General features: G+C 34.3%; 60 protein-coding genes (1 of these 60 running past the window's edge). 15 read left to right on the top strand and 45 right to left on the bottom strand.

What is annotated here, in order from left to right; genetic code table 11:
* Window positions 1-289 precede the first annotated feature (289 nt).
* Genes F9279_RS03080 through F9279_RS03070 form a run of 3 tightly spaced genes read left to right on the top strand, consistent with a single transcriptional unit; the run spans window position 290 to window position 1,560 of the window.
* On the top strand, window positions 290-631 hold the full coding sequence (locus tag F9279_RS03080; protein ID WP_152111286.1) for a DMT family transporter: 342 nt from the start codon (window positions 290-292) through the stop codon (window positions 629-631).
* A gap of 1 nt (window position 632) precedes the next feature.
* Window positions 633-947, top strand: a complete 315-nt coding sequence (locus F9279_RS03075) for a DMT family transporter (protein WP_152111284.1) — start codon at window positions 633-635, stop codon at window positions 945-947.
* Between the two features lie 22 nt (window positions 948-969).
* Window positions 970-1,560 (top strand): TetR/AcrR family transcriptional regulator, encoded by a 591-nt coding sequence (locus F9279_RS03070; RefSeq protein ID WP_152111282.1) that lies wholly within the window; start codon window positions 970-972, stop codon window positions 1,558-1,560.
* A 105-nt stretch (window positions 1,561-1,665) separates the two neighbouring features.
* On the opposite strand, the gene F9279_RS03065 is transcribed toward F9279_RS03070, so the two are convergent.
* Window positions 1,666-2,511 (bottom strand): helix-turn-helix transcriptional regulator, encoded by an 846-nt coding sequence (locus F9279_RS03065; protein WP_152111280.1) that lies wholly within the window; start codon window positions 2,509-2,511, stop codon window positions 1,666-1,668.
* 111 nt (window positions 2,512-2,622) lie between these two features.
* On the opposite strand from F9279_RS03065, the gene fabF reads away from it, so the two are divergent.
* Both fabF and F9279_RS03055 read left to right on the top strand, forming a co-directional pair.
* On the top strand, window positions 2,623-3,858 hold the full coding sequence (gene fabF, locus F9279_RS03060; RefSeq protein WP_152111278.1) for a beta-ketoacyl-ACP synthase II: 1,236 nt from the start codon (window positions 2,623-2,625) through the stop codon (window positions 3,856-3,858).
* Between the two features lie 185 nt (window positions 3,859-4,043).
* Window positions 4,044-4,934, top strand: coding sequence for an aldo/keto reductase (locus F9279_RS03055; RefSeq protein ID WP_413463186.1), 891 nt, complete (start codon window positions 4,044-4,046; stop codon window positions 4,932-4,934).
* Here the strand turns inward: F9279_RS03055 and F9279_RS03050 are convergent.
* The 4 genes from F9279_RS03050 to F9279_RS03035 form a co-directional block, all read right to left on the bottom strand.
* Complete coding sequence (locus F9279_RS03050) at window positions 4,920-5,168, bottom strand: TetR-like C-terminal domain-containing protein (RefSeq protein ID WP_152111274.1); 249 nt, start codon at window positions 5,166-5,168, stop codon at window positions 4,920-4,922. The genes F9279_RS03055 and F9279_RS03050 overlap by 15 nt on opposite strands.
* Window positions 5,169-5,263: 95 nt before the next feature.
* Window positions 5,264-6,091, bottom strand: coding sequence for a MetQ/NlpA family ABC transporter substrate-binding protein (locus F9279_RS03045; protein ID WP_152111272.1), 828 nt, complete (start codon window positions 6,089-6,091; stop codon window positions 5,264-5,266).
* 18 nt (window positions 6,092-6,109) lie between these two features.
* On the bottom strand, window positions 6,110-6,772 hold the full coding sequence (locus F9279_RS03040) for a methionine ABC transporter permease (RefSeq protein ID WP_152111270.1): 663 nt from the start codon (window positions 6,770-6,772) through the stop codon (window positions 6,110-6,112).
* Window positions 6,765-7,514, bottom strand: coding sequence for a methionine ABC transporter ATP-binding protein (locus tag F9279_RS03035; RefSeq protein ID WP_152111268.1), 750 nt, complete (start codon window positions 7,512-7,514; stop codon window positions 6,765-6,767). The genes F9279_RS03040 and F9279_RS03035 overlap by 8 nt, the downstream gene beginning before the upstream one ends.
* 256 nt (window positions 7,515-7,770) lie before the next feature.
* Here F9279_RS03035 and F9279_RS03030 point away from each other — a divergent pair, with 256 nt between their 5' ends.
* The 3 genes from F9279_RS03030 to F9279_RS03020 all read left to right on the top strand — a co-directional run bounded on the left by F9279_RS03030 (window position 7,771) and on the right by F9279_RS03020 (window position 9,171).
* Window positions 7,771-7,974, top strand: a complete 204-nt coding sequence (locus F9279_RS03030) for a hypothetical protein (RefSeq protein ID WP_152111266.1) — start codon at window positions 7,771-7,773, stop codon at window positions 7,972-7,974.
* Between the two features lie 14 nt (window positions 7,975-7,988).
* Window positions 7,989-8,282 carry a spore coat protein gene (locus F9279_RS03025; RefSeq protein ID WP_193224421.1) on the top strand — a complete coding sequence of 98 codons (294 nt, stop codon included), beginning with the start codon at window positions 7,989-7,991 and terminating at the stop codon, window positions 8,280-8,282.
* 547 nt (window positions 8,283-8,829) lie between these two features.
* Window positions 8,830-9,171 carry a hypothetical protein gene (locus F9279_RS03020; RefSeq protein ID WP_152111262.1) on the top strand — a complete coding sequence of 114 codons (342 nt, stop codon included), beginning with the start codon at window positions 8,830-8,832 and terminating at the stop codon, window positions 9,169-9,171.
* 160 nt (window positions 9,172-9,331) lie between these two features.
* On the opposite strand, the gene F9279_RS03015 is transcribed toward F9279_RS03020, so the two are convergent.
* The 7 genes from F9279_RS03015 to F9279_RS02985 form a co-directional block, all read right to left on the bottom strand.
* Entirely contained in the window at window positions 9,332-9,952 is a 621-nt protein-coding gene (locus F9279_RS03015) for a class I SAM-dependent methyltransferase (RefSeq protein ID WP_226793159.1), read from the bottom strand.
* A gap of 237 nt (window positions 9,953-10,189) precedes the next feature.
* Window positions 10,190-10,582, bottom strand: coding sequence for a GtrA family protein (locus tag F9279_RS03010; RefSeq protein WP_152111259.1), 393 nt, complete (start codon window positions 10,580-10,582; stop codon window positions 10,190-10,192).
* A 36-nt stretch (window positions 10,583-10,618) separates the two neighbouring features.
* Window positions 10,619-11,698, bottom strand: a complete 1,080-nt coding sequence (locus F9279_RS03005) for a phosphatidylglycerol lysyltransferase domain-containing protein (protein ID WP_193224420.1) — start codon at window positions 11,696-11,698, stop codon at window positions 10,619-10,621.
* Window positions 11,699-11,912: 214 nt separating this feature from the next.
* The gene (locus F9279_RS03000; protein ID WP_193224419.1) at window positions 11,913-12,668 is read right to left on the bottom strand and encodes an alpha/beta hydrolase; all 756 of its coding nucleotides are present in this window, start codon (window positions 12,666-12,668) and stop codon (window positions 11,913-11,915) included.
* Window positions 12,669-13,059: 391 nt separating this feature from the next.
* Window positions 13,060-14,301, bottom strand: a complete 1,242-nt coding sequence (locus tag F9279_RS02995; RefSeq protein WP_152111253.1) for an MFS transporter — start codon at window positions 14,299-14,301, stop codon at window positions 13,060-13,062.
* 319 nt (window positions 14,302-14,620) lie between these two features.
* Window positions 14,621-15,049 (bottom strand): VOC family protein, encoded by a 429-nt coding sequence (locus F9279_RS02990; RefSeq protein ID WP_152111251.1) that lies wholly within the window; start codon window positions 15,047-15,049, stop codon window positions 14,621-14,623.
* Between the two features lie 255 nt (window positions 15,050-15,304).
* The gene (locus F9279_RS02985) at window positions 15,305-16,003 is read right to left on the bottom strand and encodes a DUF4386 domain-containing protein (RefSeq protein ID WP_152111249.1); all 699 of its coding nucleotides are present in this window, start codon (window positions 16,001-16,003) and stop codon (window positions 15,305-15,307) included.
* 79 nt (window positions 16,004-16,082) lie between these two features.
* Between F9279_RS02985 and F9279_RS02980 the strand changes: the two genes are divergently transcribed.
* On the top strand, window positions 16,083-16,958 hold the full coding sequence (locus F9279_RS02980) for a helix-turn-helix transcriptional regulator (protein WP_152111247.1): 876 nt from the start codon (window positions 16,083-16,085) through the stop codon (window positions 16,956-16,958).
* Window positions 16,959-17,125: 167 nt separating this feature from the next.
* Here F9279_RS02980 and opuFB read toward each other — a convergent pair whose 3' ends face one another.
* From opuFB to nirB, 12 genes are all read right to left on the bottom strand, one after another.
* Complete coding sequence (opuFB, locus tag F9279_RS02975) at window positions 17,126-18,640, bottom strand: osmoprotectant update ABC transporter permease/substrate-binding subunit OpuFB (RefSeq protein WP_152111245.1); 1,515 nt, start codon at window positions 18,638-18,640, stop codon at window positions 17,126-17,128.
* Window positions 18,633-19,595 carry an ABC transporter ATP-binding protein gene (locus F9279_RS02970; RefSeq protein ID WP_152111243.1) on the bottom strand — a complete coding sequence of 321 codons (963 nt, stop codon included), beginning with the start codon at window positions 19,593-19,595 and terminating at the stop codon, window positions 18,633-18,635. The genes opuFB and F9279_RS02970 overlap by 8 nt, the downstream gene beginning before the upstream one ends.
* Window positions 19,596-20,033: 438 nt before the next feature.
* On the bottom strand, window positions 20,034-20,693 hold the full coding sequence (phoU, locus tag F9279_RS02965) for a phosphate signaling complex protein PhoU (RefSeq protein WP_152111241.1): 660 nt from the start codon (window positions 20,691-20,693) through the stop codon (window positions 20,034-20,036).
* A gap of 12 nt (window positions 20,694-20,705) precedes the next feature.
* Window positions 20,706-21,464 carry a phosphate ABC transporter ATP-binding protein PstB gene (gene pstB, locus F9279_RS02960; protein WP_226793174.1) on the bottom strand — a complete coding sequence of 253 codons (759 nt, stop codon included), beginning with the start codon at window positions 21,462-21,464 and terminating at the stop codon, window positions 20,706-20,708.
* 87 nt (window positions 21,465-21,551) lie between these two features.
* A complete protein-coding gene (gene pstA / locus F9279_RS02955; protein WP_152111237.1) occupies window positions 21,552-22,376 on the bottom strand; it encodes a phosphate ABC transporter permease PstA in 825 nt (274 codons plus the stop codon).
* 1 nt (window position 22,377) lies between these two features.
* Window positions 22,378-23,292, bottom strand: a complete 915-nt coding sequence (pstC, locus tag F9279_RS02950) for a phosphate ABC transporter permease subunit PstC (RefSeq protein WP_226793156.1) — start codon at window positions 23,290-23,292, stop codon at window positions 22,378-22,380.
* 37 nt (window positions 23,293-23,329) lie between these two features.
* Window positions 23,330-24,169 (bottom strand): phosphate ABC transporter substrate-binding protein, encoded by an 840-nt coding sequence (locus F9279_RS02945; protein WP_152111232.1) that lies wholly within the window; start codon window positions 24,167-24,169, stop codon window positions 23,330-23,332.
* A gap of 365 nt (window positions 24,170-24,534) precedes the next feature.
* Window positions 24,535-25,335 (bottom strand): formate/nitrite transporter family protein, encoded by an 801-nt coding sequence (locus F9279_RS02940; RefSeq protein WP_152111392.1) that lies wholly within the window; start codon window positions 25,333-25,335, stop codon window positions 24,535-24,537.
* Window positions 25,336-25,352: 17 nt separating this feature from the next.
* Window positions 25,353-26,081 (bottom strand): sirohydrochlorin chelatase, encoded by a 729-nt coding sequence (locus F9279_RS02935; protein WP_152111230.1) that lies wholly within the window; start codon window positions 26,079-26,081, stop codon window positions 25,353-25,355.
* Window positions 26,081-27,508, bottom strand: a complete 1,428-nt coding sequence (gene cobA, locus F9279_RS02930; RefSeq protein ID WP_152111228.1) for a uroporphyrinogen-III C-methyltransferase — start codon at window positions 27,506-27,508, stop codon at window positions 26,081-26,083. Before cobA ends, F9279_RS02935 begins: the two co-directional genes overlap by 1 nt.
* A 4-nt stretch (window positions 27,509-27,512) precedes the next feature.
* Entirely contained in the window at window positions 27,513-27,830 is a 318-nt protein-coding gene (gene nirD, locus F9279_RS02925) for a nitrite reductase small subunit NirD (RefSeq protein WP_152111226.1), read from the bottom strand.
* A gap of 25 nt (window positions 27,831-27,855) precedes the next feature.
* Window positions 27,856-30,261: a nitrite reductase large subunit NirB gene (gene nirB / locus F9279_RS02920; protein ID WP_152111224.1), complete on the bottom strand. Its 2,406-nt coding sequence runs from the start codon at window positions 30,259-30,261 to the stop codon at window positions 27,856-27,858.
* Between the two features lie 411 nt (window positions 30,262-30,672).
* Here nirB and F9279_RS02915 point away from each other — a divergent pair, with 411 nt between their 5' ends.
* The 3 genes from F9279_RS02915 (at window position 30,673) to F9279_RS02905 (ending at window position 32,278) form a co-directional block, all read left to right on the top strand.
* Window positions 30,673-31,314, top strand: coding sequence for a nitroreductase family protein (locus tag F9279_RS02915; protein WP_152111222.1), 642 nt, complete (start codon window positions 30,673-30,675; stop codon window positions 31,312-31,314).
* A 171-nt stretch (window positions 31,315-31,485) separates the two neighbouring features.
* The gene (locus F9279_RS02910; RefSeq protein WP_152111220.1) at window positions 31,486-31,914 is read left to right on the top strand and encodes a MarR family winged helix-turn-helix transcriptional regulator; all 429 of its coding nucleotides are present in this window, start codon (window positions 31,486-31,488) and stop codon (window positions 31,912-31,914) included.
* Between the two features lie 67 nt (window positions 31,915-31,981).
* Window positions 31,982-32,278, top strand: coding sequence for a putative quinol monooxygenase (locus F9279_RS02905; protein ID WP_152111218.1), 297 nt, complete (start codon window positions 31,982-31,984; stop codon window positions 32,276-32,278).
* A gap of 165 nt (window positions 32,279-32,443) precedes the next feature.
* Here the strand turns inward: F9279_RS02905 and F9279_RS02900 are convergent, their stop codons facing one another.
* Together F9279_RS02900 and F9279_RS02895 are read right to left on the bottom strand one after the other, a co-directional pair.
* On the bottom strand, window positions 32,444-32,959 hold the full coding sequence (locus tag F9279_RS02900; RefSeq protein WP_152111216.1) for a GNAT family N-acetyltransferase: 516 nt from the start codon (window positions 32,957-32,959) through the stop codon (window positions 32,444-32,446).
* A gap of 18 nt (window positions 32,960-32,977) precedes the next feature.
* Window positions 32,978-33,430 (bottom strand): MarR family winged helix-turn-helix transcriptional regulator, encoded by a 453-nt coding sequence (locus tag F9279_RS02895; RefSeq protein ID WP_152111214.1) that lies wholly within the window; start codon window positions 33,428-33,430, stop codon window positions 32,978-32,980.
* A gap of 116 nt (window positions 33,431-33,546) precedes the next feature.
* On the opposite strand from F9279_RS02895, the gene F9279_RS02890 reads away from it, so the two are divergent.
* Both F9279_RS02890 and F9279_RS02885 read left to right on the top strand, forming a co-directional pair.
* On the top strand, window positions 33,547-33,981 hold the full coding sequence (locus tag F9279_RS02890; protein ID WP_152111212.1) for a GNAT family N-acetyltransferase: 435 nt from the start codon (window positions 33,547-33,549) through the stop codon (window positions 33,979-33,981).
* Window positions 33,978-34,589: a YczE/YyaS/YitT family protein gene (locus tag F9279_RS02885; protein ID WP_152111210.1), complete on the top strand. Its 612-nt coding sequence runs from the start codon at window positions 33,978-33,980 to the stop codon at window positions 34,587-34,589. Before F9279_RS02890 ends, F9279_RS02885 begins: the two co-directional genes overlap by 4 nt.
* Window positions 34,590-34,675: 86 nt before the next feature.
* Here the strand turns inward: F9279_RS02885 and F9279_RS02880 are convergent, their stop codons facing one another.
* Window positions 34,676-36,022, bottom strand: coding sequence for a GHKL domain-containing protein (locus tag F9279_RS02880; RefSeq protein WP_226793153.1), 1,347 nt, complete (start codon window positions 36,020-36,022; stop codon window positions 34,676-34,678).
* A 381-nt stretch (window positions 36,023-36,403) separates the two neighbouring features.
* On the opposite strand from F9279_RS02880, the gene F9279_RS02875 reads away from it, so the two are divergent.
* Window positions 36,404-37,849 (top strand): DEAD/DEAH box helicase, encoded by a 1,446-nt coding sequence (locus F9279_RS02875; RefSeq protein ID WP_152111208.1) that lies wholly within the window; start codon window positions 36,404-36,406, stop codon window positions 37,847-37,849.
* 57 nt (window positions 37,850-37,906) lie between these two features.
* Here F9279_RS02875 and F9279_RS02870 read toward each other — a convergent pair whose 3' ends face one another.
* From F9279_RS02870 to F9279_RS02790, 18 genes are all read right to left on the bottom strand, one after another.
* Window positions 37,907-38,890, bottom strand: coding sequence for a ketoacyl-ACP synthase III (locus tag F9279_RS02870; protein ID WP_152111206.1), 984 nt, complete (start codon window positions 38,888-38,890; stop codon window positions 37,907-37,909).
* A 349-nt stretch (window positions 38,891-39,239) separates the two neighbouring features.
* Window positions 39,240-39,578, bottom strand: a complete 339-nt coding sequence (locus F9279_RS25540; protein ID WP_319020738.1) for a methyl-accepting chemotaxis protein — start codon at window positions 39,576-39,578, stop codon at window positions 39,240-39,242.
* 188 nt (window positions 39,579-39,766) lie between these two features.
* The gene (locus F9279_RS24920; protein WP_193224417.1) at window positions 39,767-40,051 is read right to left on the bottom strand and encodes a hypothetical protein; all 285 of its coding nucleotides are present in this window, start codon (window positions 40,049-40,051) and stop codon (window positions 39,767-39,769) included.
* 58 nt (window positions 40,052-40,109) lie between these two features.
* Window positions 40,110-40,250, bottom strand: coding sequence for a hypothetical protein (locus F9279_RS25535; protein WP_226793150.1), 141 nt, complete (start codon window positions 40,248-40,250; stop codon window positions 40,110-40,112).
* A 527-nt stretch (window positions 40,251-40,777) separates the two neighbouring features.
* Window positions 40,778-42,325, bottom strand: a complete 1,548-nt coding sequence (locus F9279_RS02855; protein WP_152111202.1) for a CehA/McbA family metallohydrolase — start codon at window positions 42,323-42,325, stop codon at window positions 40,778-40,780.
* 20 nt (window positions 42,326-42,345) lie between these two features.
* Window positions 42,346-43,623, bottom strand: a complete 1,278-nt coding sequence (locus F9279_RS02850) for a hypothetical protein (RefSeq protein WP_152111200.1) — start codon at window positions 43,621-43,623, stop codon at window positions 42,346-42,348.
* A gap of 23 nt (window positions 43,624-43,646) precedes the next feature.
* Window positions 43,647-44,519, bottom strand: a complete 873-nt coding sequence (locus tag F9279_RS02845; RefSeq protein ID WP_152111198.1) for an ABC transporter permease — start codon at window positions 44,517-44,519, stop codon at window positions 43,647-43,649.
* Window positions 44,516-45,676, bottom strand: a complete 1,161-nt coding sequence (locus tag F9279_RS02840) for an extracellular solute-binding protein (protein ID WP_152111196.1) — start codon at window positions 45,674-45,676, stop codon at window positions 44,516-44,518. The genes F9279_RS02845 and F9279_RS02840 overlap by 4 nt, the downstream gene beginning before the upstream one ends.
* Entirely contained in the window at window positions 45,663-46,766 is a 1,104-nt protein-coding gene (locus tag F9279_RS02835) for an ABC transporter ATP-binding protein (protein ID WP_152111194.1), read from the bottom strand. The genes F9279_RS02840 and F9279_RS02835 overlap by 14 nt, the downstream gene beginning before the upstream one ends.
* A 36-nt stretch (window positions 46,767-46,802) precedes the next feature.
* Window positions 46,803-47,627, bottom strand: a complete 825-nt coding sequence (locus F9279_RS02830) for an ABC transporter permease (protein ID WP_152111390.1) — start codon at window positions 47,625-47,627, stop codon at window positions 46,803-46,805.
* Between the two features lie 300 nt (window positions 47,628-47,927).
* A complete protein-coding gene (locus F9279_RS02825) occupies window positions 47,928-48,641 on the bottom strand; it encodes a GntR family transcriptional regulator (RefSeq protein WP_152111192.1) in 714 nt (237 codons plus the stop codon).
* Between the two features lie 300 nt (window positions 48,642-48,941).
* Window positions 48,942-51,266 carry an ABC transporter permease gene (locus F9279_RS02820; RefSeq protein ID WP_152111389.1) on the bottom strand — a complete coding sequence of 775 codons (2,325 nt, stop codon included), beginning with the start codon at window positions 51,264-51,266 and terminating at the stop codon, window positions 48,942-48,944.
* A gap of 22 nt (window positions 51,267-51,288) precedes the next feature.
* The gene (locus F9279_RS02815; protein ID WP_152111190.1) at window positions 51,289-52,050 is read right to left on the bottom strand and encodes an ABC transporter ATP-binding protein; all 762 of its coding nucleotides are present in this window, start codon (window positions 52,048-52,050) and stop codon (window positions 51,289-51,291) included.
* 114 nt (window positions 52,051-52,164) lie between these two features.
* Window positions 52,165-53,424 carry a sensor histidine kinase gene (locus F9279_RS02810; RefSeq protein ID WP_152111188.1) on the bottom strand — a complete coding sequence of 420 codons (1,260 nt, stop codon included), beginning with the start codon at window positions 53,422-53,424 and terminating at the stop codon, window positions 52,165-52,167.
* On the bottom strand, window positions 53,421-54,110 hold the full coding sequence (locus tag F9279_RS02805; protein WP_152111186.1) for a response regulator transcription factor: 690 nt from the start codon (window positions 54,108-54,110) through the stop codon (window positions 53,421-53,423). Before F9279_RS02805 ends, F9279_RS02810 begins: the two co-directional genes overlap by 4 nt.
* A gap of 286 nt (window positions 54,111-54,396) precedes the next feature.
* Entirely contained in the window at window positions 54,397-55,104 is a 708-nt protein-coding gene (locus tag F9279_RS02800) for a M48 family metallopeptidase (RefSeq protein WP_152111184.1), read from the bottom strand.
* Window positions 55,105-55,133: 29 nt separating this feature from the next.
* Window positions 55,134-55,613 (bottom strand): DUF1456 family protein, encoded by a 480-nt coding sequence (locus tag F9279_RS02795; protein ID WP_152111182.1) that lies wholly within the window; start codon window positions 55,611-55,613, stop codon window positions 55,134-55,136.
* 408 nt (window positions 55,614-56,021) lie between these two features.
* A protein-coding gene (locus F9279_RS02790) for an SWIM zinc finger family protein (RefSeq protein WP_152111180.1) crosses the window boundary here: on the bottom strand, window positions 56,022-57,671 show its 3' portion. It continues 15 nt past the right edge of the window; the window shows 1,650 of its 1,665 coding nt (coding positions 16-1,665); its start codon lies off the right edge, out of view — the gene reads right to left on this strand; it ends in the stop codon at window positions 56,022-56,024.

Raw genomic sequence — 57,671 nt, 5'->3', positions numbered from 1 at the left:
TAATATGCTCGATAGTCACTCAAAAACTAGTAAAAAGGGCATTAAATTCTCATAGACAACTTCACTCTTAACCATAATAAGTATTTATTAGCCGTTACTTGGTTTGTCACTTCTTTAGTTATATTCACGTTCCAAGAGACAATTTTTGTAAACTAATCTGTAGCTCTTCAAGATTTAGCCAGAATGATTCATTGCATGGAATGAAAAACTACTTTATAATAAATCTATAAAAAACTAACGAACGTTAGTTTTTTTATTTCATTTACGAATAAAGAGGAGAGATTTTTTTATGGCTTGGTTTTTTCTTATTGCAGGAGGTATCTTAGAGGTCGGTTGGGCTTTAGGATTATCCTATTCAGATGGTTTTACAAAAATCGAAATAGTGATACCAACATTGGTATTAATGATATTAAGCTTTTACTTTTTCTCTAAAGCATTAAATTATTTACCAGTATCCACTGCATATGCTGTATTTACTGGTCTTGGTTCGTTTGGTACTGCTATTGTAGGAATGTTGTTCTTGGGTAATACAGTAAGTCCCCTTAAGATTTTCTTTGTCATTACATTGATTAGTTGTATTATAGGCCTGAAATTTATACCAGATAAGCAAGAAAAGGAGGAGGTTCTATAATATGAGCTGGTTATTTATCGTATTAGCAGGGTTTATGGAAGTCGGAGGAGTAATAACCTTAAAATTATCAGAAGGGCTCAAAAAGATAAAACCAACACTCGCTTTTATTTTCTTTATGCTTGCTAGTCTTTTTCTTCTTTCCCTTTCACTCAGGGATATCCCAGTTAGTATTGGTTATGGCATATGGACAGGTATTGGAGCAGCTGGAAGTGTACTATTAGGAATGTTTGTATTCAAAGAACCTAGAGACATGAAAAAACTTGCTTTAGTTGGTGGTATAATCATTAGTATTGTAGGTTTAAAGTTAGTATCTTAATGAATTATTGAGGTGTAGACTAGTGAGCAAAGGTGAAGAAACCAAGAAGCGAATACTAAAAAGTGCTCTTAACTTATTTTCCACTAAAGGCTATGAAATGACTTCTATAAGAGATATAGCAATAGAAGTAAATATTAAAGCACCTTCTATTTATGCTTATTACTCCAGTAAGGAAGCGTTATTTGTTAGTGTCTGTGATTTTGTCATGGAAAACTATGTTATTTTTATACGAAGTCATTCAAGTACTATTAGCCATTTGTCCATAGAGAATAAATTATACACGTTATTGAAATCATTAAACGATTACTTTTATGAAAATGAATTAGGGCACTTTATTAACAGATATTTTATCCTACCACCTGATCCATTTAAAGAGGTATTACTCCAACAATATATAAAATCAGAAGTGGAAATTAAAAAAATACTTTTTCCTATTTTAAGTGCTGAATCTGACAAATTTATAGCTATAGATACTATTATTGCTTCCTTCTTTAGTAACTTAGATGGCATGCTAGTATATATGATTAATTTTTCACGGGATGATTATGAAAAGAGACTAAGAGAGTGTTGGGAAGTGTTTTGGCGTGGAATTCAAAAACATCCTATATCCTGAACGAATCCCATGCACATTGATATTGCCCCTACCTTTAAAACAATCAGAGTAGATGTAGATCTAACTGATTGTTTTTTCTTTAGAGCCCATTTTCTATTAAACTTATTACTCTACTCTTACCTGCCCGTTTATCAACTGCTTTAATTTATCCTCTGTTCTATCAAGCGGTGTATAAATACTACAACGCAAATCATTATCACCTTGTACCTGCAAGGAAGTAAGATTATACAGCATTTTCCCCGCCTTTGAATGGCGAAACTCAATGACCACTTCTGGAGCCGAGCTAACCTCACTTTCATTCCACATATGATTAAAGACTTGATAATTCTCTGTCATTTTTTGAATAAAGTCTGTATACCATTCATCAGCGAGATATTGTCCTACATAGGTACGAAAAATAGACATAAATCCCTTCACAAAATCTTCCCAGTTAACAGCTAATGCTTTTAATTCTTTCCTAGAAAATAGGAGTTCTATCAGATTTCTTTCTTCTTTTACAATTTTGCTAAAATCTAGAAATACTTTAGCTGCTGCCTCATTCCACCCAACAATAAACATGCGTCTATCTGTAATAATGGTTGGACAAAAACGTAATTCTTGCAAAATTTTCTCTAAAGAAGGAGTAATGATAAGCTCCTCTTCCATTTCTTCTAGCTGACTACTTCCTTCATCAAGTGCTAATCCATACAAATATTTTCGTTCATCTTTATTTAACTGTAGTGCATCACAAACAGCATCTAATACAGATATGGAAACCTTAATATCCCTACCTTGCTCTAACCAGGTATACCAAGTTGTACTAACACCTGCTAACTGAGCAACTTCCTCTCTACGGAGCCCTATTGTTCTTCTTCTACTTCCACTAGGAAGTCCTACCATCTGAGGCAAAAGTTTTGAGCGTTTTGATTTTAAAAAATCAGAAAGAGCTTTTAACCTAGTAGTTCTGTTCAAGAAAACAGCCACCTTTCGTTAAGATAGTACTATTTATACTAGTATAAACTACAACTTGTAATAGGATAACAAAAAGCTAAAATAAATAAAAAAGGCTATGGAGGAATTGATATGAAGCGAGTAGTCATTACGGGAATGGGAGCAATCTCCCCTTTAGGAAACGATGTAAATACATTATGGGATCATCTTTTAGAAGGGCATTCCGGAATCAGTTTGATTGAACATTTAGATGTATCAAATTCTAAAACTAGAATAGCAGGAGTGGTAAATGATTTTGATGCAGAAGCAAGATGGGGAAAAAAAGAAGCAAAGAAATTAGATCGCTTTACACAATTTGCTTTAGCAGCAGCTGAGGAAGCACTTGATTCCTCTCAATTAGACTTAGAGAATGTAGATAAAGAACGATTAGGTGTATATGTAGGCTCTGGAATTGGCGGGTTAAACTCACTCATAGATAACGTAAATATTTTAAACGAAAGAGGTCCAAGCAGAGTGAGTCCTAACTTAGTACCAATGATGATTTCTAATGCAGCCGCAGCCCAAATTAGTATTCGTCTTGGTGCACAAGGCCCTTCTCTTTCTCCAGTAACAGCATGCTCCATTGGAAACACCTCCATTGGAGAAGCATTCCACTCTATTAGGAATGATGATGCAGATATTATGTTTGCTGGTGGAGCAGAAGCAGCGATAAACACGCTATCTTTAGCGAGCTTTGGAAATGCTAAGGCTCTGTCTACTAGAAATGACGACCCCACTTTAGCAAGTCGTCCCTTTGATTCTGATAGAGATGGTTTTGTCATGAGTGAGGGCTCTGGCATTCTAGTTTTAGAAGAATTAGAACATGCCTTAAAAAGAAATGCTCCTATACTTTGCGAGGTGATTGGATATGGAGCAAGTTCTGATGCCTATCATATGGTTGCTTCTCATCCAGAAGGAACAGGAGCTTATTTAGCTATGAAAAATGCCTTAAGAAAAGCACAAATTACACCATCACAGATAGATGTGATTAGTGCCCATGCAACAAGTACAAATGTAGGAGATTTATCTGAAACAAAAGCAATAAAAAGACTTTTTGGCAGTCATGCCTACGATATGCCAATAACAGCTAATAAGTCAATGCTTGGACATATGCTGGGAGCATCTGGCGGAGTAGAAGCAATTGCCCTAGTAAAGAGTTTGCAAGAAGGGATTATTCCACCAACCATTAATTTAATCCAACCTGATCCAGAATGTGATTTAGATTATGTGGCAGAAGGAGCAAGAAAAACCCCCATAACTATTGGCTTATCTAATTCTTTTGGTTTTGGTGGTCATAATTCGGCTATTGTTTTAAAAAAATACGAATAACATAGAAAGAGGAGATAAGCTTATTTGCTTGTCTCCTTTTTTAATAAAAAAGGAATAAAGAGCAATTTCTCTTTTCTTACATAACTCAATATACTTAAAAATATGACACAGTTATTATTCGATATCTAGGTCACCAAAATGATAAAATAGATAAAAATATGGAAAGAAGGAAAGGAGTTAATATAGTGGAAACACATGATTTAGAATCAATAAGAGGAACACTATTAAACCGTACTATCACCTTTCCCGACGGAACCTCAGTCCCTTGCCTTGGCCAAGGAACCTGGTATATGGGAGAAAACCCACAAGCAAAAGCGCAAGAAGTAAAAGCATTACAATTAGGACTAGATTTAGGTATGACACTCATCGACACAGCTGAAATGTATGCAGATGGTAAAGCAGAAAGTATTGTTGGGGAAGCAATCAAAGATCGAAGAGATGAAGTATTCTTAGTATCTAAGGTGTATCCTCATAATGCTGGACTCAATAAAATAAAAACAGCTTGTGAAAATAGCTTACAGAGATTAGGAACAGATTATCTTGATCTATATCTTCTTCATTGGAGAGGAAGAGTTCCACTTGCAGAAACAATTGAAGGATTAGAAAGACTCAAAGAAGAAGGAAAAATCCGTAGATGGGGAGTATCAAATTTTGACACATCTGATATGAAAGAGCTATTAGCTGAAACTAATGGGGAAAATTGTGTAACTAATCAGGTACTCTATCATTTGGGTTCAAGAGGCATTGAATATGATCTACTTCCTTGGCAAAAAAAAAACAATATGCCCATTATGGCTTACAGTCCCCTTGCTCAAGGTGGAACATTAAGAAAACAATTATTAAATGATCCTATTCTAAACAAAATTGCTGAGAACTATCAGGTCAAACCATTGCAAATAGCCCTTGCATGGACAATGCGTTCCAACCAAGTCATTGCCATACCAAAAGCAGTACAGGAGAAGCATATACTCTGGAATGCTAAGGCTGCTTCCATTGAGTTAACAAAAGAAGACCTTGTTCAACTAGATCAAGTATTTACACCACCTACACGGAAAATGCCTTTAGATATTATTTAAACCAATGGACATGTCATTCTTGGGCATGTCCCTACTTTTGCTCTTCACATAAAAAACTTCTGTCGTAACAACCATAATCTCTACAATTTGCTCAGACATATATTGAGGGGATTCTAAAAACCCTTCTTCTATCCATCGAATAATAACTCCTGCTATTCCATGTGATCGGTAAATATATAGCCAGCTTGGATTAATATGTACTCTACCCTCAAGCTCATAGTCATATTGATACAACCATTCATGCAGATGCAGGTTATACTAGCAGATAATTTGGCAGCATAAAAAAAATCCACTTAACGTAAAAGTTAGGTGGATTTTCTCTCTATCCATTAAAATGCTGGAATAGCCGTCTCATCATAATTTTTTTCTAAAAATTCTTTTACTGCATCACTAGTCATTGCTTTAGCTAGTTTTTTGATTGCATCTGAATCTGCATTATCTTCTCTAGCAACTAACGTAATTGCAAAATCATTTTCAACACCTTCTGTTAGTAAAGCATCACTCTTTGGAGTTAACCCTAGTGGAGCAGCATAAGCAGGTGTCATAATAACAGCATCTGCATCATCATAAGATCTAGCAAGCATTAATAAATCTACTTCTTTAAACGTGTAGTTTTTTGGATTATCTTTAATATCAGCTAATGTATAGTAGTTACCCTCTTTTTCACCCAAAGTAATCATATCATGCTGAGCTAATAACGAAAGGGAACGGTCGATATTCGAAATATCATTAGCAATAGCAATGACAGAACCTTCTGGAAGATCGTCCATTGCTTGATACTCTTTCGAATATAAACCATAGTTAGCAAAATAAATGGCTTGCACTGGTACAAGATTTGCATTATTGCTTCTATTGAATTCCTCCATATAAGGAACATGTTGGAAGAAGTTAGCATCTACTTCTTTAGCAGCAAGTGCCGTGTTTGGCTGTACATTGTCACTCAATACAACGATATCAAGATTAACGTTCTCTTTCGCTAATTCTGGCTTTACTAGCTCTAAAATTTCCGTCATTGGTGGAATTAAAGATGCTACTTTCAATGTTACTTCTTTCTCTTCCGCTGTCGAAGATTCTTCTGTTTTCTTTTCTTTATCTGCTTGACCGCAAGCCCCTAATAAAAAGGCAGCCATTATCGTTAGAAAAAGTAATTTTTTCATTATTTTCCTCCTGTTGTTTTACCTTTTATCTATTATTCTAGATACCGTTGTTCCAGTAAATTGGATAAACTGTACCAGTATAACCATAATAATTATCATATATAGCATTAAATCCGTCTTAAATTGCTGGTAACCATAACGAATAGCAAAGTCACCAATTCCACCACCACCAACTACTCCCATAATAGTAGAGTAAGAAATAAAACTAATAATGGATGTGGTTAACCCTAAAACAAGACCAGATCTTGCTTCTACATATAAAAACTTAAAAATAATTTCTCGTAAAGATGCCCCCATAGAAACTGCTGCTTCTATCACACCCTTTGGAACATCTAATAAAGATTGCTCAACAAGGCGTGCATAATGCGCAATAGCAATAATAGCTAATGGAACAGTCGCTGCTGCTGTGCCTAATGCGGTTCCAATGATGAGCCTTGTAAATGGAATTAAGAAAACGACCAATAAAAGAAATGGAAAAGAACGAATAATATTGACCAGTAAATTTAAGGTAGAATATACGACTCGGTTCTCCATCATTTTTCCTTTTCTACAGAGAAAAAGCAAAGTACCCACTGGTAAGCCTATGAATATGGCTGCTAAAATAGACACACCAACCATAATAAAGGTTTGACCAATCGATCTCCAAATCTCATCCTCATACTGAAGCAAAATATCAAACATCGTCCACTTCACCGCCTTTTGTTAGCTGATCAACAAACCACTCAGGACTATCATGAAGATGCTCTACCCCTTTTGGTTCAATAGATACCGTTTGAAAGACTTTACCTTCTGCCATCACTGTCACTCGATTACAAATACTCTTAATCACTTCCATCTCATGACTAACAATAACAATCGTAACATGCAACTTCTGATTAATTTCCTTTAGAACTTCTAGGATTTCAGCTGTAGTGTTAGGATCAAGAGAAGAAGTAGGTTCATCACAAAGTAATACATCTGGGCTATTTGCCAATGCTCTAGCTATTGCCACCCGCTGTTTCTGTCCTCCACTCAACTGAGCAGGATATTTCTTTGCCATCTCCTTCAAGCCAACAAAATCTAAACATTGCTCTACTCGTTGGTGTCTTTCTTGTTTCGGATAGTTCGCTAACTCTAAAGAAACCAGTACATTTTCAAAAACAGTTTTATTGGATATTAAGTTAAATGCCTGAAATATCATTCCAATAGATTTGCGAGCTTTCCTCAATTGCTTAGGCTTCAAGTTAGTTAGTGTTTCTCCATTAACTATTACTTCACCATGATCTGGGATCTCTAGCAAATTCATTAGCCTTAGTAGTGTTGATTTTCCTGCACCACTAGCTCCAATGATTCCATAAATTTCCCCTTTATGTACATCTACATTCACTGCTTTAATTGCTTCAAAATGAGAAAAACTTTTGCTCACATTATGTAATGAAATCATAAAAATCCCCCTAATCTTATGCAGGGTAAACACAACGAATCTAATTATAACGGATAACGCTTTTCCTGTGAAGCATGTGGACAAACTGTTTATCCGCTGTAGGTTTTTTGGAGTGAATAATAACCACTTAATTACCAGTTATGTATGATTTCTCTTCTTATCATGCAATCCTAACTGTTCCTTAGAATCTCTTGGATAAAATACCCACTCCAAATACATACTACCACTAGAAAAATAGTAGGGAGGTGTAATATAATTGACGAATTTTACAACAAAGGAACTAGCTTTTATTGAAGATGAAATTCGGGCAGAAACCATTACGGCAAAAACAATGAATTGGTGCGCCTCACAGTGTGAAGACCAAGAACTTAGAGGAAAACTAGAAGAAATGGCAGAAAAACATCAATTAAAAATTGCTGCACTTTCTCAATATTTTAACAGAAACAACCATATACAGTGAATGAGGTGATGAAAGTGCCTAACAATATTGCAGGACGTGGGTTAACAGATCGTGAAATGCTTCAGCTTTGTTTAGAGTTAGAAAAAGGTCGATGTAGAAGTATTAGTTCAACCATATTAGAGACTACACATCAAGAGTTAAGAGATATTTATCAAGATTGCTTAAACAATGCTAGTAAAAATCAATATGAAATTTACTCTATAATGGGACAAAAAGGCTGGTATAAGACAGAACTCGCAATGCCCGAGCAAATTAATCAAGTGCAAGAACTTATGCAAAATAACTTACACCCCGATAATCAATTTTAATAGGAATTAGTCCCGAATAGTGTCTATTCGGGATTTTCTCTGCAAATAAAAGGGAATTTGAAATATAATTTGCATCTTTGTTGCGGTTATTCTTGTTTTTGTTGTGATAAGCGCTGTTTTTGTTGCGCTAATTCATTTTTTGTTGCGATAAGCGCTGTTTTTGTTGCGTTAATTCATTTTTTGTTGCGTTCCTCCCCCTTTGTTGCGTTAATTCATTTTTTGTTGCGATAAGCGCTGTTTTTGTTGCGTTAATTCATTTTTTGTTGCGCTCCAGCCAGTTTTGTTGCGTTCCTCCCCCTTTTTGTTGCGCTCAACCCTTTTATTGCATTTTTGCCTCTCTTTCTTGGCGCTCCAGCTTCTTTTGTTGCGCTAATTCATTTTTTGTTGCGCTCCAGCCAATTTTGTTGCGATCCTCCCCCTTTTTATTGCCATTCCACCAATAAAAAAGGGTTATTTATATTCTCACATGTATATAACGAATCTTGTGTCATTACCCATCAACTAGTCATATGCTACAGAAACTGCTTTTATAAGAAAGGTGAGAAGAATGAATTTTAATTCATATAATAACTACAGACATATGACACATGGTGGGGGACATTCAAACTGGGGACATGGACATGGACACGGACATGGTCCTGATCATCAATGGAATCATGATGGTGGCAATAATGGCTATCATGGAGGTGGAGGTTATGGTCATCATGGACATTATCCTTATTACCCAGGATTTGCAGCTGGTGCAGCTACTGGTTTATTACTTGGAGCAGCTGCTACACCTGGTCCCTATTCTTATCCATATCCAGCTCCTTACCCAGTACCTGCATATCCGTACCCAAATTATCCTTATTCTCCATATCCAAGCCCTTACTATCCACAAGGCTATTAAGCTAAGAGAAAAAGCAACAGATCCTTTAGGAGCTGCTGCTTTTTTCTATTTTATTGCTATTATCGTAAACTCCCATGGAATATTTTCTTGATTCCAGCCAGGATGCTCATCAAACTTTTTCATAGTTAAACCAGAAGTAATAACAGCATTAATTATGTCACTAAGTGTATAAAATCGAAGGGAAATCTACTTGTTCTTCTTCACTGAAATACTGTTTATAGGCAATATCCTGATTTTGTGGATGATTATTAAAATATGTAAGTTCATACATTAAATCCTCTGTAGTACACCTTTTGATCGGATGAAAATCACTTAATATAAGCACCCCTTCTTTCTTGAGAAGCCTACTAAGTATGTGAATAAACTTTTCTAAATCATGAAAATAGTGCAAAATCCCCCCCTCTAAGTACAATATATCAAAGTGATTGGCATATTCTCCTAAATTAATATCATAAATATCTCCTACTACATAAGAAATAGAAGTATTGGCATAGTGCGCTAGTTCTAATGCGTACTTCTTATTTTCCTCGGAAATATCAAATACGGTGACCTCCGCGCCTAATAATGCAAGTGGTACTGCCTTTCTGCCATTTGATCCACAAAGGTTTGCAATCCTTTTTCCTTTTACATCTCCAAAATAAGATTGATGCTTCTTTAAACTCTTTTGAGGGTCCCTGCTTAATTCCTTAGCTTTTTGCTCAGGAGTGCCATCTCTTTTCATCCAAAATTCGTATGCCCGATATTCCCATGCCTTTTTATTCTTATTATTACGCTCATTCATGAGTAAAGTCTCTTTTCTCCTTGTTCTATTCCATCAACCAGCAATCACGAAATTCTCCTTCATGAAGTTCATTTTTAGGTAAGATCAGCTCCATAGTAGCCCCCCTAAAAGTTATTCTTCTAAAATTCGGTAGGGAGTTCGTTTTTTCCTACTTCATTAAGAATATTGCTTGTATCCCTTTTTCCAACAAAAGAACAGCTTCAATGCCCACTCTAAAAGTGTACACAGAAACTGTTCTTAAGCTTCCCTCTGAAATGTCCAATAATTGTTCAGTAAAAAATTAACGGTTGGAATAACCAATATGGTCACCACTTCGCCAATTAAATAATGCAGATGAAGAATATGCACAACCAAGTAAAGTAGGAGAATATTTAAAAGAAATCCTATTAAAGCAACAACGGAAAATCTCCATACTTTCTGGCGATCAATGTTGCTTCCAAAGGTAAAACGGACATTTAGAATAAAGGAAAACACTGTCATAACTACAAAAGCAATAGCAGATCCTAGTACAGGTTCAAACCTTCCTAGCTCCACTATTAGGAACACACAAAGAAAATAAATAGCCGTAGTAATAATTCCTACAAAACTATACTTAAAAAACTTTACTATAAACTCCTGACGTAAAAACATGTTCTACCTTCCTATTTCACTTATCTGAAAACAGTATTAATCAAATCGTAAAGATTCTCCAAGAAGTTCAGATATCTCTTTCTTTTTAGATACTGGCTTTAACTTAAACTGCTTTTTATTTATTAAAAGAATTAATTGTATGAAGATAATTGGCAAATTAGATTTTTTATAAGCTAAATATTTCGGTTCCCAATTTGTTGCGAATTTACTCTTAAAATCTCTTAGCCCTTTAAAATTGTATTTTTTATTACCGTAAAGATAAACAAGACGAATCATCTTTTCGCTAATAAAAGCATGCTCACAAGTACCCACATTAGCAAGTGGAGCCATCCCTAAGCTGCTATATTGGTAGCCATTTTCTTTCGCCCAGATAAAGATATTTGCAAATAAAACATCCATTGTTCCATGAGGACAATCTTTTATCTTTCTCATTAAATCAATGGTAATTGTTTCTTTATAGTCTGTAGCTAATGTGGCAAAAGCAAGGATATTCCCTTCTGGATCACGAAATATAGCAACTGGGAAGCGCGAAACATAATCCTCTTTAAAGGATACTACAGAAAAGCCTTTCTCCTTTTCCTTACCAAGCCAACTATTCGAGATTTCCTTTATCTCTGTTAATAGTTTATTGGAATGAGGTGGTTTCATAATACTAAATTCATATCCACTTTTAGAAAACTTATTCATTCTATTCCGTAGATTAGCATTCTTTTTACCTTCCATGGAATAATCACTTAACTTTACTACTGCTTCTTCCCCTAGCTTTGCAAAGCGAAAACCTGAATCATGGTAACACTGCATATGACGAGGATGCACCTGATAGAAAACTGGCTTCACTTTTTTCTCTAGACAAAACTCACTAAATTCTTTAATGGCTTCTTTTATATGCTGCTCTTCTCCAATTGGATCACCAAGTACTACATATTTATTAAAAACCTGTTTATATACTATTAATACATTCTGATCTCTTGTCCAGAATAGTTCTTTATCTTTTAAGAAAATAAGATGCGTAACATGATTGCCCCCTTTTTCCTGTAAAAAGGTTAGCAATTCATCATATGAAGTATCTATTTTATTATCTACTACTTCTTTCTTTATACGTTGTTTCAAAAGCATTCGTCGTTTCCCCCTGTTAAAAATGACAACATACCTAAACTTGATAATATCATATAAATGTACGATGCATAGATAGTAAATATTACTACAGAATAAAAAAGAGGGTATTTTCATTCAATTTTCTGGAGAAAATAGATGAAAATAGCCCTATTTTTATATTATTAACTTTATTTTTTTCGAAATAAAATGAGAACTAACAAGACTAATTACCTATTCATTTAGATATAAATCGAATAACACGGCTCATAACAGTGGGAACAACCGAACCATGATTCTCCTCTGGTGCAATATAATAATCTACAGTGTAATGATGGTTACTAAATAGACTCACTAGCTCTTTGGAGTCATCTACCATAAAATCTTCCTTCTCCCCCACAGAAATAAATACTTCTTTTTGCTCCGTAGGACTTTGTTCCAAGAATTCTTTGGTCATTTGTAATAATTCTTTTCCATTCCACCAAACGGAAGGACTAATGGATATGTATTTCTGAAAATAATCCTGATGATGAAATAAACACCAAAGAGTAAAATACCCTCCTAAAGAATGACCAATGATGGATTGCTCGTTCGTATGTACAGGATACTTTTCCTCGATTATTGGCTTTAATTCTTCTTGAATGAAAGTGAGAAACTTATCAGCATGCCCATATTCCAAATCATCTGGAAATTTACCTAATGTACGTTCTGGTAATTCTAAATGATCTGCAGGACCAGTAAACTCTTTCATTCGTTTTAGTCCCATTTCTGCTGCCTTATGACCAATACCTACCACTACTGCAGGTCTAACACCTGTTTTTTCGAAGCTAAAGCTTTGACCTTTTACAATATCACGCGCAAAACCAAAGTGTGTAAGACCGTCTAAAATATAGTGAACAGGGAAACCATTCTCAGGAACTTCTGTATCTGGAATATAGACTTCTATATCATAATCTGTTTTAGTATGAATGGATTGTATGGATAATTGTGGCATTGGCATTTTCTCCCTCAATTTCTATGTTATAATGTTGAAAATGATAATCGTTATCATAAGTTTAGTCAACCTAGGAGAGGAATTTATTATGGATTTATCCTTCAATCAAGTTTTAGACTTTTTTTCTAAATCAGACTTACAATATTTAAAGATATTTTCTACCACTTTATCGGTTGACCAACAAGATATAGATTAGTAAAGCAGTGATGAAAGGAATGTCAAACTATCGAAACTTTTATTCCTGTAATAGTTATGGTTATGGATTTACGGAGGGATTTTTAAAAAGAAAAAAATCATTAAGAATACGAGTTAACTTCTTGATTTGATTAGTTATAATATAAGGGACTAAAGTAAAAGGCAAGATGCCATTGCATCTTGCCTTTGCTTATATTTATCCCTCTTGTACTGGCTCCCCAGCTTCCATCAATACTTTGTTTCCTCTTAAGAAGAAAGTCAAAATCACCATGAATACTCCTGTACCGATTAATAGCCATTCTATCTTAATCAAGTCAGCAATTGGCCCAAAAATAAGCATTCCCATTGGCATCATTGAAGTAGAAATCATTCCCATTACACCGAAAACTCTACCCAAGTACTCTTCCTTCACCTTCTCTTGTAAAAGAACCGTCGTTGGCGTATTAAATATAGGCATCGCCACACCAAAGATAGCCATGAAGAGTAAATATATCCAAAAAATCGGTACAATTCCTAGTGCAAAAGTGCAGAGTCCCATGACTAAGCTCGCTAGGGCCATGGTTTTCACCCTATTTTGGAACCCTCCCCAAGAAGCAATCAACCCTCCACCTATCATCATTCCTATAGAGAAGGCAATTTCGATAGCAGTAAGTCGCCATACATCATCTCCATAGCTTCTTGTCACTTGTAATGGAGTTAAAAAGGCTGCTGGTGCCATTAGTACAAAGAAGACTGCAAAAAACAGAAAAAACTTCTTTAAAAAAGCATGATTCTTTACATATTCTATGCCTTCTTTAAAATCACTAAAATAACTAGTGGTCTGTTTTTCCATCGCTTTTTTATGCAATGGTATTTTCAAAAAGACAAGTAAGGTTCCAATTCCGATTACCGCTGTAATGACATCAATGAAGAAAATAAACTCAATAGATGCCATGGTTAATAGTGCTGCACTAACCATTGGAGACACAAACATAATGACTGCTTGAATACTCCCATTTACTCCATTTACCTTTGTAAGCTTTTCACTTGGAACAATTTGTGGCAATATCGCGCTAACAGCAGGCATTTGTATGCCAGTTCCAAATGCGCGAATAGCTGCCATTACAAAAAGAAGCCATGTTGCATTGTATCCCATTAAAAACAGTATGGCTAGAACGAGAGTAGCCAAGGCAATGAGCCCATCAGAAAGCATGATCAACAACTTTCGATTATAGCGGTCTGCCCAAACTCCTGCGACAGGTGACAAAATAAAGGTTGGAATAAATCCACATATAATAAACAGTGTCATCATAAGTCCAGATTCTGTTTCTAAAGTGATATACCACATAATCGCATATTGAACCAATGAAGAACCAAATAGAGTAATCGTTTGACTGGTTAAAAACAAAATAATATTCCTTAACCAGTTTTGCTGAGAATTTTCGTTTATTTTATTCATAGAATAGCCTCACATTTCTAGATTATTTTTTTGTCATAGAAAGACCCATTCTGATATATTTTAAAAAAACACAGCAAAAAAGAGGGAAAAATCCTCCCCTCTTTTAAATAACCGTTAAATGTAGGTTTCCTTAAAATAGACAGATCAATCCCATGCTCTTTATAGGAAGAGCAATCAAATCGTATTAAATTAACGTTTGAACATTGGGAATCTTAATCTCATTGATGCTGTCAAAAGGAACACCTCCATTTCATTATAATAACTTAATAGTATCAAATAACACCTCTAGATGCCATTGCTTTACGAGAAATTGTTTAAATCAATTATTTTCAATTTGTGCTGAAATCTGCCAAACTACACCATATTTATCTTTTACTTGCCCATAAGATGGACTCCATGGTGTTTCTTGTAGGGGCATAACAACCGTGCCACCTTCTAATAGTTTTTCATATACGCTTTTTGTCTGTTCTACATCATCTATAAGTATTGCTACATCTACTTGTGCACCTGTTTCATAAGGCTGGCCAGGGAATGTATCAGATAACATTAGAAAGGTACTTCCCACTTTTAATTGTGCATGGACTACACGATCCTTTGCTTCTTCTGGAAGAGGAAATTCTGGGTTTGCTGGAAACTCTCCGTATGTTTGAATGCTTAAAACTTCTGCTTCTAAAGTATTTTTATAAAACTCGACAGCTTCTTTTCCATTACCATTTGTTCTTAAATAAGCATAAGCTCCTAAAATCATGAAATACACCTCTTCTGTTTATTTTATTCCTTCTGTCAGTTCATTTGTTGGGATCTTCTTAAGTTTAACCAATAGCTGTTTTTACTTATACATCTATTACAGCTTCAACAGATTAACATGGTGTAGATGCTACTTTATTATAACAAACAAAACAAATGTTCGGTATGAAAAAGTAGAAGCTAGCGAAAAAATTTTTAAGAATTTCTCGCTAGCTTCTATAAATTAGTCATAAGGTGCATATTTCATTATAAGATTTTAATTTCCTCTAAGCTTCTCTAACTGTTCCTTATTAAATCCCTTTACAATCAACCAGATTGCCAAGCTCATTTCAAATACACCTACTGGTAGAGCAATAATTCCTTTCACTGTGGACATCGGCTCTATTACTCCAAACATTTCCAATATACCTGCTATAAATACTGAAAGTGCTGTAAACATCCCGAATAATCCTAATGGTTTAGGTACTAAGCGTGTTCTAACAAGCAAGTAACTATACATAAAAGTATTTAGACCTAACATGAGGTTTGGACCCAACATAGAAGTCCAGCGGTGAAAAGACTGCAAAACTAATCCTGTTGCTAGCAAATTTTCCTCATTTGGAAAGCTCCCTCCTGCATAAGATATACTAAGATGTACTATGCCTAGTATGCTTACCAGCCCAATTGCAATAAAAACAGCTTCCATAAAGCGAAAACAAAGATACCCTAACGCAATTTGCTCATTCCACTGACGAAGATAAGGGTAAAGCATGACCGCTGTACCTATAGCTGTCGCAACCAGTAATAAATCGTTTATAACACCAATCAAAACCCTTGTTTCAAATCCATTTAACACAGACAAATACCACTCTTCCGACAAAACCGGCTTATAAAAAATGACTGCTATAATGGAAGTAACCGCAGCTGTTATATAAAAAATACCGATTATGATTCCATTTATTCTATCTTTAGTCATATTGATTCTACCTCCTAAAATGATGTACCTATGATATACTAATCTCAAAATTCAAAATATATTTATATTGGGTGATGTTATGAAACATTATGAAGTAATAGAAAATGCTTTGATTCATATTGAAAACAATTTGAGTAGTCCTCTATCATTAGAATCTGTTGCAGATACCTTCAACATGTCCAAATACTATTTTCATAGACTTTTTTCTGCAATGATGGGATGTTCCTTAAACAGTTACATATTATCTAGAAGATTGAATACATCACTAAATTTCATACAAAACAATCACATGACCCTAACAGAAATTGCCTATCAACTAAGCTTTGGGACTCAAGCATCCTTTACACGCGCTTTTAAACGTCATTACGGCATAACCCCTAGCTCTATTAGAGAGAAAGCTATAGCTATATCACCAGTACAGATACCATCTGTTGCTAAAAGACCTATAAAGAATATCAATGGGGATATTGTTACTGACTTTACTTTGATGAACTTTGAAGCAATACGATTAAGTGGTATAGTCTTCGAAGTTGACCTAGCAACAGATGATTACAGAAAAAAGATTCGCTCTCAAGCAAAACTATTATTAGATAACATTCATGAAACGATAAACGGGCCATGTTTTGTTGTCTATTCAGACTGTCAGCCAAATTCAACTCAATTTAAGGTTCTTTTTGGAATTCCATATGATATTCAAATTAATAAACCCTATTATTTTACTGTTGATGTACCCCAATTGTTTTGTGCTAAGTTTCAATATTCAGGTGATCTACTTGAGATTGGCGATATCTTAAAGTCCGATTATGCCAGGTTTCTAAAAATATCAAGGCAAGAAGCAGAAAACTCACATATAGAACTTATACAAGTTTTTGATAATGTGCACCAGCTTAATGCTGAATACCAAGTATATACACCTATTAAAAAGTTACCTATTGATTCAGATGAAAAGGTATGATTCTCTTTTTGCTTAACTCCTTTCCCTTTTGGATAATAATAAGATAACAATTATAGAGCTAGTTAGACTTTCCAAATCTTGCTGTAATGAAATAAAAAATCGAAAAAAAGCAGCTTTCCTTTAATAGGTTAGCTGCTTTTCTCGTTATCTCGGTTTCACAATAAAACTTATTGGATTATATCCTCACCTTGCAAAAAATCCCTCGCCACGTTTGCTGGACTTTTTCCTTCTACATTCACTTCATAATTCATTTTTCTCATCTCATCATCTGTCACACGACCAGCTAATTTATTTAAAGCCTCTACTATTTCAGGATATTCCTCCACTGTTTCTGTTCTAAGTAAAGGTGCTCCTTGATATGGAGGAAACAGATTTTCATCATCTTGCAATACTTGGAGTTCATATTGCTGCAATTCACTATCTGTAGAATATGCATCCACTAAATTGATTTCACCAGATTCTACTGCTACATACCGTAATTTAGGCTCCATTGTTACAAGATTAGGAAACTCTATGCCATATAAAGACTGAATTCCTTTATATCCATCTTCTCTATCAGAAAACTCTAAGGTAAATCCTGCTTTTACATCTGATTGTATTGCCTTTAAATCAGAGATATTTTCTAATTGATATTGATTAGCTAATTCTTTCGAAACAGCTAAAGCATACGTATTGTTATATTCCATAGGTTCCAACATAACTAGTTTAAATTTCTGTAGTAGTCCCTCTTTCGCTTGTTGATACACTTCACTACGATCTGTGCTATTTGCTGTTTCTTTTAAGAATTCGGAGATAGCTGTTCCTGTAAATTCAGGATATATATCAATACTTCCTGATTCTAAAGCATTAAAAACAAAAGAGGTTTTCCCAAGACCAGGTTTCAATTCAACTTCTATATCTGTTTCCTCTTCAATCAATATTTTATACATATTGATTAAAATTTCTGGTTCAGCTCCAAGCTTACCTGCAATGACAATTTCCTTATTTTGATTAGTAAACAAAGGAAGGATCATAATTCCTACAGCAATAACAACAATACATCCAATTGTAAGTAGAGATTTTTTATAAGAATGATATTCTAATCTTTTAAGAAGAAAATCAAAGACTATTGCCAATATAGCTGCAGGTATGGCTCCCATGAGAATGAGATTGGTATCATTTCGATCAATACCAAGCAATATAATATCTCCTAATCCCCCAGCCCCAATTAAAGCTGCTAGTGTTGCTGTTCCAACAATTAAGACCATGGCTGTTCTTATGCCTGCCATGATAATTGGCATAGCAAGAGGTATTTCTACTTTTAACAGTCTTTTTCTATTATTCATGCCCATTGCTCGAGCCGCTTCTATTAAGGAGGAATCTACTTCTTTAATTCCTGTATAGGTATTTCGCAAAATAGGAAGGAGAGCATACGCAACTAAAGCAATAATAGCAGGTACCTTCCCGATCCCAACAAGTGGTATAAGTATTCCAAGTAGTGCTAGTGAAGGAATAGTTTGCAGTACAGCAGTAATCCCAATAATCCCTTCTGCTATCCTTTCCTTTTTGGTTAAGTAAATTCCTAATGGTATCGCAATAATTCCAGCAAGTAATAAGGCAATAAAAGAAATCTGAATATGCTCCAATAAAGAATTCCATAATTCTATTTTTCTATCTTGAAAAACTTGTATAAAATTATCCATTGGTTATACCTCTTTCTTGCAACCTAGAAGACATATATTGAATGACTGCTTGTCTATCAATATATCCCAGTACTTCTCCGTCACTTTCTACTTTCAATCGCTCATTTTCCGATAGTTTTTCCATAACATCTTGAAGAGAACTAGAGATAGAAACAGAAGGAATATTCTCATCATTTCCTTGTTTAAATGAAAAAAGAACATCTTGTAAATGAAAAGCATAATCCCACTGCTCCTTCTTGCTGCCCACAAATTGTTGAACAAATTCATTAATAGGGGAATGAATGAGCTCATGTGGTGTGCCAACCTGCACCATTTTCCCATCCTTCATAATACAAATCCGATCTGCTAGTTTAAGTGCCTCCTGCATGTCATGAGTAACAAATACTGTTGTCTTTTTTAAGTTGCCTTTCCATGCTAGCAAATCATCCTGAAGCTTCTCTCTACTAATAGGATCTAGAGCACTAAATGGCTCATCCATTAAAATAATATCTGGATCTGCCGCAAGAGCACGAATCACACCTACTCTCTGCTGCTCTCCTCCAGATAGTTGATTCGGTTTCCTTTTGGCATAGATCGCTGGATCAAGCCCTACCATTTCTAATAAGTCATATGCTCTCTGCTTCATTTTATCTTTTGGCCACTTTTTCATCTCTGGAACAATCATGATGTTCTCCTCAATAGTCATATGAGGAAAAAGAGCAATTTGCTGCAAAACATAACCAATATTGTATCGTAACTCATGGATATCATAGTCTGTAATTCTTTTTCCATCAATATAGATCATTCCTTCTGAAAGAGGAATCAATTGATTAATCATTTTTAAAGAAGTGGTTTTTCCACTTCCACTTGGTCCAATAAAGACAAAAAATTCGCCTTGTTTAATCTCAACATCTAGCGAATCAATTGCAGTAGTTCCATTTTTATACTTCTTTGAAACATGTTCAAATCTAATCATATTTTTTACTCCTTAAGTGGACTTTTTTTGAAAGGCTAACTTAGCTATGGATTTTTCTTGCAGTAGGTATGTAGGTGAGTGTTTCTTTGAAGTTATATAGACTATATTATTTATGCTTATCTATTATTATTCTTCTTTATTATGGGCAGAAACTAACTTAAATAAAGCCTCAATTATAGGAAAGAGACCCATGATAAGCTATATGTAAACTAAAAACCAACTGTAAATAGGTAGTATCTATTTACCTATGCTTCCCTTTTTCTCTATAGATTTTTGAGGGTTCATTTTCGTCAAATCTATTATGTAATACCCAATTTAGTACAAATTTAATCCACTTATTTCAGAAAAAGTTTGATATTTTTTTTATACGAAGTAGAAGGAAGAAGGAAAACTGTATAAACGAAAAAGACACCTCGTTAAGAGATGTCCCATTATCTATTACGAATTAAAATCATAAATCTTCCCTTTAATCAGATAAGCAGTATTCTCTGCTATATTTGTAATATGATCAGCCGTTCTCTCCAAATAGCGGTTAACAAACAATAGCTGAACAAGTTGATCTGTTTCTTCTGGATGTTCACTCAAGTAAGTAGTTAATTTCTTATAAGTAGCTGCATAATAATCATCCACTTTATCCTCTAACTCACTCACTTCTTTAGCAAGAGAAAGATTTTCTTCCGTAAATGACTGAATAGATTTACGAATCATCTCAATACATATATCTTTCATCTGCTCAAGCTGCCCTATATCAACTAATGAAGATCCTTTTCCAATCTTAATCGTTGCTTTTGCAAGATTCACTCCAAAATCAGCAATTCTTTCAATTTCAGATGAAATTCTAAGAACTCCTATAATTACTCGTAAATCTCTTGCAACTGGCTGTTCTTTTGCCATTAGCCAAATCGCAAACTGGTTGATTTCTAATTCGAGATTATCCACTTCTGTATCTTCTTCCATTACTCTTAAAGCAATTTCAACATCCTGATGCTTTAAAGCATGGAAAGCTCTTTCTACAGAAGTAACAGAAAGCTCTCCCATTTCTGTAATTTTACCTTTTAACTCTGCTAATTTTTTCTCGAAATTTTCGCGAATGACCATGTTTACCTCCTATTATCCAAATCGACCTGTTACATAATCTTCTGTTCTTTGGTCTGTTGGTGTAGAAAAGATTTTATCTGTATCATCAAATTCAACCACTTCTCCATTTAAGAAGAAAGCTGTCTTATCAGAGATTCTAGCTGCTTGCTGCATATTATGAGTTACGATAACAATAGTATAATCTTCTTTCATCTTTGAAATCAATTCTTCTACTTTTAATGTAGAAATTGGGTCAAGAGCAGATGTAGGTTCGTCCATTAAGATAACATCAGGCTTCATGGCTATAGCACGCGCTATACAAACACGTTGTTGCTGACCACCTGATAGTCCAAGTGCAGAAGTTTTGAGGCGATCTTTAACTTCATCCCAGATAGCTGCACCACGTAAGCTATCTTCTACTATCTTGTTTAACTCTTTTTTATTTTTTATCCCTTGCATTCTCGGACCATATGCTACATTATCATAGATACTCATCGGGAAAAGGTTAGGCTTTTGAAATACCATCCCAACTTTTGTGCGCAACCTAATAACATCACTTGATGAGTAAATATTCTCTTGGTCAATGACAATATCTCCTGTAATTTTCACACCATCAATGAGATCATTCATGCGATTTAACGTTCTTAAGAAAGTTGATTTCCCACATCCTGAAGGACCGATTAAAGCTGTAACTTCTTTTTCTTTAATATCGAGAGATACTCCATATAAAGCTTGTTTTTCTCCATAGAATAAATCTAAGTTTCTTACGTTAATTTTTGATGAACCATCCATTTGTACATTTACCTTTCCTGATCGAGTATTCTTTCGCTCTTTTTTACTTTGTTCCTGAATAGATACAGTCATCACCATACTCCTTCATTAATAGTCTGCTTTGTTTAACTTTTTGGATATAAATGTCGCGACAAGATTAATAGCCAGAATAATAACTATTAAGACTATACCTACTGCTGCAGCTAATTCAATATCTCCGGCTTCTTGTGTAACTAAATAAGAGTGGACAGTTAACGTTCTTGCAGAAGATAATAAACTTTCTGGCATTGCAGCTACTGTACCAGCTGTTAAGAAAATAGCTGCTGATTCTCCAACAATACGTCCGACGGAGAGAATAATACCAGATAGAATTCCCGGCATAGCACTTGGCAATATTACTTTATATAATGTTTGTAATCTTGTTGTTCCAAGCGCTAAAGAGCCTTCTCTATAGGTTGCTGGAACTGTCTTTAATGATTCCTCTGTCGTACGAATGATAACAGGTAATACAATAATCGTAAGAGTTAAGGACGCAGCTATTATAGAAAGTCCTAATTTTAATGTAGCAACAAAGAAAACTGCACCGAATAACCCATAAATAATAGAAGGAATACCTGTTAAACTTTCTGTAGCAAAGCGGATGATTCTCACTAATCTCCCTTGCTTAGCATATTCTTGTAAATAAACTGCTGCAAGAATCCCAATAGGTGTAGCAATAAGCAAAGATATAACTATGGTATAAATGGTTGTTACAATCATCGGCCAAATACCCCCACCACCTGTTGGAGAATAATCACCGAAAATGAAATCAAAGCTTATTAGATGTATTCCTTTGAAAAAGATAAACCCTACAATCATTACTAGGACAGCAACCGATAAGATAGCAGAAAACCAAAGCATTCCACGTAATAAATTATCTTTCCATACTCTCATCTTAGTTACCACCCTTCGAACTTATTTTGGCTAAAACGAAATTTAATATTAGAATAAATGTAAATAACACAATTCCCGTTGCAAATAGCATTTCTTGATGGGTGCCTGCAGCATATCCCATTTCTAATGCAATATTAGTTGTTAATGGACGAATACTATCTGTTAAGCTAGTAGGAACAATTAATGAGTTACCAGCTACGAGAATTACAGCCATCGTTTCCCCTATAGCACGTCCAAGACCTAATACTATTGCTGTCATAATTCCAGATTTAGCTGCTGGAATAACTACTTTAAAAATGGTACCTATCTGAGATACTCCTAAAGCTAGTGAACCTTCTCGATATGTTTTTGGAACAGCCCTAATTGCTGTTTCCGCAACAGTTACAATAGTTGGTAGCATCATAATGGCTAGTACTAGAATAACAGCAAGCAAACTTTGACCTTTTATTAATCCAAACGTATCTTGTAAGAATGGAACAATTATAGCTAGTCCAAACACACCGTATAAGACAGAAGGAATACCTGCTAGTAATTGAATGGCAGGTGAAACTATTTTTGCTACCCTTTTAGAAGCAATTTCCGCTAAGAAAACGGCAGTGAAGAGACCAATTGGAACTCCAATAATTAATGCTCCAATAGTTGCAAATATAGATGCAACAATCATAGGGAAAATTCCAAATTTATCTTCAGAAGGAACCCAATCTGTTCCTAATATAAAATCAATAAAGTTATAGCCCTCTACTACAAAAGGGTGTGCTCCTTTATAAAATACAAATCCAACAATTAACAATAAAGTGATAACGGAGAGAAGTGCACAGAATAAGAACACCCTTGCCGAAACCCTTTCATACATGTATTTTCGCTTATTTGCTTTTTCCATCTCTGAATTTTGCTTTTCCGTTGTTTGGATAGACACCATTTATTCCTCCAGGATTCCTTATTATGCTACAAATTTACTTAATTGGTATGGCTCCTGCTTCTGCTGCAATTTTTTGGCCTTTATCACTTAAGATAAAATCAATGAAATTCTGACCAGATTCTGTTAAATTACCTTCTTTATATACAAATAGAAAAGGTCTGGACAAACTATATTTCTTATCTAGAACATTTTCAGCAGTAGCCTGAACACCATCAATATCAATGGTTGAAATAGAGTCATCTATGTATTCGAACGAAACAAAGCCTACTGCATGCTTATTATTAGCAACAGTTGTTTTTATGTTTCCATTCCCACTTGCAATGATGGAATTCTTAATTAAATCACCTGAGCTATATTCTACAATCTCTTGAAAGGCATCACGTGAACCAGACCCATCCTCACGGGAAACGACTACTATCTCCATGTCATCCCCACCTACTTGGCTCCAATTAGTAATTTCACCTGTAAATATTTCTTTAACTTGATTTAAGGTGAGGTTTTTCACTTTATTACTTGGGTGTGTTACTACAACAATTCCGTCATAAGCAATTATGACTTCTTTTAAATTACCTTTTTCCTCATCCTTTAAATCACGTGAAGACATCCCTATTTCGGAAACGCCATTCATCGCATTTGTGATCCCTGCTGATGATCCAATTTGATTGATTTCAATTTTCGTATGATCTTGCTCTTTATATTTAGCCGCTAATTTCTCAGCAAGTGGACCAACCGATGTAGATCCTGAAATAGCTAACGTTGAATGACTATTATTTGAAGCTTGATTATCAGACTCACTATTACTTGTACAAGCTGTTAACACAGCTATTAATGACATCATGATGACTGCTACTTTGATACTTTTCGTGTTGAACATGAATTACCTCCAAAAGAATAGTGACTTTTATGTCTTAATTTGTCTAATTATAGAGTAATAAGAAAGTGTAAATTTTTTATTGTCTCTTTGTAAAGGTTTTGTAAATTCTATTAAAAACAATCGTAATACCGTTAAATATTGTTAAATTTTTCTTATTTCATCCCTTATTGGTCACTTTGATGGAATACTTAGTTTTCTCCAAACCATTAAATTTAGACTGAAAATCTAGAAGTTTTCTCCTTTAAAACAAAAATCCCCGATTTAAATTTGCTAAAAAAAACTTTGTAAAGATAGAAAGCAACGCAAAAAAGCTATCTCCTTTTCAATGGAAATAGCTTTTGTGAATTATTTCACATAAATAGTTATTAAGCTTCCTTTTTAAGTACTTTCACCACTGCTTGTGTTTTTTCCGAAATATGATACCAATATGCAGCTCCTACGAAAAGTGCTCCTCCTACTATATTCCCTATTGTTACTGGCAATAAATTCGCAAACATTCCCCCAATAGAAACAGTCTCAGGATGTGGAATGATTATGGCAATAGAAAGCAAGGTCATATTAGCAACACTATGCTCAAAACCAGATGTTATAAACGCAAACAGACACCAAAAAATCATGATTAGTTTGGCTGTTTCACTTTTTAATTTCACAGAGCACCATACAGCCAAACACACTAAAATATTACATAGAATGCCACGAATCAGTAATTCCATAAATGGAGCATTCATTTTAGCAGCTGCACCATTTGTCACGAAATCAGCTACTCCTCCAACTGCTAAACCAGAATAGCTGAATAACATGGCAACTAGAAGGGAACCGATAAAATTACCAACATAACTATAAATCCATACATTCCCTGTATCTTTCCATGTTACTTTCTTTTCTAGCATACCAATTGTCATGACCATATTATTACCAGTAAATAAGTCCGCTCCAGCCATAATCACTAAGCTTAATGCAATACCAAAGGAAACACCCATAACAATCTTAGTACCTGAAAAACCAGCTGGGGCAAGCAAACCACCTATTGTGAAAATAAGGATAATTCCTAATCCAACAAAAAAACCTGCAAGCAATGAGCCAACCAAATATTTAGACTTACTAGCCTGTAAACTATTCGCTTTTACTAGTGCGGTTTGACCGAATGAAGCAATCACTTCTTTCATCATGAACACTCCTAATTCTATGATATAGATTGTTTTTCCATTAAGACTTCATTCATTCTCTCGATTAAAACCTCTTTCATCAATGGATCATGTCTTAACGGATTACATAAAATAACCTTCTTTTTACTAGATTGAATGTTTCTTTCCATTCGTTTTAATAACATACCTGTAAATAAAAGATATGGAACTATATAAATTTTGTCATATTCCGTTTGCAGTCTTTCCAATTCACTAATAAATGATGGCTTACCTGCTGTTAAAAAAGCAGTATAAACAGGCAAACCTTTTTGAAGGGATATAGATTTACTCATCTCTTTTAGTTTCTGAATGGGCTCTGCATCACTACTTCCCCTTCCAACTAAAAGTACTATTCCATCTCCAGTTAATTGCTTTTCCTCTAGTCTTTTTCCTATTAAATTTACCATCTTGGGATGAGTGTCAAATGGCTTGGAAACATAAAAGTTTACTTCTGGAAACCTCTCTTGAACAGAAGCTAATTCTTCTGGTACATCTCTTTTAAAATGAGCAGCCGCAAATAATAATACAGGGACTACTAAAATATCCTTTGCTCCTGCTTTTATTACTTTTTCCATTGTTTCAAAAATGGAAGGTGAAGTAAGTTCTAAATATGCAATCTCTTGTACGGGGATATGCACTTCTTTTTTCACTTCATTAATAAACTCAGTAAAATGTTGGGTTCCCTCTACTAAACGACTACCATGTCCAATGTAAACAACTGCATCCATTAGCAATCACGCTTCCATTCTTTACTATCTAGTGCCTCTTGTACCATATCATCTATCTGGCTAAAACCTTGTTTCATAGCATATTCCTTTACCTTTTGCCCGATTGTAGCAAAAGAGAGCTCTAATGGATTTCTGGTACTAAATTTTGGCCATTCTTGTAGAAATATATCAATAGAACGTTTATTAGGAAACACAACTGTCTCCCATACATTTTCCTTTAATAATCTGCCATTTATCTCATTAAAACGCTCATCTGGCTGTGGAGTCGTGCTTGGTAAAGCAAGTAGATTATTAGAGTAAGCATGTTCTTCCATACTAGATCCAACCAGAACAGCACTTTGTGTCTGAAAAGTTGCTTGTATACTTCTTATTCCTCTTTTTTCTAACTCTTTTTGGGTTTTACTAGATATATGTTCTATTTGTCTTGGTAAATCTCGTAAGTCATATCCTTTTTCAAATAGTTGGATACATACACCATCCACTGCTTCATTGGAAGCAAAGATAAGTCTTTCAGCTTTCATTATTAATTCAAGTTCTTCTTTTGTGTAGGAATAGGAAAGAGACTTAAAAGTAGGAAAAGAATAGGCCTCTGATCCATTACTCGCAAAATATTTTTCTAACAAACTCTCTTCCTTCATGCTTTTAGCAATTACTATTTTTCTTTGATAGAATTTTTTCTTTTCAAACCAAGCAATAGATTCTCTTAATCGAACCACTTCTCCAACGATTGTTAATGCAGGGTTCTCAATCTTCGCTTCCTTTACTTGATCCACTATTGTCCCTAGCGTTCCTTCTACTACTCGTTGCTTACCTAAAGTAGCCCATTCAATAACTGCTACTTTTGTGTCAACAGTCTTTCCCTCTACTAACAAATGCTCACAAATAGTAGGCAAACCTTTTACACCCATATAATAGGCAATCGTATCACCAATTGCTTCTTTCTCTGGTTTATGTGGTACTAACTCATTTTTCTTACATGCGTGACCTGTGCGGATGGTAAAGCTAGTGCTATAATCTCGGTGAGTAACTGGAATACCTGCATAAGCACTAGCTGCAATGCTAGAAGTAATACCTGGTACAATCTCAAATGGAATAGCATGTGAGGCAATTGCTTCTGCTTCTTCCCCTACTCTTCCAAAAACAGAAGGATCTCCACCTTTTAATCGAACAACATATTTCCCTTTTAGCGCCTCTTCTACTAAAGCTTCATTTATCATCTCTTGTCGCATGATATGATTATTAGGTAGTTTTCCGCAATAGATAAAGGTACAATCATCTTTTGTGAAACGTAATAATCTTGGATTAGCAAGCCGATCATATAAAACTACATCTGCTTTTTTTAAACATTCCATCCCCTTATTTGTCATTAGTCCTATATCTCCTGGTCCTGCTCCAACAAATGCTACATACCCCTTGTTTGTATCCATCTCTTTACACCATTAAATAAATATAATCATTTTTAATTTCTGTTTGATAAACCTCAACAGATCCATTATCTGGCTTTTGTACTTCACCTGTTACTAAAGATATTTTCCAATCATATAATGGACAGAAAACATATTCTCCAGAAACAATTCCTTCTGCTAATGGACCATTTTTGTATGGAGACTTATTCTCAATTGCTCTAATATCACCATTAGAAAGGTGAAACAATGCGATAGATTTGCCTTTTACCTGAACCTCTTTGCCAATTTGCTTAGGTAAATCTGACACTTTTATTATCTTTACCCAATCTTTCGTCATCATCATTGTGTGTTCCCCCTCGTAGTACTACTTATCCTTTGATTACTTCGTACATTTCTTTTGCACTTTGGTTGTTTAACACAGCATTCCAAGCTTCTTGATACGTTGCTTTAGCTTTTTCAAAACGATTTACAAACTCTTTTACATTTTCTTCATTTAATAATGTTTCTTTCACTATATCAACACCCATGCGTTCTACCCAAGGAGCCGTTCTTTCTCCATAATTAGCATTTTCACGGTAATATTGCACATAAGCCTTAGCCATTGTTAATACTTCTTCTTCTGTTGCCACTGTAGTTAAGCTATCACACTCACGAACCTCGGTACCACCATTTCCTCCGAAATACAACTGATAGCCATTTTCTACACAAACAATACCAAAATCTTTTGTTAACACTTCTGCACAGTTTCTAGGACATCCCGTAACACCCATTTTCATTTTATGTGGTGTGTCGACCATTTCAATTTCTTTTTCTAATTTGATTCCTAATCCAAGGGAATCCTGTGTTCCAAAACGACAGAAGGTAGACCCAACACATGATTTTACATTTCGAAGTGATTTAGAATAAGCATATCCTGAACGCATTCCTAAGTCTTCCCATACCTGTGGAAGATCTTCTTTTTTCACTCCATATAAGCCAATACGACTTGCGCCAGTAACTTTAACAAGTGGTACATTATATTTCTTCGCTACTTCTCCCATTTTAATTAAATCCTCAGCAGTAGTTGTTCCACCATACATACGAGGAATAACGGAGAATGTACCATCTTTTTGGATATTTCCTTCTAGCTTTTCATTTACAAACCTAGATGCTTTATCATCTTCATACTCTTCTGGGAAAAGCATGCGCATGTAATAATTTAAAGCTGGACGACATTTAGAGCATCCTTCTTCACTTGCAAATCCAAGTACCATTCGAACCTCTTTTGGTGATCTCAATTGCTTTTCTTGAATTTGCGCTACTACTTCATCACGTGTAAGTGGTGTGCAACTACACATTCCCGTTTTTTGTAGAGAAGCATCAAAGCTGTCCCCAAGTGTATGTGCAAGAATACTTTCCACCATTGGTTTACATTTCCCACAAGAACCACCAGCTTTTGTACAACCTTTCACTTCTTCAAATGTAGTTAGCCCTTGTTCTAAGATAGAATGAACAATGGTTCCTTTTGTGACACCATTACATCCACAAACTGTATCATCAGCACTCATGCTTACTACAAGATCCTCTTCTCCATCCTGACCACTTTTGCTTAACACAGAAGAACTAGTATATTCACTAATGTCTGCTTGCTTTTTCAACATATTGAAAAGGCGATTTCCATCAGAGGCATCTCCATATAGAACGATCCCAACAATTTTGTTATCTGTCACTAAAATCTTTTTATAGACCTTTGCAAATTGGTCATGAACGATGATTGCTTGTGTTTGTTCATCTTCATGAATTTTACCACCAGAAAACAAATCACAACCTGCAACTTTTAATTGAGTAGAAAGAATACTTCCTTGATAACCTTTTCCTTGCTTACCTGTAATAGCTTCAGCTAGAGCAATGCCTTGTTCATATAATGGAGCAACTAATCCATAGGCAATTCCGTTATGCTCTGCACATTCTCCAACTGCGTAGATAGATGGATCAGATGAAACCATATGATCATTGACAATAATAGCCCGATTTACTTCTAATCCAGCTTCCCTTGCGATTGCAACATTTGGTCGAATCCCTACTGCCATCACAACTAAATCACAATCAACCGTAGTTCCATCTGTAAACTTTAAGCCCTGAACACGGCTTTCTCCATATATTTCTGCAGTTTGCTTTTCCATTAAGAATTTCATTCCTTGTGCTTCTAAATCATTTCTTAATAAATTAGCAGCAGCTACATCCAGTTGTTGCTCCATCAGTGTAGGTAACAAATGAACCACATGCACTTCCATACCACGGTCAATAAGTCCTCTTGCTGCTTCTAAGCCAAGTAATCCACCACCGATAACTACTGCTTTTTTATAAGCTTTAGCTGCTTCCATCATTTTCTCTGTATCGTCAATGGTTCTAAAACCGATAACTCCATCTAAATGACTTCCAGGTACAGGTAATATAAAAGCACTTGATCCTGTAGCTATGATTAACTCATCATATCCAATTGTTTGCCCTTTATCTGTTAACACTTCTTTGTTATCTCTATTTACCTTAATAACCTTTTCTCCTGTTATTAAATGAACATGATTTTCTTGATACCAGTTCCAATCATTAATATTTATTTCCTCTACCGTCGTTTTCCCTTGTAGTACATTTGACAGCATAATTCGGTTATAGTTTGGATATGGTTCATCACCTATTATAGTAATCTCAAAATGTGCACTATCTCTTTTTAAAATTTCTTCGATAGTGCGCACTCCTGCCATTCCGTTTCCAATCATGACTAATTTCTTCTTCATTGTCTTCCCTCCAAGACTTTGATAGATTAGGATTTTATTTGTGACTTTATTCACATAATTATTTAAGAAATACCATCTCAAACTTTTTAAATAAGAACTGCTAAAGTTTTTATATTTCAATACTCATAAATGAAATATTCTTAATACTTCTTTTACAATATCATTATAACTGCTTTTTCTAATAAAACTGAAAATGAATATGGCAATTTCATGAACAAATGTAACTTAAGTCTTTCTTGAGAATCTTTGCTTTGGTCCCATTCCATTAACTCTTTACCTCTTCTTATCCTTAACAAAAATAATGATTCAAGTTTTTTTAGTTGCAATTACACTGAACATCTTATATCATTGACTTATCAATTATTGACTAGTCAACTATTGATAAGTCAACTAAAAAAGGAGATTCTTATAATGAATAGTAAATTTCAAAAAAATAATGATTTCAATGACATTGTCTACGGACGTCGTTCTATAAAAGAGTATGATCCAACAGTAAAAATTAGCCGTGAGGAAATGAGTGAAATATTAGCACAAGCTTCTAAAGCTCCCTCTTCTATTAATATGCAACCATGGCGATTTGTTGTAATTGATAGTGAAGAAGGAAAAGCTACACTTGCGCCTCTATCAAAATTCAATAAAGATAAAGTATTAAGTTCTTCCGCAGTTATTGCTGTATTTGGAGATAAAAATAACTTTGATTATGCAGAAGAAATCTATAGCAAAGCAGTGGAGCATGGTTATATGCCACAAGAAGTAAAGGATTATCAACTGAATGCATTTAAACCAATTTATGCAAATATGTCCGAAGAAGCTATGAAGGACGTTATTATGTTAGATGCAGGTCTTGTATCTATGCAGCTTATGCTAGTAGCACGTTCATACGGATATGATACTAACCCAATTGGTGGTTATGAGAAAGACCAAATTGCGGAAGCTTTTGGCTTAGATAAAGAGCGATATTTACCAATTATGTTAATTACTATTGGAAAAGCCGCAAATAAAGGATTCCAGTCTTACCGCCTACCTGTTAAAACAACAACTACTTGGAAATAAGATAGAATTTATAAAAAAATAGCAAGAGGAGTAAGTGTGGTTCTTCAATCAAGTTGCATAATTCATCCATTCATATTATATTGTTTGATGAGTCAACGAATAAGGAATGGCATTTTCCTAAGTCCTCTACTTACTCATTGACAGAAGAATGGTGACTTAGGAGGTACAAAGATGAATTGCTCATTTTCCGATCAAGAACTAATCTTACACCTTCTTAAAGGACTAAGTAACCAAATAAGTCCTAAATTCGAAAGGTGTACTGGAATTAGCTCCACACGTTATGAATTACTATTTCAGCTATATAGGACAGAAGAAATTAGTCAATCAACACTACAAAAAGCCATAAATATAGACAGTGCTGCCATTACTCGGCATTTAAAACTATTAGAAGCGGAGGGAATGGTATCAAGAAGGAGAAATCCCTCTGATAACCGTGTAACCTTTGTCCGCCTTACAGAAGAAGGGCGCAGTCACCTTATAGGTTTTAAAAAGGAACAGGTTAGTTTTGTTAACCAAATGCTACATGATTTCAAAAAAGAGGAATTAGAAGCTTTAACAGATATGCTTAATCGGATGAAAAAAAACATAGTGGATTATTAACGAAACAGCCAACATAGTGACTTTATATTGGTATTCCACTAAAAAATATGAAAAAGGATGGTATTCCATGATTATTATTCATGCCAATTTAAAAGTAAGAGCTGACCAAGAACAAACTTTTCTAAAAGAAGCGCAATCCCTTGTACTTGCTACAAGAAACGAAGAAGGAAATATTAGCTATGAGCTAATGAAATCGAGTGAAAAAGAAAATGAATACACTATGGTTGAGCTTTGGAAGGATGCAGAAGCTACAGAACTTCATAATAAAAGTGAACACTTCACTGCATTTGTTCAAAAAGCACCAACATTTATGGCTGCTCCAATGGAAGTAAAAGTATTTGCTGGCGAGCAATTAGAGGTTTAATCGATTAATTTACTATCAACTAGATAATTGTTATACTGCTTCCCGTTATTTAATGAGACATCTCAGTTATAGAGAAAGGACATTCATTTTTATACTAATGAATGTCCTTTTTCTTAGATAATTATACTTTACAGGAGATTTACTCACATTGTTTACATCAGATCATCAAATTGTTTTAACCATTATATAGTCTGTTTGCTCTTCTTCCCCCATATAAAAGGAATGAGCACCAGCTGGATGAAACCCCATATTCTTGTAAAAATCTATTGCATTCTGGTTCTTTTCCCATACTCCTAACCAGACCTTTCTTTTCTGCTGTTCCAATGCTATTTCTAATGCTTTGTTCAGAAGATATTTTCCTAGTCCTCTTTTTTGAAACTTACTCCAAATATATATCCTTTCCAACTCAAGTGATTCATCTCCCATATCTTCTGATTGAGCATCACCAACATTCACTTTTAGATATCCAGCAAGTTCTTCTTCATAGTAGATAAAAAAGAATGTTGATAAAGGATGAGATAATTCTTCTGCTAATACTTTTGAGTTAAAGGCCTTTTCTAGATAAGCAGTCATATTCTCTTCTGAATTTTGGTTTTTAAATGTCTCATGGAAAGTTTTATAACTAATTGCTCGAAGTTCAGATAAGTCGTCATGCGTACACACTCTTATATTTATCGTCATTCTTTTATTACCCCTAACTTAATAGTTTCTTTTATTCCCTTTCTTCACAGTGTCCCATTCTTTTTCTATATTCTTTCTGACTCTATGAATAAGATAGAAAATTGTTTCTACTTCTTCTTCCGAAAATCCAGTTAAAGCAACCTCTTCTGAATACTTATGCTCTCTAATAATAAAGGGATAGACTTTATTGCCTTTCTCTGTTGGAAATAATCTTTTAATTTTTTGATTCTTATCGTCAGCTAGTTTCTTGATAAAACCATTCATTTCCAGCTTTTTAATCGCTCTTGCTGCAGTTGTTCGATCTACTTTAATCATTTCTGCTAACTTTTCTTGAATAATCCCTGGATTCTCACAGATTCGCACAAGATACAGATATTGACCCTTAGTAAGGTCATATTCCTTAAACTCCATATTACTAATAGAATCCAAAGCCCTAGCTATCATTCCTACTTCTCTTAATAGTTCTTTCATCTTACACCCCTAATTTATGTTGCATTTACAACATAATTGATATACATTTAATGTAACCTAATTATATTGCATTTACAACATTATTATTTAGGAATTTAATTAAAGGACGGAAAACAATGATTGCTCAAAAAATTACAACAGAAGAAGAATTACAAAAGGCCTTTCAAATTAGAAAAGAAATATTTGTAGTGGAACAAGGTGTGCCTCTAGAAGATGAATTTGATGAGTTTGATACATTAAATGGAGCATGCGAACATATCTTAGTGTTTCATGAAGGAAATCCTGTTGGAACAGGAAGGATTCGAATAGTTGAAATGGTTGGGAAACTAGAAAGAATATGTATTTTAGAACCATATCGCAAATTTGGACTAGGGAGTGTTATTATCGCAACCTTAGAGGAGCTAGCAGGAAAACGTGGAATATCTAAAGTTAAATTACATGGTCAAACACAAGCACAAGGGTTTTACAAAAGATTAGGATACCAATCATCCTCTAGTGAATTTATAGAAGACGGTATTCCTCACGTATTAATGACGAAAGACATCAAATGAAAGGTTTAAATGGTAAACAACTTACTTGGTTTGGAGTAGGCATTTTCATTTTAGGCTTAGGCATTACCTTTACTATTCAATCCAAACTAGGTACCTCTCCATTTGATGCTCTTTTAATCGGCCTCTCTACAGAAGTTGGGCTCACAATAGGTAGTTGGGAAATCATTTTAGCCTTTATTATTATTATACTCAACTCTATTTTGATAAAGCGTAATCCAGAGTTTCTCGGGTTACTATCAGCTGTTATTACAGGAGTTAGTATCGATTTATGGCTCTTTCTCTTAAAAGATATCCTTCATCCTGAGATTTGGTTCAGTAAACTCATCTGTTTCGGAATTGGAATCCTCTTATCAGGATTAGGCACAGCCATCTATTTGCAAACAAAATTCACACCAATTCCTGTAGATCAATTCATGTTAACTATTCTTCACTTAACTAATAGTAACATAATGGTAGCTAGAACTATTATCTATCTACTATTTCTTATTATTGCCTTTATTTTTAGTGGACCTATTGGATTAGGTACATTACTCACTGTATGCTTTGGAGGTCCTACTCTTAGTTTCTTTATGTCTAGATTGAACCTTTCAAATCAACCTATAAAGTAATAGGATGTCCACAAAAGCTGCGACATCCTATTTATTTCCCATTATTCACAATAAAGGTAAATACTTGCCATTCTAATTATAATCAATTAGTCTACTCCACTCTTAGAAAGTAATTCTCCCTTACTTATAGGGATTTTTACAGTCGCAACGGTTTGATTATGATTGGATTCTATTGAAATTACTCCTCCATATCTACTTACTACCTCTTTTACAATAAATAATCCTTGACCCCTCATTTTCCCTTCTTGCACCTTTTTAGTAGAAAAGCCACTCTTAAAGATATTTTCTCTATCCTTTCCAAGAATCTCTGGACCTGTATTGGTGATTTTAAACAGATAAATGTTTTCAACTTTTTTACATATAATGTCTATTTTTCGTTCTTCATCTGGCAACTCTAATGTTGCCTCTATAGCATTGTCTATTAAATTTGATAGTATTTTAATCAAATCAATTGTTTTTATTTTATCGAATTCGTCATAGGAAACATTAAAATGGATGTCAATATTATGGTTCTGAGCAGATAGTTTCTTTGTTTGTAGAAACACGGAAAACCCTGGATTGTTCACATCTAATTTAATTGATTCTATAACACTTACTTCCTTAGACAAACTAGTTAAATAATCCAATGCCTTTTCATGCTGTTCAAGCTTCAATAAACCATGAATAACCTGAATATGATTAGAAAAATCATGTCGCAATGAACGAACGGACGAGATTAATGATTGAAGCTCCAATTGATAGGTATCTTCCGTCTCTCCCACTTCTTTCTTCAATTCTCGCATATATAAATTTTGAAGAATAAGAAAAGCTATAATCATAATTATGATGAATAATCCATTAAAGGTTATGTTAGAAATACTACTTCTAAAGGCTTTCTCACTGATGGAATTAAAAACATCTGCACTAATATCAATCCCTAAATAGCCAATTATTTTATTTGCAGGATCTTTTATCGGAACCCCCACTGTAAGATAATCTCCATAGGTAGAATCTTCTATAATATCCGTAGTAAAAATCCTACCCTCATATGCCATTTTCACTTGTTCTTCGGGAACCGTACAAATTCCGCCTATTGGAAATTCTTCTTTCCCTTCTTCAGACATAGCAACAATCATTGCCCTAGATACTTTAGGATTATCAACAAGCAATGTATACACATGCAAAGCACCATTTTTATCTCTTACATCTTCTAAGTACTCTTTAATTTCATCATATGCCTTATTTTTCACTGGATTTTCGAGAAATGATTGATAAGTCTCTACATCCAATGAGCTAGCTATTGATTGTGCAACAACAATATTCTGATTGGCGATGGAGTTAAGAGTTGTTTTTCTTATATTAAAAAAAGAAGAAATCACATTAACTACCATTAAAAGAACAAATAACAGAATAGATAATATAAAAATGGCCTTTAATTTCTTTTTCTTTAACAATTTCTTCCTCCCCACCTTTCCGAACAAATAAATAATTCAAGGTATAATTGTACTCTATTAAGGAAGGGAATAACATACAAACTTCTAAATTTCAATCCTTACATTCCTCTGTTCTAAATTTCTTCCTATTCTATAGCACAAGATGAAAAACTAAGCCTATCACTAGTAACATGCTCACTCCTAATAGGAATTCCTTCCATCCTAATAACAACAAGCATTAAGTACTTCTTATTTCGTTGATATCTACCTTTTATTTTTAATAACCGCCTTTTCTCCTTCATTTCCCGTATAATAGACGTTATGCACCTTTTGCATACCAGATCTCCTACGAGAGAATGCTATAAATACAAAACCAATTATAAGAAAAATGAGGTTATAAAAATGAACGAAAAAAGTTTTGAGGACTACAATATTAGTGATGAAATTGCCCGAGCACTTGCTGTTTTAAAATATACAACTCCAACAGATGTTCAAAATCAAGTTATACCTTTAGCATTAGAAAATCAAGACCTAGTCGTAAAATCTCAAACAGGTAGTGGGAAAACGGCCTCTTATGGCATCCCTATTTGCGAATTAATAAAATGGGAAGAAAAGAACCCTCAAGCATTAATACTTACCCCTACTCGCGAACTTGCTGCTCAAGTACGCGACGATATAACGAATATCGGAAGGTTTAAAAGAATTAAAGCAACAGCTGTTTATGGAAAAGAACCTTTTAGCAAACAAAAAGAGGAACTGAAACAAAAAACACATGTGGTTGTTGGAACTCCTGGTCGTATGATGGATCATATCGATAGAGGTACACTTGTTTTAGACAAGGTAAAATATCTAATCATAGATGAAACGGATGAAATGCTAAACATGGGTTTTGTTGATGAAGTAGAATCCATAATAGAACAACTTCCTGCAAACAGAGTTACCATGGTATTTTCTGCAACATTACCTAAGGATGTGGAGAGTCTTTGTCATAAATATATGAGCAATCCAACTCATATCGAGATTGCTTCTACAGGCGTAACTACTAATACCATCGAACATTCTCTAATAGAAGGGAAAGAAGATAATAAGATTGCTTTGCTTAAAGCAGTATCAGTAGTTGAAAACCCAGATAGCTGTATCATTTTCTGTAACACCAAAGAACAAGTAGATACAGTATTTACCGAGTTAGAGCAAGCTAATTACTCCTGCGAAAAAATCCATGGAGGTTTAGAGCAAGAAGATCGTTTTGCTGTAATGGATGGATTCAAAATGGGCAATTTCCGTTATCTAATTGCAACAGATGTTGCTGCAAGAGGAATTGATATTGATAATGTGACACTAGTTATTAACTATGACGTCCCAATGGAGAAAGAAAGCTATGTTCACCGTACTGGAAGAACAGGACGTGCTGGTAATAAAGGGAAAGCCATTACTTTTACTACGCCGTATGTAGGAAAATATGTAAAAGCAATTGAAAGATATATCGGTTTTGAGATTCCTGTAGTAGAAGCTCCTACTCATCAGGAGGTTATGGCAGGAACAGCTGCATTTGAAGAAAAAATCAGCGGACGTCGTGTGGTTAGAAATAACAAAACAGCTCGAATTAACCAAGATATCATCAAGCTACATTTTAACGGTGGGAAAAAGAAGAAGATTCGAGCAGTCGATTTCGTAGGAACTATTGCAAAGATTCCTGGAGTAACAGCTGAAGATATTGGCATAATCACCATTCATGACAATATGTCTTATGTAGATATACTTAATGGAAAAGGCTCCTTAGTAATACAAGCATTAGAAAATGCAACCATTAAAGGGAAAAAGCTGAAGGTAAGTAAAGCATTAAAATAAGAAATGTAATCTTAAGTTCATGAAAGGAAGTGAAACTAACTCACTTCCTTCTTCTAATTAAATACTCCACTTAATCAATAATCCTGCATATGTTAAGCCGCCACCAAAACCATATAATAATAAAGTATCCCCATTCTTGATTTGACCATTTTCTACACCTGAACTCAAGGACAATGGAATAGTTGCAGAAGAAGTATTTCCATACTCAACTAAGCTATATAGAGTCTTTTCTATAGGGAAATTACTTTTTTCACAAATGGACTCTATCATTCTTAAATTAGCACTATGTGGAACAAACCAATCCACTTCATGAAGAGCCATTTTTGCATTATTCATTACAGTCTGCATTCCACTTGGTACAGTTTTAACAGCCCACTTATAAACTTCTCTCCCATTTTGCACAATATACCCAGGGTTTTCTAGAATTGTATTATTCATTTGATTTGACAGGTTTGTGCAGTATAAATTCTGCCCTGCTTCTCCTTCAGAACCCATATGAAAAGAAATAAAACTTGGATCTTGTTCATCATATTCTACAAGAACTGCAGCCGCTCCATCTCCGAACAGAATACATGTTGTTCGATCTGTATAGTCCGTTACTTTGGATAAGGTTTCTGCACCTACTACTAGGACTTTCTTGTTCAGACCAGCTGTAATCAATCCATTTGCTACATGTAGTCCATAAGTAAAACCTGCGCAAGCAGCATTTAAATCAATTGCTCCCGTATTTCTTATGCCTAGTTTTGCTTGTAGAAGAGAAGCAACACTAGGTGTCTTGAAATCAGGAGTTAATGTACAAACGATAATTAAATCAACATCTTCTACTGATATACTGTATCTTTCCATTAAGTTTAGAACTGCTTGATAGCTAATATCACTTGTGAATTCATCCTTATTGGTTATTCTTCGTTCCTTAATTCCTGTTCTTTTCACAATCCATTCATCGTTTGTCTCTACCAGCTTTTCAAGATCTCCATTGGTTAATTTGCGTTCTGGTACGTAAGAGCCAATTGCAGTTATACGTGCTTTTGAATGTAACATATAGCTTCACCTCATTATAATTATTACTTATTAATATGACCTGGTACTAATATTATATGCATTTTATCACTGATTGTTAGTCTCCGCAACTTATTTACATAGAAGTGAATGCCCTTTAGTAAGCAAATAGACTATGAAATTAGAGGTAGTTTAGTTTAGTGAGATGAAAAATTGTTACATGTAGTGTTTTAGTATTACCGGGGGGGAATACTGGAGATTCTTTTCTTAACTTGTTGATTATTGTACATTTAAAGGTATACCATATTTTTTTACACCATAGGAAAGTTTTCTTTTCTATAATGAAATAATAAATAGCCCTCATGATAGAAGGGCTATTATTTATAAAATTCTACTTCGTCAACTCTTCCATTAATACCTTAAGATTTTGAGTAGCTTTATTTAAATTCTCAATTTCCCCCATAAAGCTGCTAACTAACTTAGCTTCTTCCTGTGTAGAGACAGCAATTTCTTTGAAATCAGTGTTCATTGATTTCATGGTATCCTGCACTTTCTTTAAGGTATCTTCAATATTAATCGTTGCTTTCTTTGTCTCTTCTGACAGTTTACGAACTTCACTTGCTACTACTCCAAATCCAGCACCTGCGCTCCCTACCCGAGCTGCCTCTATTGCCGCATTTAAACCAAGTAGATTTGTTTGAGCACTTATATTATTTATAACCTGAGTCACTTCATTTACTTTCGTGGATTCCGCTACAGCTGTTTGTACATTAAAGGATATTTGTTCTGTTGTCGCAGATAACTCTTCAGAATGTGCAGCAATGTGTTGAATAGTTTCTAATAGAGTACTACTCGTAGCTTCAATAATATGAATAATTTCTGTAAGCTGTTCTTCTGTTTTAGTAGAAACTGCTGCACTTATTGCAGCAAAAAGACGCCCATTTTCATCTCTAAGTGGAATAGAAATGCTATCCCATATTCCGATTTAGGTATCCTAATTCTACTTACCTTATGCTGATCCATTATTCCAAAGTTTCGATATTGAGTTGGTAAGGGATCTCCAGCCTTAAAACCAAAATCGAGATCTGCACTCGGGGAATAATGGATATATTTATCTTGATCATATATAGTAATCATAATGTCCTCTCTCATTAACTGTTTGATAATGGGAAGAGTTTGAATAAATGATTGAACGATGTCCATTGATTACTTCCTTTCTATGAAAAACCTTAGATACTTATTGTATCGACATTTTCTCCAACTATTGAAGTGCTTTCTTATCTAGTACAGGTAACATATTCCATACTAATTTACCCTCTTTTTCCTCGGAAAGAAAAACCATAATTTTATATCCTACAGATAATTCCTTCAGCTGTAAATGTATCCTAAAAACACAATTCATCATTAATTTAGCATTACCTTTACGAATTTGACTATTCTATTTCCACAGTTTTTACCTGGTATAACTAGATTATTATTGTGGATAGTAATTCAGGCAATGATTTTTTAACATTAGATGATCTAGCACAGGTAAGCAGGATGTTTAAAGCCTTTAAAGCTGAATTAGAATATTTGCCAACAACACTGCTTACGTAATTAAGAAGGTTGCTAAAGAAGGAGTTACCATGATTATCCTCACACACGAAATGAGCTTTGGATATGACATTGCGAATTGAATTATCTTTATAGAGGATGGCGTTATTGTTAGAGCAAGGTATACCTGAAGAGATTATTGATAAGACAAAGGAGGAGGAAACGAAGAAGTTTTTATCTCGGTTTGTTTATGAAAGATGAAAATATAAAATAAACAGCAGAAAACCCCAATTGTTCTTTACCGTTTAACACTTGGGATTTTTTACTAGGTTCTTACAAATATTTTTATCTTTCTTTACTAAACGTTATATTTTAATAGGTTGTCACTGTAAATTTTCACCTAACATAAACAGGATTCGTAAATGCAACCAATTCTGGGTCCCCATTATCAATCGGTACATATAATTCTGATCGAATCCATTTTACATCCTTACTATTTATCTCCGTTTCTAGATGCAACTGACCTAGACATCCACTTGCTACTTCTCCATCATTTGTTACAATAACCAAAGTTGCCTGCGTTTTATCCATTCGATTATTATGATTCCATTCCTCTGAACATACTTGTATGTGAATAGGTTGATGATCGAGATGTCTTACTATATCTCCTACTTCATACATGCTTTCTCCTTGTTTAACCGTAAGTTGAAGTGGTTTTCCGTAAGAAATACTAACCCTTCCAGCACGGATTGCGAGTAAAAAGTCTGTTCGAAAAGCATCTTTATCAATAGAAACTTCGGGCATTTGTAAATAAGTAACTGCTGGTAATGGATTTTTTTCTTCATTATGATGCCAATCTCGACCTGCTGTTGCCGTAATTCTATATCCTTTATTCAACAACTCTGTCCAATATTGAAAAGCACGTTGATTATAGGATTTAAAGCCTGGTCTTGTGGAATTCCAAACTTCTATAAAATCAAAAGCATTTACTGATTCAAATGAAAATTCCCAGTGACAGCCTGTACCAATCGGGTTACCAATTCGAAATGGGTGAGCAATACCAACCAAGGCGTCCTGTTTACGGATTTCCGTAATACCCTTCTCAATGTCTAAAGGACCTATTTTTCTCCAATCGGTATAAGCTGGCTCCTTATAACCTACTGTTAGTAAATGTCCATAAAAGGTAGTCCATTCCAGACCATATAAAATGTTTATGCCCGATTCTGCTTTTGCATCTTCTATTTCTTCAAAAGGACTGATCGTATTATGATCTGTCATGACAACCGCTTCAATCCCCATTTTTTTTGCAACCTCTACCATCTCTAGAACCGATTGTTTTCCATCACTATGATAGGTATGTGTATGCAATTCAGAAGCAATCCATTTTCTGAAACCTTCTTCTTTAGGAAAACTTGGTATACCACTTTCATTCTCTTTTATCTCTTGAAATAAAGGTTTATTTCTCCAAGGAATAGTCGAATAATTATCTTGATTTGTTTTTCTATAGATACGTAACCGATATTCACAGGTTTTCGTTACCAATGCATGAACACTTACTGTAACAGACCATAAACCTGCTGTATTTTTTCTATTTAAAAAACCTGGGCTTGAATGAGAATCACTAATTTCTACATGCTGGATAGGAGAATGGTAATGACGTGCTCCTCTAAATCCATCATGGTCATTTAGTGATAGTGTTAATAAATTTCTAATAGGATCATGACTATTGTGTGATATCTTTGTTTCATAATAGCTTGAAGCCTCTTCCATTAACCTATAGTTTTCATTGATTTCTTTTTCATGTGGTGGATCATAAGAGAAATCTATGTATACTGTTTCCGAATTTTCTGGTACAAAAAAGGTGTGTTGTATATGTGATTGTGCACTTTTATTTGTAATATTTGAAGTAATCTCAAATAAAATCTGTTCCTCTTCTTCTCTCATCTTGTTGTTTTACACCTTCCTTACATCTCTTTTCTCCAAACGATCTTCTCCGATTCAAAAACAGTTAAATTCTCGTCAAAAGCTGTCTCCAAATATTTCTCCAGGTTTCCATTTTCATCATACGCAAAAATTTTCAAATCCTTTACATTTGCCATAGATACTTTTTCATTTATTAAAGCGATCTTCAATTCTACGATATCCTCCATCGTCTTTCCTTCTGGTAAACAAATCGTCGTACTAAAGTGGTTGTAAGGTCCTGTGTATGCTGCTGAAAAGGAACCAAACTTTTTATGCTGAAAAGAACTGGACTGCCACTTTTCTTCTCCTTTTAACCGAACTAGGAAATCTACACTTGGTGTACCAAGCTCAACTTCCCAAACAGAAGATTGAATATAAGCATATTGATAAACATTTTGGATTCTGTTGTAAGCTAGTGGGTAATTCTTTAACTGTCTCTCTGCTTCCCAGGCCATCACATGATTAATATACGGAAAACGCTGCATCACCACTTCGCGAGCCTCTTGTTCTACTTTCCACTCATAACTTGGGATAAAGGAAAAATGATAAGAACTTGTGATTTTATCCGTAAAATTACCATTACATGTGGCCGTTTGAAGAATGACCCTCTCCCCCTCTAAGAAAGGTCCCTTATATGGTTTTACCTGATGCTCTGCACCTTGGTATTCAATATGATCAATCTCATTATATTCATTCAAATAGATTCTAGCCATGTATTCAATATCTAACAGTCGCCCCCACTTTGACATGAGAAGAACAGCAGGTGTTCCCTCATCTTCATGACTAAATACCATATGATATTCAATCACCAATCCTCGTTCCCACTCTTCAAAAAAATAAATCATCTCTAAAGGAGTATCTGTGTATAAATTATCGTATGAACTATAAACAGATCGACCATAAAGCTTCGGAGCAAATCGAACAGCCAGTGTTTCTCGCTCACTTACTTCTAACTTTTCAACACTGTAGCTTTCCATTTCAGCAAATGCCTCACTGTTACGAGGAGATTCACAAATCCATTCTATTTCATATGTACCAGGCTCCATTTCTCCAAGAAGACGCTTGTAAGTAAAGCTCTGATTTCCGTAAAACAAAATAATATCTTGGTGGTGTACTTGATTAACATATAGTCTCAACATAAGAGATTCATTGCTTTCTTCTTTCCAAGAAGTAGATGCTTTTGCCTTCAGATTAATCGTGTAATATCCTTTTTCTTCAATGATAATACTAGATTGATTACTGTCTAAATGCTGCATTTTTACAGGGTTCAAAACACTCATCTTATTCCACTCCTTGGTTAGTTTTAGAACATATCTTTCTTTGACTCTTTCATATTATTATGAATATAGAAATAACCTACTATTGAACATAATAAAAACATGAAAACTGCTAGTGCACTAGATTGACCAATCTCGTTATATACAGAAAAGTGCTGTTGCATAGATACACCTAGCATTTGTGGTGCATTTCTATCAATTAGGAAAGGTGCTGTAAAGCTTCCGATTAGCCCCATAAAAAGAAAGGTTAACGCAACGAGCATTGTTTTATAAGAAAGAGGAAGTATAAAATGAATAAACAATCTAATTTTTGATGCACCCGCATCCTTTGCACTCTCTATTACAGAATTTGGAATAGCTTGAAGAGCAGAAAGTAATAGCATCGTTGTAAACGGTACATTAAACCAAACATTAATCATCAATAAGCCCTTCATATCATAAATAATAGAAGGCATATTGTTTTCACCTATGATCCTTGCAACCCAGCCATTATCTCGATAAAAGTTGATAAATCCATAGATTGCGATAACTCCTGGAATGAATAATGGAATAAAATATAGTTTGTTTATAATTTTCGAGAAGATACTTTTATTAAAATTTAAATAAATAGCTAATAGATAGCTTGCTCCTAAAGTTAAGATACAAGAAATGAATGTGACAACTAATGTATGTTTAATATTTTGTAGAATCAATGGTTCTGTAAAAATATATTTATAGTTATCTAGTGAGAAAACATTATCTTCATTCTGAAAGCTTTCCATAATGGCAAGCGTAACGGGATAAATGACTAAAACAAGCAAGGTTAGGAAAGAGGGCATAACTAGCCCAATTCCTAACACTGCCATTTTTGTTTTTTTCTTGACAGCAAAGCTCTCCTTCAGGACAATATCCCTACTCATTGACTAGCTACCTCTCTTTGCCATACTTTCATTAATTCACTTGAAAGCTCTCCACCGTTAAAGGTACGATATCCACCACTAACTGATTCAAATTTCTTTTGATCTTCTGCTGATAGAAGATCCCATTTGATTCCTGGGTATCCGTACATCGTATCAATAACTAACTTCTGCACATCTTGGGTTAGTACATAATCCAAGAAAGTTTCGGAAGCTTCCTTACGCTCTTCATCTCCGTTATCAACTGCCATTAAATAAGATGGACCACCTGTAAAGGCCGGAGTAATTTGTTTCAATTTAATAGTTTCTGGTAATAGTTTTGAATTCAATTGTTCTAGAGCCATATCAGACCAAGCTGGAATCATATCTACTTCTCCATTTGCAAGTAAATCTAACGTTCCTTGGTTTTTCTTCGGATATACACCTTCTTTATAAAGGTTTGGTGCCATATCCTTCAGCACTTGAATTCCCTTGTCCCACTCTTTTATAATACTTTCATCTTGTACATTCATAGCATCGTCATTAAGCTCATTATACACAGTAGTAAGAACAAATGAGCTTCCTGCTCCTCCTGTATTTGGATCATTGTATGCAAATCTACCTGGGTTATCTTTAATCCATGTATTCAATTCTTCTGCTGTATTCGGTACATCTTTCACTTTTTCCGAATTATATGCTAGAACTACGGAAGACGAACGGTAGGGAACTGCTAGATTTTGTGTACCCTCCATATTTTCTTCTTGTACATTTGCAAGATTCTCGATCAATCCTGTTGAAAGTTCATAGAAAAGTCCACCTTCATCTTCACTACGAACAATATCAGCAAGTGCTCCCTCATATATATCAATCTCTGAATCTTTATTTGCTTTTTTTGCAGCGATAATTCGGTCAATGGTAGCTTGTCCCCCAGTACCAGAAGGAACGAAAACAAATTCTACATCAATATCTTTATGCGCTTCCTCAAACTTAGGAATAACAGTTTCCCAAAAAGTCTCTACATTTTGAGAACCAGAGCTATATAAAGATATTTTTGTTACTTGGTCTTCTCCTGCACTTGCCGTATTATTGGTTTCACTTGTATTACATGCAACTAAAGAAAACGCACTGAATGCTGCCATTGTTCCTACTAAGATTCTTTTTAATGAATTAGACTTTCTCATATAATTGATTCTCCTCTATAGTTAGATTTTGTATCTTAGAATCTTCGTTAATATGTAAACCGTCTTCTTCAGGGAATGATTGGATTGTTGCAAAAGTTACCTTGATTCTACCCTGGATTTTAAACTGACTCATTCCACTTCGATCAACAAACATTTTTAATTTTCCGAACTCGGTTATTAAACTTACTTCTGCATAATGACCAAGCATCATTACCTTTTCAATAGTTGCTTCTAAACCATTCTCTACTTCGTTAGCTAACACAACATCTTCTGGTCTAATTGCCACAGTAACATTTCCCTTATGTTGATTAAGATTAGGGTAAGCAAGTGAACCGATGTTAATTTTTTCACCTTGTGCATTGCCTTTAAGAAAATTCATCTTGCCAATAAATTGCGCAACAAACATGGAGGCAGGATAATTATAAATATTCTGCGGAGAATCAATTTGCTCAATTTTCCCTTTATTCATGACCACTATACGATCTGAAATGGAAAGTGCTTCTTCTTGATCATGTGTAACAAAAAGCATGGTAAGCTGTTGCTTTGCTTGAATCTCTCTTAGTTCCTCACGCAATTCATGTCTTAACTTTGCATCCAGAGCAGAGAAAGGTTCATCCAACAATAGCACTCTTGGTTCAAGAAGTAACGCACGTGCCAGAGCTATCCTTTGTTGTTGGCCACCAGATAATTCAGTTGGATATTTCTTCTCATAACCTTGAAGCTGAACTAAGTTTAATGCCCATTTGACTTTTTCAATAATTAAAGCTTTTTTCATTTTCTTAAGCTTTAAGCTGAATGCAAGATTATCAAACACTGTCATATGTGGCCATAAATTATAACTCTGAAACACCATAGCACTTGGTCTTTTTTCAGGAGGTAATTGATTGACTTCTTTTCCATCAATAGTAATAGAGCCTTCATTTGGATCTATAAATCCTCCAACACTTCGAAGAACAGTAGATTTCCCACATCCTGATGGTCCTAGTAGAGTCACCATTTCTCCGTTCTTAATATCCAAAGAAAAATTCTTAACACCTTCTCCTGTAGGATAAACCTTGCTTAAATTAGTAATTGATAAGCAATTTGACACTCCATTACCTTCCTTTCTCCAGTTCATTTCTATTTATTATTTAAGGCGCATTCCATTAGCAAAGGTATCTGCACCAACAAATTTTCTTGCTGCTAAAAGTAGAATGATAGTTGGCAGTGTCAATATCACGGAAAACACCGCACCTGCTGTACTTGGATAATCTGCTATTATGGAATACATAATTACTGGCATTGTTTTATAATCTGGTATTCCTACCAATAAGGTTCCTTGTGCTTCATCTAATGAAGATAAGAATGTAAATACGGAAGCTACAATAATACCTGGTTTAGCCATTGGTAAAGTGATATACCAAAATACCTTTAACGGAGATGCCCCAGCATCACGAGCCGATTCCTCTTGAGAACGGTGAACATTCTCAAATGCTGCTGATGGAATCCATGTCATTAACATGAGTGTATTAATTAAATGAATTAAGATTATTCCTGTGAATGTATTCATAAGGTTGTATTGATAAAACAAGACAGCTATCGCAACATATAGACCCATTTTTGGAAAAGCATTTGTTAATAGAAAGGAGAAAAGAAAAAACCTCCTTAATGGAAAGCTAATACGCGCAAAAGCATATGCTGCAGGAATACATATAATTAAAGAAATCAATGTAACAATCGCAGCAATAAGAAAAGATAACCACATGGATCTTAGAATAGATTCATCTTCTAACACAAAAGTCCACCATTCTAAAGACCAAGATGTTGGCAAGATATCAGGATATTGCCATTCTCCAGTAAATGCTAGTAACAATAAGTTTAATAATGGCCCAAAGAAGAATTGAAGAAAAACTGCTAAAACGATAAATCCAACAATTTTCCTTACACCAAGGGCTTTAAAGTACCACAATATCTCATCTCCTCTCAAAAAATATAAAGGTCTATACCTCTTATAAATAAAGTAACAAATAAATACTAATATTTTTTATTCATAATGTAATTTTCGTGTAAATTTCACTTAATTTTATATTTACGTTCCTTACTTGTCTAGACTTCATTAAATATTACAGTAACAAAAAAAGACCAAAGTGATGAAAAATTGGTCTTTTTACTTATAGAATTTTTTAAATATATGGTTCCTTCCTCTTAATTTCCACAAAGGCGAAAATATATAGCATTCTTAACTACCACTTAAAGAGAACTTATTTCCTATTTATCGAGTTCTATTTACCGTAAAAGTAAAGACATCATTTCTAAAATAGTCTAAAGAATATAGAACAGGACGATTTTGATAATCGTAATGTAACTGCTTTAATAATAAAACAGTCGTTTCAGGACGAATAAGCAGTTTTTGACAATTACGATCTGTATGAAGTGGAACAACAATTTCTGTTGTTGCTCTAGCTATATCAATATTGCATTCTTTTTTCAAATAATCAAATAGTGATCCAATTGATCCTTGATGAATCATTTTCTGCTTAACAAGCGTTTCCGCTAGTATATTCTGTGAGAATACTACCGGTTCTTCATTTGCTGTTCTTATCCTCTCATGAATGATTACTTCTTCCCCATCTTCTAATTGAAGAAGCTCTGTCCATTCATTAGTAGGCTGAATTAGTTTTATTCTCTCTTGTTTCTCGCCATCCTCTAAACCTGCATACTTTATCATGGAAGTAACACTCATGAGCTTTTCTAAACTATTTGGTGTGATTGGTAATGGGTTCACAACAAATGTCCCTACCCCATGTTTTACATAGACTTTTCCCTCTTCTTCTAGCAAACGAATAGCAGACCTTACTGTTTCTCGGCTCACTTTAAACGTTGCAGCAAGCCCCACTTCTGAAGGCAGACGGTCACCTGACTTGAGTATTCCTAATTGTATATCTGCCTCAATTTTCTCTTTGATTGATACGTAAAGAGGTTTCACTCAATCCCTCCCTTAGCTAATTTATAAATTCTTAAAATACTCTATTCGTAGCTCATTACCTATTTATCTTCTTTTAAATGTTCAAACTATTTCCCTTATTTTATACAAATTTTATTATATGTGTTTTATATTAGACTAGGCAACGATATATTTAATAGACAACTTATCTTAACAAATTATTAACAAACCTACATAAATGAGCACCTGCAGAATTAGCAAGTGCTTTCAAGAAGATTGGATGTTGTTTTAACCTTTAACTTATACTACTTTTACAATGGATGTATTTAAATCAAATTCATTTTATTCTACTATTAATTCATATGCAGAAATCTTCTTAATTCCTCTAGATACTATCATAGACACTATATAAGCTAAGAAAAGAATACTGATACAAATTAGTAGAATAATTGGTTGTGGAATGATAAAATCCAAACGTTTAACCCCTGCACTGGATAACAATAAGGAAAGCATTGGATTCGTAAAGAAATAGCCAAGCACACCACCAATTGTTACACCTGTAATAATCACAGGAAGGAAACTAAGCGAAATTTGATTCATCAGTTGAATTGTCGAATAGCCAATTGCTTTCATTACTCCCAACTCTTTCTTACGCTTAATAATCATTGTTTTGATAACCAGATAAAGAATCATCACTACAACTAACACAGTAATGATTAAAACCAATTGCATAACAGCAAACACCGCAACTGTATACATACCTATTTGGCTATCTATATTTTGATCGATATCTAATGTTTCCACTATTTGATCTCCGTACTGATTCTCGACATTGTTTATAAAATTCTTATTCGAGATATTTTCGAGGTATACATAAAGCGATGTGCCTTTATAGTTTGCATTTAATTGCTGAATTCCTTCCATAGTTAACGCAGCTATCTGACCTAAGTTACCAATAGATTGACTGAGGCCAGTTATCAAATAACTTTTTGTTTCATTTCCATATTCGACTTCTACTGTATCTCCAATGCCTTTATTGAGTTGACTGGAAACAACCCATGATATAGAAATTTCATTCTCGTGCAGTGGTTGTCTTCCTTCATAAACAATATTGTTTTCTAATTGGCTATACTGATCTGTAACATTTGTATAGACGGTTACATCATCAATTCTTGTTTCAATTAAGTCATATATATTAATTTTCCTTACATGATTCATTTGTTTTATGTCATTTAAAAGTTTATCCGTATCTACCTCTGACTTTACAGTGATCATCACATTAGCTGGTTCTGAACCAAATAGGTTAACAAATGCTGTCTTGTCTGAAGCAATATTGTAATAAAGTACTGCTGAAAACACAGTTGCAAAGGTTAACGATAGAATGATGAAAAGAATCATTACATTCTGTTTTCCATTTGCTAGCATGGATTTTAGAGCCAGTAAGAAATGAACATCTCCTCTTGCTTGATCTAATGGAAACCGACTTTTTCTGAAACTATGGGTTTGTATCCCACCTCGAAGTGCAGTAACTGGTAGAATTTTCCTAACACGTAAAGCAGAGAGTAATGTAACAATAAGTACACAGAACACAAGAAGGATAATACTAACTACATTTATTATGATGTCAAATTTCTGTACCCAGACTAAACCAGATAAGGTCGAAATTACATCTCCAAGAAAAGGCATTAAAATATAAGACAAAGCAATTCCAACAATACTCGCACAAAAAGTAATTAGGCTAAACTGTAATATAATGGAGAAAAGAATTTGTCTACTTGTATAGCCAATTGCTTTTAGAACACCTATATTCGCCATTCCATCTTCTATGCTGTTGGAAACACGGAAGCGAATGACAATTAATGATACTAATACAATAATAGCTGCAAAAGCTACTAAGATCGTCGCAATGATATTAATAGTTAATGTATTAACGTTTTTCACCATTTGAGTATCTTGCCCTAATATATAGGAAGTTGTTTCATCTAATAGGGATTTCTGAACTTCCTGTATAAATTCATTATTTAACTTAGTAGAATGTGTCTTGTCTTCTATCCTTGCTGAGAGCGCAAATGCTTTTGTTTGTGATTCTAGCTTCTCTGCTAATTGTTGATAGGACTTTTCTGGGAGCATAAATTTCATCACACCAAGGTTATTTGTCCCCATCATCGTCGTCTCAAAGAAACCAGAAATACGATATTTATAATCTTTATCTCTATAAGTAAGAGTAAAAGAATCTCCCAATTTATACCCGCCATTTGTTTTAAAACTATAAGGAACAAAAATATCATTAGCACTTGTTGTTTTTAGCTTTTCAAGTAACTTTAATGACCCAATAGAACGATTTACATCTGCATTAAAAATAACGGAACTATTGGTTAGTTTACCATTGCCAAAGATAAAATTAGAAATATCCATATAGATAATATCTTCTCTTTCCGTCTCTACTACCCCAGGATACTCCTCTAAATAATCCCCATATGCGGCTTGATAGTTCTCTTTATCTATAACAAAAATTGCATGAGGATCATTTAATTCCTCTATTTTATTATCAAAAAATGTATTTATCTGAGTAACAACCATTAATCCTATACTAAGCAGAAGTGAAGCAACCAAGATGAATAGAAATAAAGAAGCGGTAGCAGATTTACTTTTTCGTATATTTGCCATAGCTAAATTCAAAATCTTCACCTTACCACCCCATCTCTGTAAGGAAGTGTTTTAGCTTTTCATGGCGCACCATATTTTCTTTCTTCCTAAATACTCCTAACTGTAAATCCCCACAAACCACTCCATCTTTCAAATAGATAATTCGATTTCCTCGCAAAGCTGTTTCTACATCATGCGTTACTAAAACAATACTTTGTCCGTTACCATTTACATGTGTGAATACATCTAAAACAGCATCACTAGAAGCAGAATTTAGAGCACCGGTTGGTTCATCTGCAAGAAGCACTTTAGGATTGTTAATGATTGCTCTAACAATACCAACTCTTTGTGCCTCCCCTCCTGAAAGCTGTGTTGGAAACTTTGTCCATGAAGTTTCATATATTCCTACTTGTTCTAATAGTTCTTTCGCTTTTGTAACAAGCTCCCTTCTATTTTTATTTATCAAGAAACCACTGGCTAAGACATTATCTAGTACACTCATATTGTCTAGTAAATATATTTGTTGAAATACAAAACCACAGTATTTTCTTCTAAATATAGCTAGTTGATCATTACTCAAATTTGTTAAATTCTTTCCCTCAAATGTGATTTCGCCTAAAGTCGGTTTATCCATCCCACTTAGTGCATAAAGGAGCGTAGATTTTCCAGATCCTGAACTACCCATTATTATAGTGAAATCTCCTTCTATTAAACTAACATCGAGGTTTTTTAAAACATGCTGTTGATTTCCACCACTCGAAAAGGTTTTACATAGCTTATCTGTTTTAATTATCGTTTTTGTCATGATTGATTGACCTCTCCTTAACTTTCATACTAAAAAGACTGTAAAAGGCTACAGTCTTATCATACAAGATGAGTCCTTATTCAATCTTTGTCTCATTCTTAACTATTTCTTAAATCATGCAAGCTTCATTTTCAAGGTTACGGTAAAACCATTTTCACGGTTGTAACAAGTTATTTGTCCAGCCATATTCTCCATGAAATACTTTGATATATATAAACCAAGTCCAGATCCATTCTTGCCTTCTACATTTTTTCCTCGATAATATTTATGAAACAGTAGAGGTAATTCTTCTTCACTAACTCCTACACCATAATCTAAAATATGAAGCTCAAGAAATCCTTGGAAAATATTAGCTTTAATTGTAATCTTTGTTCCTGCATATTTGTAGGAATTACTAATAACATTATTTATTACCTGTTGCAGACGTAAAGGATCACTTAAAATAATACATGGTGGAATGGATTCATAATTAATTTGCTGGTCATAATTAACATTCTCGAGCATATCAACAAGTATTTCACTTGATACCTCGGTTACGTTCATTTTTAATTGTTCCAGTTCTTCCAATGTTGCGTGGAACATATCTGTAACAAGTAAGTCAATTTGCTCTGCCTTTGAATAAATGGTATTCACTTGTTTCGTCACTTTAGCGTCTTTTGCCTGCAGAAGCATTAACTCACTTAGCGCTTTAATCGTGGCGACTGGAGTCTTTATATCATGACTTAATGTTGCAACAAGCTCTTTTTTACTACGATTAGATTCATACTCTCTTTGGCGTGCCTCACGAAGTTCTTCTCGCAATATATCAAAACCTTCCGTGAACGCACCAAAATAATTATTCTTGACCATATTTAAAGGCATCTCTAAGTTACCTCTAGCCACATTTGTCGCAAATTTTTGAAGCTGCTGAAATGGCTTTAATAGTGTTCTATCTATGTATAAAATATATAGGAGGCTAATAAGGAAGAGTACTCCGAATATAGAACAGATGTATATGATCAAGTCCTTTTTTAATTGCTGTATTAATAGTTGGTCATTACTACTAAAGATGATTTTCCCAACCATCTCGTTATTATGTTCAATATCTATAATCGTATCTCGATTTTTTATAGAATCATATATATCTGTGTAAGAATAATCTGGTGTTTGATAAACCACATTTCCTACATCATCTATAATAGAAAAGGATTGATTGCTGTTTTGAAAAATTCCCGCACTAATTTGTCCCCAATTCTTCTCAGTGGTTTTCAACACATCATTTATAGCTACAAGGTCTATTTCTGATAGATTCTGATTCTTGATAACTATTACAGAGAGTAAAATACCTGCACAAAGTACAAATAAAATTGCGTAACCTGCCATTTTTAATTTCATGAATTGATATCCTCAAGAACATATCCTGTTCCCCATACCGTCTTGATATATTGCGGATTCTTTGGATCATTTTCGATTTTCTCACGTAAATGTCGAATATGTACATTTAGAGTCCCATCCCCTACAAAAGAATCTCCCCATACTTGAAGAAACAATTCATTCTTAGTGATGATTCTGTTTTTATTTTTTGCTAAATAAGACAGAAGTTTGTATTCCATTGCTTTTAGTGGAATATCCTTTCCATTTACTCGTACACGATGCAGCTTTGTGTCTATTAGAATATGCCCAAACTGTAAAACTTCTTGTTGACTGTTAGAACCACTTGCATATCTTTTTAGCACGGCTTTCACTTTCGCTAGTAAAATACTAAGTGTATAAGGCTTTTGAATATAATCATCCCCACCTATGTTTAAAGCAATCAGAACATCATCATCACTAGAACGAGCACTGATAAATAAAATGGGAACCTGCGTTGTTTGGCGCAACTTTTTACACAAATCAAATCCAGAAGAATTACCCAAATTAATATCAAGAAGAATCAATGATGATTCATTTTTAACTAGATAATCTTCACACTCTGCTGCACTTGTTACAAAATCCGTCTTTACATCAAACATATTAAAATACTCACTAGTTGTTTCAGCTAAAGCAATCTCGTCATCTACTATTAAACAATCGATTTTCATGATAAGTCTCCTAGGGAGGGATTTCCTAGATTGGATATTTATAGTATACATGATGGGTAGACTTTCGGAGCGTAAATTATTGGGTGATTTATTAGAATTAATATAATTTTGCTTGAATCGAGTTTGTACCAGTTAAAATACAACCTCTGACCTTGTTACTTTAGTCGGTATCTATCATGAATTTAAGTGCTCATATTTTTAATAAATGAATAAAATAAAACCACACACTTAAAGTATGTGGCACATTCATTTATAACTGTGTAAGAAGAATTTTTTCTTTGCTCTTTTATACCGTCATCTTCCAGTTACTAAAAGCCAACCAGTTCTCTTTCTCCTTATAATCTGGCATAATACTACCAACCAATCGCCAAAAGGAGCGATCATGATTCATATGATACATATGACACATCTCATGAATAACTACATAGTCAATGACCTCAAGTGGAGCCATCGCTAACCTCCAATTAAAAGTTAATTGAAGGTTAGAATCACAGGTTCCCCAAGTAGTTTTACTATCTGAGATTCGCACAGAACGGGGTTTTGTTTTGAAGTTGCTTTGATAAGAAGAAATACTCTTCTCTACTAATGCTTTGCACTGCTGATAATAAAATCGTTTCAATGCTTGTTTCATTTTTTCATCATCAAACTTTTTTACATATACATATAATATCTCTTCTTCAAATACTACATGGTCTTGCGCGATGTTATTATCTTGAACAATTTTTATAGGATAGCTTTTTCCTAAATAGAGAAAAGACTCATCATTCTCATAAGCTTTTTCTTGTGGACCATTCCACCTATCCTCAAATTCTTTTAGCTTTTCCTGAATAAGTTCCCAACTTCTTTCTATTACTTGTAGAACTTTTTCATCAGGTGTCTTTTTCGGAGCCTGAACTTCAATTTCCCCATAGCTATTGATAGAAATTCCAATAGAAGTTCGATTTTTATACTTTATCTCAAACCTTATTGTTTTACCATCGTAAGTATGTAACATGTCATCACCCTATATTAGCTTCCTTAGCATTATCCTCTTAAATGGATAGCAAGTCCTTTTAAGAAGTTTCTAGCAAATTTATCTCCGCACTCTTTATAATTTTTATGTCCCTCTTTACGTAATAAGGCACCTAATTCCCCTTTTGTCACCGTGATTCCTGCCTTTTCGAATATATCCAACATATCTTCCGTCGTTAAGGAAAGGGCTATTTTCACTCTTTTTAAAAGAAGGTTATTGATATGTTCCTTACTTTTTGAAGGTTGAGGCATCCCTGGTTTAGGCTCTTGTTTTCCTCTTTTATATATAACAAGACCATTTAGAAAGGAATCTAACATACTGGTTGAACCATTTACTTGCTCCATTTCCTCTTCATCTTCTGACTTTGTCAGTAGCTGTATCACTTCTGGGACAGTAATTTCCACACCGCCAAGTTCAAAAATCTCTACCATTTCTTTATTTTTTATTTCTAACGCGTATCTTAGTCGAATAAACATGTCTTTGATTTCCAATGTATTAACTCCTTATTTGTTAAATAGTATTTTATTATTAAGGGATAGATATCTCTTATTAGTTTAGTAACAGCGTCTATCTTTTATTAGAAAAAAATAATGCTGCTTTACTGCTCATCAAAACCTATTAATAGTTGGATTCTCTTTTTTCCAACCTATTTCCCTTCTCTCACATTTTCTATAAAGGTAGGTTAGTATTTAAAAGAGATAGAATAAAGTTTACAGAAAGAAGAGAGAAAAGAAAAGAGGGAATAGAAGTACAGAATATCTTGAATATATAATTATTTTCAGCATTGAACATTCTTGCTATGGTAGACGTATTAAAGAGGTGACTATCATAAAAAAATCAGGAAAGAACACAAATTTCTCTCCTTCATCAATTATATCTCTTCCGTCTTTCTCCAAGATTTATCTTACTTTTCCTAATTCATCAATAAAAGCTGGTCTTTTCTTATAAATGTCCATTAATTCGTTTATCATTTCTTCTTGTTTTGTAGGACCTGCTACTTCTTTGTATTTCTTAATTTTTTGGCATATCCCTTGATATTCTTTTCGATTAGAGGCAGAACTTGCTTTAGCTTTTATATAATTATTATAGTTTTCTAACACTTCTTCTTTAAAATGTACTACTAGTATTTTTGCATAATCTTCTACATATCTTGGATTACTTCTGACAAAATTCATGATCTCATCTATATCATTTTCTTCTTCGATTATTTTTAGGAAGAAACTTTCATGATTCCAACCTTTCCCAGCCTTTAACTCTATTTTTAAGTTTGTATAGAATTCGTCAAAGTTACTTTTCGCTAATTCTTTTAGATCTTGATAATATTCAAAATATCCATCAAAGAATAGTTCCTTTGCTAATGCTTGCTGTTCTTCTTTTAAGTGAAGTTTTTTGTAAGCTTCATATCGGAATGTCTTCCATTTAGAAAGTAATCCACGATATTCTTGATCCTGCTTTTCCCCTTCTTTAGCATATTTTATGACTTTATCGTAATTTTTCTCTAACATGTACTTATTCAGTAACTTCTCTCTAAAAGATGAGAATGAGAGATGTTGATAAATAAATTGTTCCACTTCTTCTTTTGTACCATAATGCTCAATCAACTGAAACAAAAGATCAAGCATACTTTCATTTCCATAATGAGCATATCGATCAGTTGTTGATTCATTTATATTGGACTCTATTCTATCTATTAACTGCTGTCTATATGCTTCATCCTCAGCAAATGCAAAACATATAGCAAGTAATTCAATTTTATAATCAATCCAATCTTCAAAAATCTCACTATCTGTCTTTGCTAATAGCTTTTCAAATAGTTGTGACTCTTGGTGAGCTGATTCTTCGCGACCATCGATTATCTCTTCGATTATTTCAAGAGTTTCTGTAACAAGACAACCAATATCTCCACCAGAGTCATCAGCATATTGAAATGCACCTATAGCTTCATCGAGTAATAGGAATGCAATGTCCAGAGCAATTAACACTTTATCTGTATTTAGAGCTTTTACTGCTATTTCATCTAGTTCTCTCACAAAAAAACTCGTATCTCGATACTTAATAAATCCTTCTCTAGCAGTATACTTTCTTATAATTCCATTTATTAACTCCTTGCATGCCCTAAGTTCCTGGTCACTGTCTCCATTAGAGTATTTCACCAAGAGACTGTTTTTTAATGTAACATCCTTGTTTGTGATATTTATAATGATATTGATTAATTCATCTTTTGATAGATTTGTTAAAACTTCGTTAATGGTTATTCTTTTCTTCTTATTTTGTTTCTTCTCATTCGCAGTATCTTGATTCAACATCTCATATAATTGAAAATATGCTGCCACTTCATGCTTACATACAGGTCCATCATAGGGACAATCACACTCAGAGTAAACAATCTCTCCTTCATTCCCGATTTCTACGATTATCTCATAGCTATCGCTTCCTTCAATATGAAAGACATATTCATTTTGTCGCTGTTCATACGCATCTACTACATTTCCTTCGAGATAATAGCTGCGCCCTCTTTCTAATATGGTTTTATTTATCATACTTTCAAA

Source organism: Bacillus sp. B1-b2 (assembly GCF_009183415.1).
GTDB lineage: Bacteria > Bacillota > Bacilli > Bacillales > Cytobacillaceae > Niallia.
This window is presented reverse-complemented; position numbering and strand designations above follow the sequence as displayed.

Bases quoted from the DNA above. Each gene is read 5' to 3' on its own strand.
- F9279_RS03080 (WP_152111286.1), top strand. From the start codon at position 290: ATGGCTTGGTTTTTTCTTATTGCAGGAGGTATCTTAGAGGTCGGTTGG.
- F9279_RS03075 (WP_152111284.1), top strand. From the start codon at position 633: ATGAGCTGGTTATTTATCGTATTAGCAGGGTTTATGGAAGTCGGAGGA.
- fabF (WP_152111278.1), top strand. From the start codon at position 2,623: ATGAAGCGAGTAGTCATTACGGGAATGGGAGCAATCTCCCCTTTAGGA.
- F9279_RS03045 (WP_152111272.1), bottom strand. From the start codon at position 6,091: ATGAAAAAATTACTTTTTCTAACGATAATGGCTGCCTTTTTATTAGGG.
- F9279_RS03040 (WP_152111270.1), bottom strand. From the start codon at position 6,772: ATGTTTGATATTTTGCTTCAGTATGAGGATGAGATTTGGAGATCGATT.
- F9279_RS03035 (WP_152111268.1), bottom strand. From the start codon at position 7,514: ATGATTTCATTACATAATGTGAGCAAAAGTTTTTCTCATTTTGAAGCA.
- F9279_RS03020 (WP_152111262.1), top strand. From the start codon at position 8,830: ATGAATTTTAATTCATATAATAACTACAGACATATGACACATGGTGGG.
- F9279_RS03015 (WP_226793159.1), bottom strand. From the start codon at position 9,952: ATGAATGAGCGTAATAATAAGAATAAAAAGGCATGGGAATATCGGGCA.
- F9279_RS03010 (WP_152111259.1), bottom strand. From the start codon at position 10,582: ATGTTTTTACGTCAGGAGTTTATAGTAAAGTTTTTTAAGTATAGTTTT.
- F9279_RS03005 (WP_193224420.1), bottom strand. From the start codon at position 11,698: ATGCTTTTGAAACAACGTATAAAGAAAGAAGTAGTAGATAATAAAATA.
- F9279_RS03000 (WP_193224419.1), bottom strand. From the start codon at position 12,668: ATGCCACAATTATCCATACAATCCATTCATACTAAAACAGATTATGAT.
- F9279_RS02995 (WP_152111253.1), bottom strand. From the start codon at position 14,301: ATGAATAAAATAAACGAAAATTCTCAGCAAAACTGGTTAAGGAATATT.
- F9279_RS02990 (WP_152111251.1), bottom strand. From the start codon at position 15,049: ATGATTTTAGGAGCTTATGCTTATTTAAGAACAAATGGTAATGGAAAA.
- F9279_RS02985 (WP_152111249.1), bottom strand. From the start codon at position 16,003: ATGACTAAAGATAGAATAAATGGAATCATAATCGGTATTTTTTATATA.
- F9279_RS02980 (WP_152111247.1), top strand. From the start codon at position 16,083: ATGAAACATTATGAAGTAATAGAAAATGCTTTGATTCATATTGAAAAC.
- opuFB (WP_152111245.1), bottom strand. From the start codon at position 18,640: ATGGATAATTTTATACAAGTTTTTCAAGATAGAAAAATAGAATTATGG.
- F9279_RS02970 (WP_152111243.1), bottom strand. From the start codon at position 19,595: ATGATTAGATTTGAACATGTTTCAAAGAAGTATAAAAATGGAACTACT.
- phoU (WP_152111241.1), bottom strand. From the start codon at position 20,693: ATGGTCATTCGCGAAAATTTCGAGAAAAAATTAGCAGAGTTAAAAGGT.
- pstB (WP_226793174.1), bottom strand. From the start codon at position 21,464: ATGGATGGTTCATCAAAAATTAACGTAAGAAACTTAGATTTATTCTAT.
- pstA (WP_152111237.1), bottom strand. From the start codon at position 22,376: ATGAGAGTATGGAAAGATAATTTATTACGTGGAATGCTTTGGTTTTCT.
- F9279_RS02945 (WP_152111232.1), bottom strand. From the start codon at position 24,169: ATGTTCAACACGAAAAGTATCAAAGTAGCAGTCATCATGATGTCATTA.
- F9279_RS02940 (WP_152111392.1), bottom strand. From the start codon at position 25,335: ATGAAAGAAGTGATTGCTTCATTCGGTCAAACCGCACTAGTAAAAGCG.
- F9279_RS02935 (WP_152111230.1), bottom strand. From the start codon at position 26,081: ATGGATGCAGTTGTTTACATTGGACATGGTAGTCGTTTAGTAGAGGGA.
- cobA (WP_152111228.1), bottom strand. From the start codon at position 27,508: ATGGATACAAACAAGGGGTATGTAGCATTTGTTGGAGCAGGACCAGGA.
- nirD (WP_152111226.1), bottom strand. From the start codon at position 27,830: ATGATGATGACGAAAGATTGGGTAAAGATAATAAAAGTGTCAGATTTA.
- nirB (WP_152111224.1), bottom strand. From the start codon at position 30,261: ATGAAGAAGAAATTAGTCATGATTGGAAACGGAATGGCAGGAGTGCGC.
- F9279_RS02915 (WP_152111222.1), top strand. From the start codon at position 30,673: ATGAATAGTAAATTTCAAAAAAATAATGATTTCAATGACATTGTCTAC.
- F9279_RS02910 (WP_152111220.1), top strand. From the start codon at position 31,486: ATGAATTGCTCATTTTCCGATCAAGAACTAATCTTACACCTTCTTAAA.
- F9279_RS02905 (WP_152111218.1), top strand. From the start codon at position 31,982: ATGATTATTATTCATGCCAATTTAAAAGTAAGAGCTGACCAAGAACAA.
- F9279_RS02900 (WP_152111216.1), bottom strand. From the start codon at position 32,959: ATGACGATAAATATAAGAGTGTGTACGCATGACGACTTATCTGAACTT.
- F9279_RS02895 (WP_152111214.1), bottom strand. From the start codon at position 33,430: ATGAAAGAACTATTAAGAGAAGTAGGAATGATAGCTAGGGCTTTGGAT.
- F9279_RS02890 (WP_152111212.1), top strand. From the start codon at position 33,547: ATGATTGCTCAAAAAATTACAACAGAAGAAGAATTACAAAAGGCCTTT.
- F9279_RS02885 (WP_152111210.1), top strand. From the start codon at position 33,978: ATGAAAGGTTTAAATGGTAAACAACTTACTTGGTTTGGAGTAGGCATT.
- F9279_RS02875 (WP_152111208.1), top strand. From the start codon at position 36,404: ATGAACGAAAAAAGTTTTGAGGACTACAATATTAGTGATGAAATTGCC.
- F9279_RS02870 (WP_152111206.1), bottom strand. From the start codon at position 38,890: ATGTTACATTCAAAAGCACGTATAACTGCAATTGGCTCTTACGTACCA.
- F9279_RS24920 (WP_193224417.1), bottom strand. From the start codon at position 40,051: ATGGACATCGTTCAATCATTTATTCAAACTCTTCCCATTATCAAACAG.
- F9279_RS25535 (WP_226793150.1), bottom strand. From the start codon at position 40,250: ATGAATTGTGTTTTTAGGATACATTTACAGCTGAAGGAATTATCTGTA.
- F9279_RS02855 (WP_152111202.1), bottom strand. From the start codon at position 42,325: ATGAGAGAAGAAGAGGAACAGATTTTATTTGAGATTACTTCAAATATT.
- F9279_RS02850 (WP_152111200.1), bottom strand. From the start codon at position 43,623: ATGAGTGTTTTGAACCCTGTAAAAATGCAGCATTTAGACAGTAATCAA.
- F9279_RS02845 (WP_152111198.1), bottom strand. From the start codon at position 44,519: ATGAGTAGGGATATTGTCCTGAAGGAGAGCTTTGCTGTCAAGAAAAAA.
- F9279_RS02840 (WP_152111196.1), bottom strand. From the start codon at position 45,676: ATGAGAAAGTCTAATTCATTAAAAAGAATCTTAGTAGGAACAATGGCA.
- F9279_RS02820 (WP_152111389.1), bottom strand. From the start codon at position 51,266: ATGGCAAATATACGAAAAAGTAAATCTGCTACCGCTTCTTTATTTCTA.
- F9279_RS02815 (WP_152111190.1), bottom strand. From the start codon at position 52,050: ATGACAAAAACGATAATTAAAACAGATAAGCTATGTAAAACCTTTTCG.
- F9279_RS02810 (WP_152111188.1), bottom strand. From the start codon at position 53,424: ATGAAATTAAAAATGGCAGGTTACGCAATTTTATTTGTACTTTGTGCA.
- F9279_RS02805 (WP_152111186.1), bottom strand. From the start codon at position 54,110: ATGAAAATCGATTGTTTAATAGTAGATGACGAGATTGCTTTAGCTGAA.
- F9279_RS02800 (WP_152111184.1), bottom strand. From the start codon at position 55,104: ATGTTACATACTTACGATGGTAAAACAATAAGGTTTGAGATAAAGTAT.